This window comes from Nocardia sp. NPDC050630 (assembly GCF_044457245.1).
Taxonomy (GTDB): Bacteria; Actinomycetota; Actinomycetes; order Mycobacteriales; family Mycobacteriaceae; genus Nocardia.
The window spans coordinates 1-55,566 of the sequence record NZ_JBITGN010000006.1; the positions used below are offsets into that span (position 1 = coordinate 1).

Annotated in this window: 60 protein-coding genes (1 of these 60 only partly in view); 21 read left to right on the forward strand and 39 right to left on the reverse strand. The window is 65.4% G+C overall.

The window, feature by feature from the left end:
• Nucleotides 1-106: 106 nt before the first annotated feature.
• Nucleotides 107-550: a DUF6918 family protein gene (locus ACIBG0_RS17025; RefSeq protein WP_397033432.1), complete on the reverse strand. Its 444-nt coding sequence runs from the start codon at nt 548-550 to the stop codon at nt 107-109.
• A gap of 86 nt (nt 551-636) precedes the next feature.
• Complete coding sequence (locus tag ACIBG0_RS17030) at nt 637-1,269, reverse strand: PaaI family thioesterase (RefSeq protein ID WP_397034058.1); 633 nt, start codon at nt 1,267-1,269, stop codon at nt 637-639.
• Nucleotides 1,270-1,478: 209 nt separating this feature from the next.
• Between ACIBG0_RS17030 and ACIBG0_RS17035 the strand changes: the two genes are divergently transcribed.
• From ACIBG0_RS17035 to ACIBG0_RS17060, 6 genes are all read left to right on the forward strand, one after another.
• The gene (locus tag ACIBG0_RS17035) at nt 1,479-2,372 is read left to right on the forward strand and encodes a 1,4-dihydroxy-2-naphthoyl-CoA synthase (RefSeq protein WP_040696142.1); all 894 of its coding nucleotides are present in this window, start codon (nt 1,479-1,481) and stop codon (nt 2,370-2,372) included.
• Nucleotides 2,372-2,764, forward strand: coding sequence for a VOC family protein (locus ACIBG0_RS17040; RefSeq protein WP_397033435.1), 393 nt, complete (start codon nt 2,372-2,374; stop codon nt 2,762-2,764). Before ACIBG0_RS17035 ends, ACIBG0_RS17040 begins: the two co-directional genes overlap by 1 nt.
• Before the next feature lie 282 nt (nt 2,765-3,046).
• Entirely contained in the window at nt 3,047-3,202 is a 156-nt protein-coding gene (locus ACIBG0_RS17045; RefSeq protein ID WP_397033437.1) for a hypothetical protein, read from the forward strand.
• A complete protein-coding gene (menE, locus tag ACIBG0_RS17050; RefSeq protein ID WP_397033438.1) occupies nt 3,199-4,359 on the forward strand; it encodes an o-succinylbenzoate--CoA ligase in 1,161 nt (386 codons plus the stop codon). The genes ACIBG0_RS17045 and menE overlap by 4 nt, the downstream gene beginning before the upstream one ends.
• 209 nt (nt 4,360-4,568) lie before the next feature.
• Nucleotides 4,569-5,555 carry an ATP-binding cassette domain-containing protein gene (locus ACIBG0_RS17055; protein WP_397033440.1) on the forward strand — a complete coding sequence of 329 codons (987 nt, stop codon included), beginning with the start codon at nt 4,569-4,571 and terminating at the stop codon, nt 5,553-5,555.
• Nucleotides 5,552-6,388, forward strand: a complete 837-nt coding sequence (locus ACIBG0_RS17060) for an ABC transporter permease (RefSeq protein ID WP_397033442.1) — start codon at nt 5,552-5,554, stop codon at nt 6,386-6,388. The genes ACIBG0_RS17055 and ACIBG0_RS17060 overlap by 4 nt, the downstream gene beginning before the upstream one ends.
• A 42-nt stretch (nt 6,389-6,430) precedes the next feature.
• Here the strand turns inward: ACIBG0_RS17060 and ACIBG0_RS17065 are convergent, their stop codons facing one another.
• Nucleotides 6,431-9,985: an AfsR/SARP family transcriptional regulator gene (locus ACIBG0_RS17065; RefSeq protein WP_397033444.1), complete on the reverse strand. Its 3,555-nt coding sequence runs from the start codon at nt 9,983-9,985 to the stop codon at nt 6,431-6,433.
• A 163-nt stretch (nt 9,986-10,148) separates the two neighbouring features.
• Here ACIBG0_RS17065 and ACIBG0_RS17070 point away from each other — a divergent pair, with 163 nt between their 5' ends.
• Both ACIBG0_RS17070 and ACIBG0_RS17075 read left to right on the forward strand, forming a co-directional pair.
• Nucleotides 10,149-10,607 carry an SRPBCC family protein gene (locus ACIBG0_RS17070; protein WP_397033446.1) on the forward strand — a complete coding sequence of 153 codons (459 nt, stop codon included), beginning with the start codon at nt 10,149-10,151 and terminating at the stop codon, nt 10,605-10,607.
• Between the two features lie 45 nt (nt 10,608-10,652).
• Nucleotides 10,653-11,525: a 1,4-dihydroxy-2-naphthoate polyprenyltransferase gene (locus tag ACIBG0_RS17075; protein ID WP_397033448.1), complete on the forward strand. Its 873-nt coding sequence runs from the start codon at nt 10,653-10,655 to the stop codon at nt 11,523-11,525.
• A gap of 149 nt (nt 11,526-11,674) precedes the next feature.
• On the opposite strand, the gene ACIBG0_RS17080 is transcribed toward ACIBG0_RS17075, so the two are convergent.
• The 5 genes from ACIBG0_RS17080 to ACIBG0_RS17100 form a co-directional block, all read right to left on the reverse strand.
• Nucleotides 11,675-12,061, reverse strand: a complete 387-nt coding sequence (locus ACIBG0_RS17080) for a phage holin family protein (protein ID WP_040696159.1) — start codon at nt 12,059-12,061, stop codon at nt 11,675-11,677.
• A gap of 77 nt (nt 12,062-12,138) precedes the next feature.
• The gene (locus tag ACIBG0_RS17085; protein ID WP_397033450.1) at nt 12,139-12,717 is read right to left on the reverse strand and encodes a Clp protease N-terminal domain-containing protein; all 579 of its coding nucleotides are present in this window, start codon (nt 12,715-12,717) and stop codon (nt 12,139-12,141) included.
• The gene (locus tag ACIBG0_RS17090) at nt 12,717-12,938 is read right to left on the reverse strand and encodes a hypothetical protein (RefSeq protein WP_040696163.1); all 222 of its coding nucleotides are present in this window, start codon (nt 12,936-12,938) and stop codon (nt 12,717-12,719) included. The genes ACIBG0_RS17085 and ACIBG0_RS17090 overlap by 1 nt, the downstream gene beginning before the upstream one ends.
• 101 nt (nt 12,939-13,039) lie before the next feature.
• The gene (locus tag ACIBG0_RS17095) at nt 13,040-14,125 is read right to left on the reverse strand and encodes a PLP-dependent cysteine synthase family protein (RefSeq protein ID WP_397033452.1); all 1,086 of its coding nucleotides are present in this window, start codon (nt 14,123-14,125) and stop codon (nt 13,040-13,042) included.
• Complete coding sequence (locus tag ACIBG0_RS17100; RefSeq protein ID WP_397033454.1) at nt 14,122-14,472, reverse strand: DUF4229 domain-containing protein; 351 nt, start codon at nt 14,470-14,472, stop codon at nt 14,122-14,124. The genes ACIBG0_RS17095 and ACIBG0_RS17100 overlap by 4 nt, the downstream gene beginning before the upstream one ends.
• A 181-nt stretch (nt 14,473-14,653) precedes the next feature.
• Between ACIBG0_RS17100 and ACIBG0_RS17105 the strand changes: the two genes are divergently transcribed.
• Nucleotides 14,654-14,863 carry a BldC family transcriptional regulator gene (locus tag ACIBG0_RS17105; RefSeq protein WP_062983746.1) on the forward strand — a complete coding sequence of 70 codons (210 nt, stop codon included), beginning with the start codon at nt 14,654-14,656 and terminating at the stop codon, nt 14,861-14,863.
• Between the two features lie 128 nt (nt 14,864-14,991).
• Complete coding sequence (locus ACIBG0_RS17110) at nt 14,992-15,189, forward strand: hypothetical protein (protein ID WP_040696246.1); 198 nt, start codon at nt 14,992-14,994, stop codon at nt 15,187-15,189.
• Between the two features lie 525 nt (nt 15,190-15,714).
• On the opposite strand, the gene ACIBG0_RS17115 is transcribed toward ACIBG0_RS17110, so the two are convergent.
• Nucleotides 15,715-15,960: a hypothetical protein gene (locus tag ACIBG0_RS17115; RefSeq protein WP_397033456.1), complete on the reverse strand. Its 246-nt coding sequence runs from the start codon at nt 15,958-15,960 to the stop codon at nt 15,715-15,717.
• Nucleotides 15,961-15,993: 33 nt separating this feature from the next.
• Nucleotides 15,994-16,614, reverse strand: a complete 621-nt coding sequence (locus ACIBG0_RS17120; protein WP_062983744.1) for a hypothetical protein — start codon at nt 16,612-16,614, stop codon at nt 15,994-15,996.
• Nucleotides 16,615-16,994: 380 nt separating this feature from the next.
• Here ACIBG0_RS17120 and ACIBG0_RS17125 point away from each other — a divergent pair, with 380 nt between their 5' ends.
• Nucleotides 16,995-17,567, forward strand: a complete 573-nt coding sequence (locus ACIBG0_RS17125; RefSeq protein ID WP_397033459.1) for a hypothetical protein — start codon at nt 16,995-16,997, stop codon at nt 17,565-17,567.
• Nucleotides 17,568-19,370: 1,803 nt separating this feature from the next.
• On the opposite strand, the gene ACIBG0_RS17130 is transcribed toward ACIBG0_RS17125, so the two are convergent.
• The gene (locus ACIBG0_RS17130; RefSeq protein ID WP_397034060.1) at nt 19,371-20,264 is read right to left on the reverse strand and encodes an MspA family porin; all 894 of its coding nucleotides are present in this window, start codon (nt 20,262-20,264) and stop codon (nt 19,371-19,373) included.
• A 48-nt stretch (nt 20,265-20,312) separates the two neighbouring features.
• On the opposite strand from ACIBG0_RS17130, the gene ACIBG0_RS17135 reads away from it, so the two are divergent.
• Nucleotides 20,313-20,447, forward strand: a complete 135-nt coding sequence (locus tag ACIBG0_RS17135; RefSeq protein ID WP_397034107.1) for a hypothetical protein — start codon at nt 20,313-20,315, stop codon at nt 20,445-20,447.
• A 656-nt stretch (nt 20,448-21,103) separates the two neighbouring features.
• Here ACIBG0_RS17135 and ACIBG0_RS17140 read toward each other — a convergent pair.
• From ACIBG0_RS17140 to ACIBG0_RS17150, 3 genes are all read right to left on the reverse strand, one after another.
• On the reverse strand, nt 21,104-21,700 hold the full coding sequence (locus tag ACIBG0_RS17140) for a hypothetical protein (protein ID WP_397033461.1): 597 nt from the start codon (nt 21,698-21,700) through the stop codon (nt 21,104-21,106).
• A gap of 615 nt (nt 21,701-22,315) precedes the next feature.
• The gene (locus ACIBG0_RS17145; RefSeq protein WP_397033462.1) at nt 22,316-23,143 is read right to left on the reverse strand and encodes a protein phosphatase 2C domain-containing protein; all 828 of its coding nucleotides are present in this window, start codon (nt 23,141-23,143) and stop codon (nt 22,316-22,318) included.
• A 1-nt stretch (nt 23,144) separates the two neighbouring features.
• Nucleotides 23,145-23,987: a sigma-70 family RNA polymerase sigma factor gene (locus ACIBG0_RS17150; protein ID WP_397033464.1), complete on the reverse strand. Its 843-nt coding sequence runs from the start codon at nt 23,985-23,987 to the stop codon at nt 23,145-23,147.
• Between the two features lie 230 nt (nt 23,988-24,217).
• Here ACIBG0_RS17150 and ACIBG0_RS17155 point away from each other — a divergent pair, with 230 nt between their 5' ends.
• From ACIBG0_RS17155 to ACIBG0_RS17175, 5 genes are all read left to right on the forward strand, one after another.
• Nucleotides 24,218-24,553 carry a hypothetical protein gene (locus tag ACIBG0_RS17155; RefSeq protein ID WP_397033465.1) on the forward strand — a complete coding sequence of 112 codons (336 nt, stop codon included), beginning with the start codon at nt 24,218-24,220 and terminating at the stop codon, nt 24,551-24,553.
• Nucleotides 24,554-24,826: 273 nt separating this feature from the next.
• The gene (locus ACIBG0_RS17160; RefSeq protein WP_397033467.1) at nt 24,827-25,804 is read left to right on the forward strand and encodes a hypothetical protein; all 978 of its coding nucleotides are present in this window, start codon (nt 24,827-24,829) and stop codon (nt 25,802-25,804) included.
• On the forward strand, nt 25,801-26,541 hold the full coding sequence (locus ACIBG0_RS17165) for a hypothetical protein (RefSeq protein WP_397033468.1): 741 nt from the start codon (nt 25,801-25,803) through the stop codon (nt 26,539-26,541). The genes ACIBG0_RS17160 and ACIBG0_RS17165 overlap by 4 nt, the downstream gene beginning before the upstream one ends.
• 235 nt (nt 26,542-26,776) lie before the next feature.
• The gene (locus tag ACIBG0_RS17170; protein ID WP_397033470.1) at nt 26,777-26,977 is read left to right on the forward strand and encodes a helix-turn-helix transcriptional regulator; all 201 of its coding nucleotides are present in this window, start codon (nt 26,777-26,779) and stop codon (nt 26,975-26,977) included.
• A gap of 2 nt (nt 26,978-26,979) precedes the next feature.
• On the forward strand, nt 26,980-28,176 hold the full coding sequence (locus tag ACIBG0_RS17175; protein ID WP_397033472.1) for a tyrosine-type recombinase/integrase: 1,197 nt from the start codon (nt 26,980-26,982) through the stop codon (nt 28,174-28,176).
• Between the two features lie 29 nt (nt 28,177-28,205).
• On the opposite strand, the gene ccsB is transcribed toward ACIBG0_RS17175, so the two are convergent.
• From ccsB to hemL, 7 genes are all read right to left on the reverse strand, one after another.
• Entirely contained in the window at nt 28,206-29,174 is a 969-nt protein-coding gene (ccsB, locus tag ACIBG0_RS17180) for a c-type cytochrome biogenesis protein CcsB (protein WP_397033474.1), read from the reverse strand.
• Between the two features lie 2 nt (nt 29,175-29,176).
• Entirely contained in the window at nt 29,177-30,814 is a 1,638-nt protein-coding gene (locus ACIBG0_RS17185) for a cytochrome c biogenesis protein ResB (protein ID WP_397033476.1), read from the reverse strand.
• Nucleotides 30,811-31,647 carry a cytochrome c biogenesis CcdA family protein gene (locus ACIBG0_RS17190; protein ID WP_397033478.1) on the reverse strand — a complete coding sequence of 279 codons (837 nt, stop codon included), beginning with the start codon at nt 31,645-31,647 and terminating at the stop codon, nt 30,811-30,813. Before ACIBG0_RS17190 ends, ACIBG0_RS17185 begins: the two co-directional genes overlap by 4 nt.
• Nucleotides 31,647-31,856 carry a hypothetical protein gene (locus ACIBG0_RS17195; protein WP_397033480.1) on the reverse strand — a complete coding sequence of 70 codons (210 nt, stop codon included), beginning with the start codon at nt 31,854-31,856 and terminating at the stop codon, nt 31,647-31,649. Before ACIBG0_RS17195 ends, ACIBG0_RS17190 begins: the two co-directional genes overlap by 1 nt.
• Nucleotides 31,857-31,918: 62 nt before the next feature.
• A complete protein-coding gene (locus tag ACIBG0_RS17200) occupies nt 31,919-32,542 on the reverse strand; it encodes a TlpA disulfide reductase family protein (RefSeq protein ID WP_397033482.1) in 624 nt (207 codons plus the stop codon).
• Entirely contained in the window at nt 32,539-33,156 is a 618-nt protein-coding gene (locus ACIBG0_RS17205) for a histidine phosphatase family protein (protein ID WP_397034061.1), read from the reverse strand. Before ACIBG0_RS17205 ends, ACIBG0_RS17200 begins: the two co-directional genes overlap by 4 nt.
• A gap of 302 nt (nt 33,157-33,458) precedes the next feature.
• On the reverse strand, nt 33,459-34,796 hold the full coding sequence (gene hemL / locus ACIBG0_RS17210; RefSeq protein WP_397033484.1) for a glutamate-1-semialdehyde 2,1-aminomutase: 1,338 nt from the start codon (nt 34,794-34,796) through the stop codon (nt 33,459-33,461).
• 190 nt (nt 34,797-34,986) lie between these two features.
• On the opposite strand from hemL, the gene ACIBG0_RS17215 reads away from it, so the two are divergent.
• On the forward strand, nt 34,987-35,367 hold the full coding sequence (locus ACIBG0_RS17215; RefSeq protein ID WP_397033486.1) for a hypothetical protein: 381 nt from the start codon (nt 34,987-34,989) through the stop codon (nt 35,365-35,367).
• Between the two features lie 7 nt (nt 35,368-35,374).
• On the opposite strand, the gene ACIBG0_RS17220 is transcribed toward ACIBG0_RS17215, so the two are convergent.
• The 5 genes from ACIBG0_RS17220 to hemB all read right to left on the reverse strand — a co-directional run bounded on the left by ACIBG0_RS17220 (nt 35,375) and on the right by hemB (nt 39,320).
• On the reverse strand, nt 35,375-35,620 hold the full coding sequence (locus ACIBG0_RS17220) for a hypothetical protein (protein ID WP_062983729.1): 246 nt from the start codon (nt 35,618-35,620) through the stop codon (nt 35,375-35,377).
• Between the two features lie 352 nt (nt 35,621-35,972).
• Nucleotides 35,973-36,239, reverse strand: a complete 267-nt coding sequence (locus tag ACIBG0_RS17225) for a hypothetical protein (protein ID WP_397033488.1) — start codon at nt 36,237-36,239, stop codon at nt 35,973-35,975.
• Nucleotides 36,236-36,772: a hypothetical protein gene (locus tag ACIBG0_RS17230; RefSeq protein ID WP_397033490.1), complete on the reverse strand. Its 537-nt coding sequence runs from the start codon at nt 36,770-36,772 to the stop codon at nt 36,236-36,238. The genes ACIBG0_RS17225 and ACIBG0_RS17230 overlap by 4 nt, the downstream gene beginning before the upstream one ends.
• A 332-nt stretch (nt 36,773-37,104) precedes the next feature.
• Nucleotides 37,105-37,515, reverse strand: a complete 411-nt coding sequence (locus ACIBG0_RS17235) for a hypothetical protein (protein WP_397033492.1) — start codon at nt 37,513-37,515, stop codon at nt 37,105-37,107.
• A gap of 827 nt (nt 37,516-38,342) precedes the next feature.
• The gene (hemB, locus tag ACIBG0_RS17240) at nt 38,343-39,320 is read right to left on the reverse strand and encodes a porphobilinogen synthase (RefSeq protein WP_397033494.1); all 978 of its coding nucleotides are present in this window, start codon (nt 39,318-39,320) and stop codon (nt 38,343-38,345) included.
• A gap of 216 nt (nt 39,321-39,536) precedes the next feature.
• On the opposite strand from hemB, the gene ACIBG0_RS17245 reads away from it, so the two are divergent.
• Nucleotides 39,537-40,352 (forward strand): tetratricopeptide repeat protein, encoded by an 816-nt coding sequence (locus ACIBG0_RS17245; protein WP_397033496.1) that lies wholly within the window; start codon nt 39,537-39,539, stop codon nt 40,350-40,352.
• A gap of 760 nt (nt 40,353-41,112) precedes the next feature.
• Complete coding sequence (locus ACIBG0_RS17250; protein WP_397033498.1) at nt 41,113-41,391, forward strand: hypothetical protein; 279 nt, start codon at nt 41,113-41,115, stop codon at nt 41,389-41,391.
• Between the two features lie 336 nt (nt 41,392-41,727).
• Here ACIBG0_RS17250 and ACIBG0_RS17255 read toward each other — a convergent pair whose 3' ends face one another.
• The 5 genes from ACIBG0_RS17255 to ACIBG0_RS17275 form a co-directional block, all read right to left on the reverse strand.
• Nucleotides 41,728-43,290: a uroporphyrinogen-III synthase gene (locus ACIBG0_RS17255; RefSeq protein ID WP_397033499.1), complete on the reverse strand. Its 1,563-nt coding sequence runs from the start codon at nt 43,288-43,290 to the stop codon at nt 41,728-41,730.
• A gap of 73 nt (nt 43,291-43,363) precedes the next feature.
• Nucleotides 43,364-44,401 (reverse strand): hydroxymethylbilane synthase, encoded by a 1,038-nt coding sequence (gene hemC, locus ACIBG0_RS17260; protein ID WP_397033501.1) that lies wholly within the window; start codon nt 44,399-44,401, stop codon nt 43,364-43,366.
• A complete protein-coding gene (locus ACIBG0_RS17265; protein ID WP_397033503.1) occupies nt 44,398-45,867 on the reverse strand; it encodes a glutamyl-tRNA reductase in 1,470 nt (489 codons plus the stop codon). The genes hemC and ACIBG0_RS17265 overlap by 4 nt, the downstream gene beginning before the upstream one ends.
• Before the next feature lie 73 nt (nt 45,868-45,940).
• Complete coding sequence (locus tag ACIBG0_RS17270) at nt 45,941-46,762, reverse strand: redox-sensing transcriptional repressor Rex (RefSeq protein WP_397033505.1); 822 nt, start codon at nt 46,760-46,762, stop codon at nt 45,941-45,943.
• A 251-nt stretch (nt 46,763-47,013) separates the two neighbouring features.
• The gene (locus ACIBG0_RS17275) at nt 47,014-47,274 is read right to left on the reverse strand and encodes a glutaredoxin family protein (RefSeq protein ID WP_063045342.1); all 261 of its coding nucleotides are present in this window, start codon (nt 47,272-47,274) and stop codon (nt 47,014-47,016) included.
• A 129-nt stretch (nt 47,275-47,403) separates the two neighbouring features.
• Here ACIBG0_RS17275 and ACIBG0_RS17280 point away from each other — a divergent pair, with 129 nt between their 5' ends.
• Entirely contained in the window at nt 47,404-48,414 is a 1,011-nt protein-coding gene (locus tag ACIBG0_RS17280) for an HAD family hydrolase (RefSeq protein ID WP_397034062.1), read from the forward strand.
• Here the strand turns inward: ACIBG0_RS17280 and ACIBG0_RS17285 are convergent.
• The 8 genes from ACIBG0_RS17285 to ACIBG0_RS17320 all read right to left on the reverse strand — a co-directional run.
• Nucleotides 48,411-49,442, reverse strand: a complete 1,032-nt coding sequence (locus ACIBG0_RS17285) for a lysophospholipid acyltransferase family protein (protein ID WP_397033507.1) — start codon at nt 49,440-49,442, stop codon at nt 48,411-48,413. The two genes, ACIBG0_RS17280 and ACIBG0_RS17285, sit on opposite strands and share 4 nt — an antisense overlap.
• Nucleotides 49,439-50,470, reverse strand: a complete 1,032-nt coding sequence (locus ACIBG0_RS17290) for an NAD-dependent epimerase/dehydratase family protein (RefSeq protein ID WP_397034063.1) — start codon at nt 50,468-50,470, stop codon at nt 49,439-49,441. The genes ACIBG0_RS17285 and ACIBG0_RS17290 overlap by 4 nt, the downstream gene beginning before the upstream one ends.
• A 248-nt stretch (nt 50,471-50,718) precedes the next feature.
• Nucleotides 50,719-50,820, reverse strand: a complete 102-nt coding sequence (locus ACIBG0_RS17295; RefSeq protein WP_003402602.1) for a 30S ribosomal protein bS22 — start codon at nt 50,818-50,820, stop codon at nt 50,719-50,721.
• Between the two features lie 168 nt (nt 50,821-50,988).
• The gene (locus ACIBG0_RS17300; RefSeq protein WP_397033509.1) at nt 50,989-51,279 is read right to left on the reverse strand and encodes a helix-turn-helix domain-containing protein; all 291 of its coding nucleotides are present in this window, start codon (nt 51,277-51,279) and stop codon (nt 50,989-50,991) included.
• A 208-nt stretch (nt 51,280-51,487) separates the two neighbouring features.
• Nucleotides 51,488-52,324 carry a pyrroline-5-carboxylate reductase gene (proC, locus tag ACIBG0_RS17305; RefSeq protein WP_397033511.1) on the reverse strand — a complete coding sequence of 279 codons (837 nt, stop codon included), beginning with the start codon at nt 52,322-52,324 and terminating at the stop codon, nt 51,488-51,490.
• 99 nt (nt 52,325-52,423) lie between these two features.
• Entirely contained in the window at nt 52,424-53,305 is an 882-nt protein-coding gene (locus ACIBG0_RS17310) for a thioesterase family protein (RefSeq protein ID WP_397033513.1), read from the reverse strand.
• A 109-nt stretch (nt 53,306-53,414) separates the two neighbouring features.
• On the reverse strand, nt 53,415-54,278 hold the full coding sequence (locus ACIBG0_RS17315) for a sugar phosphate isomerase/epimerase family protein (RefSeq protein WP_397034064.1): 864 nt from the start codon (nt 54,276-54,278) through the stop codon (nt 53,415-53,417).
• A 142-nt stretch (nt 54,279-54,420) separates the two neighbouring features.
• A protein-coding gene (locus tag ACIBG0_RS17320) for a hypothetical protein (protein WP_397033515.1) crosses the window boundary here: on the reverse strand, nt 54,421-55,566 show its 3' portion. It continues 579 nt past the right edge of the window; only the last 1,146 of its 1,725 coding nucleotides appear in the window; its start codon lies beyond the right edge, outside the window; its stop codon occupies nt 54,421-54,423.

The window sequence follows — 55,566 nt, forward strand, 5'->3', positions numbered from 1 at the left end:
GAGCCGTCGAAGCGCATGCGACGAAGTCGCGAGTCTCGACGGCTCGGACGCGAGACACCAGGGGGCCGCGAACACGCAGCGCCGCAGGCGCTGCAAATGTCACAGCTCAGGCGTGCCGCTGCACGAGGTCACCCAGCCGGGGCAGGGCTTCGATGACGTTCTTCTTGGCCGAGGAACGCATCGACGAGTAGACCTTCTGCAGGGCCGGGCGCGTCGAGGCCTGGGCACGTGCGTCGGTCACGGAGAGCAAAGCCTCGGCGACCTCATCGGACTTGGCGACCAGCAGGTCGGCGAACTTGCCGGACCCGGTCGCCGTGTATTCCTGCCAAAACGGCTCCAGCTGCGCTACGAGCTTGGGGGCCAAGGACTCCAGCGCGTCCGGCACGATGGACGGGCTGATTTTCTTGACCGCCGCGTAGCCACCCTTGACGGCCAGGCCCGACGCACCACCCTTGTCCGACACCTCGGCGTCCAGAACCTCCTTGGCATCGGCAAGGAAGGCCGCGCGCTTCGCGTCGTCGAGCAGGGATTCAGACAGTGCTGCAACCACTTTCAGGTTCCTCCGGAATAGATGTCGATGAACGAGCGCACGTCACTATACGCACTGGTGCGCGGAGTCACACGGCACTCATCCGGCTACGGCTGCCACGGCAGTAACTGGACCATCAGTCCTTCACAATCCGCGAGGACATTGCCCTGCTCATCGACCAGTTCGGCGGTGATGTACGTTTTGCGCCCTTCGATGCGATCGACACGTCCCCGCACGGTCAGCGGCGTCTGCAACGGAGTGATCCTCCGGTAGTTCACATGCAAATAGGCGGTGCGGCTGATCGGTCGCCCGGCGTAGTGCACGATCATGCCGAGCAGATCGTCGAACAGCAGCGGGAGTACGCCGCCGTGTGCCGCGCCGTTGCCGCCGAGATGGAAGCGGCGGAATTCACCGGTCATCACGATGCCGTCGGGTCCGGCCTCGACCACCCGCCACGGCAGCAGCAAAAGGCTGCCGCGCCCGGGCAATTCGACCGCGCGGCCCGCCGGTCCCTGGAGTTCGGGTGCGCGATACGGCTCGAGCAGATCGATGAGTTCGCGGGTGCGGTCGAGCGCCGCGCCGTAGATCTCGTCGGAGGCGTCCACGCAGACGGCCAGATCCTGCAGCGTGCGCAGGGCCTCGACGAACGGCCCGAAGTTGGCGCCGACTCGCGCGCGGGAGACCTTGGGGAAGCCGCCGTGCGTTTCGTACCGGGTGTCGTCCACCGCGCTGTTGTCGATGCGCGGACCCGACCGCCCATCCGCAAGCCCTCCCGTCGCCCGACCGCCGCCGCTCGTCGACTCGCTTCGCGATGCTCTACTCACACTTGCACGGTATCGCGTTGTTTTACACCGTCAAGTCGTACCGCCGGGTAATGGAATCGACACCATAGAAGTGCGCATGGAAGTCGCTGGCATCCGAAACACGTGTGGGGGCAATAATCACAGGGGTGACGTTCAATCCGAAGCTGTGGCGGCCCGTTCCGGGATTCGAGAACCTGACCGACATCACCTATCACCGGCATATCGAACAGGGCACCGTCCGGGTGGCCTTCGATCGGCCGGAGGTGCGCAATGCGTTCCGCCCCCATACGGTCGACGAGCTCTACCGCGCGCTCGACCACGCCAGGATGACCCCGGACGTCGGCGCCGTGCTGATCACCGGCAACGGCCCCAGCCCCAAGGACGGCGGCTGGGCCTTCTGCTCCGGCGGCGACCAGCGTATTCGCGGTCGCAGCGGCTACCAGTACGCCGATGGCGAGACCGCGGACACCGTCGACCAGGCGCGCGCGGGCCGCCTGCACATCCTCGAGGTACAGCGGCTGATCCGGTTCATGCCGAAGGTGGTCATCGCGCTGGTCAACGGCTGGGCCGCGGGCGGCGGGCACAGCCTGCATGTGGTCTGCGATCTGACCCTGGCCAGCCGCGAGCACGCCAGGTTCAAACAGACCGACGCCGATGTCGGCAGCTTCGACGGCGGTTACGGCAGCGCGTATCTGGCGAAAATGGTTGGCCAGAAATTCGCGCGCGAAATCTTCTTCCTCGGCCGTCCCTACACCGCGGAGGAAATGCATCAGATGGGCGCGGTGAACAAGGTCGTCGATCACGCCGAACTGGAAAACGTCGCGTTGGAGTGGACCGCCGATATCAACGGCAAATCCCCGCAGGCTCAGCGCATGTTGAAGTACGCGTTCAATCTGCTCGACGACGGTCTGGTCGGCCAACAGCTGTTCGCGGGCGAGGCCACCCGGATGGCCTATATGACCGATGAGGCGGTCGAGGGCCGCGACGCCTTCCTGGAAAAGCGCAAGCCGGACTGGACCCCCTACCCCTGGTACTTCTGATGGACATCCTCAGCAGCCGGGTCATCTTGCGGCCCGCCGACTACCAGGCAACCCTCACGTTCTACCGCGACGGACTCGGATTGGCGATCGCGCGCGAGTATCCGGGCGGCACGGTTTTCTTCGCTGGACAGTCGCTGATCGAGGTGGCCGCGCACGGCGGATCGGGCAAATCGACCACCTTCGAAGGTGCGCTCTGGCTGCAGGTTCGCGACATTTCGGACGCAGCGGCAGAGTGCGCGCTGAAGGGGATTCGGATCGAACGCGAACCGGTGCGCGAGCCGTGGGGACTGATCGAGATGTGGGTGCGCGATCCGGACGGTGTGCCGATCGTTTTGGTCGAAGTTCCCCCCGAGCATCCGATCCGACGAGATTCGCGCTGGTCACCAGACTGATCAGGGCCACAGCGGCGGTGCGGGCGCGCCGGCTCGAGTTGCCAATGCCGACGCCGGCGAGGACGATAACCACGGATGGCCGCCCGACCGCCGACGTCCGGGCAACCACCGCCGAGTACCGTCCTCCGAGTGAATCGCAGTCTCGATGTCCGGCGTACCTGACTTCTCTTCTCTTGACGCGGCCGAACCCCCAGCGCGCCGCCCCAGCAAACCGACCCCTGCCGCGTGCGGTCACGCTGACATGACACGATCAGACTCGTGAGGGAGCGCAGCGAGCGAACCATGAACACAGCGCACCTGCGCACGACGGCGCCGAGCACCAGCGAGGTGCGGTCGCACATGATGGGGGCGAAATCCATGAGCGAGCCCAACGAGCGAATCAACGGCGCAGCGCCTTCGGGCATGACCGTGCACAGCGCTAGCGAGGCGCGGGCATGAGCCGCACTCTGCGGACGCTGCCGATGCCGACCGGCTCGGGGCTCGGCGATGTCATGCCGCATCTGCGAGAAGTATTGGAGGGCAACGGCCCCGCGTGGCTGCCGATACCGACCAGCGACCGTCGGGAGGCCCGGCGACTGAGCGACGCACTGTCGCCCGGCGAGCCGATCGATGACGAGGTAGCGCTCGTGGTGACCACCTCCGGCACCACCGGTGTGCCGAAGGGCGCCATGCTCAGTTCGGCCGCGTTGCGGGCCAGCGGGACCGCGACACACGATCGACTCGGTGGTCCCGGCACCTGGCTGCTCGCCCTGCCGACCCATCACATCGCGGGCATCCAGGTACTGCTGCGCAGCATTCTGGCCGGTACCGAACCCAGCGTGCTCGATGTTTCCGGCGGCTTCCTACCCGAGGCGCTGGCCGGTGCGATTTCCGGTATGCGCGGTGAACGCCGCTATACCGCGCTGGTACCGACCCAGCTGATCAAGGCGCTGGAGGCGCCCACCGCCGCTGCGGCACTCGCACAGCTGGACGGGGTGCTCGTCGGGGGTGCGGCCACTCCCGCGCCGGTCTACGAGCGCGCGAAAGCCACGGGTATCAACGTGGTTCGCACCTACGGCATGAGCGAAACCTGCGGCGGCTGTGTATACGACGGAGTTCCGCTCGACGGCACCGAGATTCGCATCGAGGACGGTCGCGTGGTGCTCGGCGGCGCGATGATCGCCGAAGGCTACCGCGGTCAGCCCGACCATCCGGCATTCGCCGAACCCGGCTGGTTCCGCACCGAAGACGCGGGCACTTACGACAACGGCGTGCTCAGCATCACCGGACGTCTCGACGAGGCGATCATGACCGGCGGACTGCTCGTCATCCCGCAGGTCGTCGAGGCCGTGCTGATCACCCATCCCGGCATCAGCGAATGCGTGGTGCTCGGCCTGCCCGACGATCGGCTCGGCCAGCGGGTCGCGGTCGCGGTGGTTCCCGCCCCCGGCGCCACCCCGACCCTCGATGAACTGCGCGATCACGTTGTGCGCGAACTCGATTCAATCGCCGCACCGCGCGAGCTGGCAATCCTCGACGAGCTCCCGCTGCGCGGACCGGGCAAGCCGGACCGAGCCACGCTCCGTGAGCATCTCCTCGCGGAATCGGCGTACTGAGGCCGGGTCCCGCGGCCGAATCCGTGGGGACCGCTGCTATCGACGATCGATATCAACGGTTCGAGCTGGGCGCCGTATAAAGCAGACGACCACGGCGCCCAACCGACTCGCGCACGGCCCACCCACGGCCGGACATGCAAGCGGGTGCAAGAGTGCGGTGACACCGCGGTGCAAGGACCGTGCAAGACGCGGGCCGCAAAGTCTTGGGCATGACTTCTTTCGCACCCACTTCAGCGCTCGCCGTCGAGGCGGACAGCCTGGTCAAGGTGTTCGGGGAACAGCGCGCCGTCGACGGTGTGAGCCTGGCGGTTCCGCAGGGCTCGGTTTACGGCGTGCTCGGCCCGAACGGCGCAGGCAAGACCACAACCATCCGCATGCTGGCCACCCTGCTGCGCCCCGACGGCGGCAGCGCCCGCATCTTCGGCCGTGACGTCGTCGCGGAACCGACGGCGGTCCGATCCCTGGTCGGCGTCACCGGGCAGTACGCCTCGGTCGACGAGGACCTCACCGCCACCGAAAATCTGATCATCTTCTCCCGTCTGCTCGGCCTCAGCCGCATCGATGCCCGGCGCAAGTCGGTCGAACTGCTGGAGGAGTTCGACCTCACCGAGGCGGCGAGCAAGCCGCTGAAGAACTTCTCCGGCGGTATGCGACGCCGTCTCGACCTGGCCGCCAGCCTGATCGCGACACCGCCGCTGCTGTTCCTGGACGAGCCGACGACCGGACTCGATCCGCGCACCCGCGCCCAGATGTGGGAAACCATCCGCCGCCTAGTCCGCGAGGGCGCGACGGTGCTGCTCACCACGCAATACCTGGATGAGGCCGATCAGCTCGCCGACCGGATCGCTGTCATCGACCATGGCAAGGTGATCGCCGACGGTACCGCCGACGAACTCAAGTCCTCGGTGGGCGGCTCCGCACTGCACCTGACCCTGGTCGATCGGGCCCAACTCGACGAGGCCCGCCGCATTGTCGGCGACTTCCTCGGCGCCGAGGCCCAGATCACCCCGGAGGCCGGACGGCTCACCGCACCGCTGCAGGACGCGGGCATGACCGCCGATTTGCTGATCCGCCTGCGCGAGTGGGAGATCGCGATCGATGAGATCACCGTCACCAAGCCCAGCCTCGACGAGGTCTTCCTTACCATCACCGGCCACCCGGCCGACGACGACGATTCCGAACGGAGCGCGGCATGACCACCATTACCGCACCAACCCAGGCGCGCCACGCCGCGCCGACCGCAATTCCAGAGGCCAGCAACAAGGTCAGCCTTCGCCAGACCGTCGAGACCTCGTTCACGATGGCCTACCGCGGCATTCTGAAGATCAAGCACAATCCGGAACAGCTGTTCGATGTGACGATTCAGCCGATCCTGTTCACCGCACTGTTCGCCTATATCTTCGGCGGCGCGATTTCGCACAACGTGCACGACTACCTGCCGATCCTGATTCCGGGCATCCTCGTGCAGACCGTGGTCCTCACCTCCGTCGTCACCGGTACCCAGCTGCGTGAGGATATGGACAAGGGCGTCTTCGACCGATTCAAATCCCTGCCCATTTCCCGCGTTTCGGCGCTGGCGGGCGCATTGATCGCCGATATGGTGCGCTACAGTCTCGCGACCGTGCTCACCGTGGTCGTCGGTCTGTGCCTCGGCTACCGTCCCGGCGGCGGGTTCGTCGGGGTCGTGGTGGCCGGTCTAGTGGTGATCTTCTGCTCGTTCGCAGTGAGCTGGATCTGGGCGCTGGTGGGCGTCACGGGTAAGAGCGCCGCTGGCGTGCAGGGCATCTCGATGATGATCATGTTCCCGCTGACCTTTATGTCCGGCGCGTTCGCGCAGGTCAGCACGATGCCGGGTTGGCTGCAGGGGATCAACCACGCGAACCCGATCTACTACATGGTCAATGCCGCCCGAGAGTTGATGAACGGCAACGTCTACAGCAGCGATCTGGTCTGGTCACTGGTCGGCTCGGTGGTCGTGATCGTGATCTTCGCGCCGCTCGCGGTCCGGGCTTACATGCGCCGGGCTTGACCACTCAGGTCTGACCGCTACCCGAAAGTCGCGGTGGGTGAGTCACCCACCGCGACTTTCGTCGTCGCAGGACAGTTCCTGCAGGAGTTCGAGGATTTGCGCCGCCGCTTGTCGCCGACGTATCCCCGCGACACGGGCCAAGGCGTCATCGAAGCGTTCGTCCCCCACCGTGGTTCGGTGCAGTGCGGCGTGACGTCGCAATTCGGCCGACGGATTGTCCTGGCGCGCCACCACTTTCGTGGCCAGCGAGATCAGCTCCAAGCCGATCTCCGAATGGCGGCCAATCGCGAGATAGAACGTCCCGACGGCATTGCCGACGGCGCCGATCTGCGGCAGGTCATAGAACTGCCCGAGTCGACCCGACGCGAGGCGCAGCAGAGGGCGCGCGATATCGTCGGCCTCCGCCGCCCGCCCATGCAGCACATACGCGTCCATCGCCGCACTCGCGGTCATCAGAATGCCCGGGCCGGGCATTGGTTCGTCATCGGGCCAGCCGTACAGGTCCAGTGCCCGACGGTAATGGCGCAGCCCGGCCTCGATATGGCCCTCGGCCAGATCCAGTTCCGCCATTCCGATGACAACCGGTGCCAGACGATGGTTGCGTCGGATGTGCGGATCGTCGATCGCGGTGCCATGTGCCGGATCACCATCAGCAGCACCGAGCGCGAAGCCCAACTCCCGCCGCGCTTGCGCGAGCCGACCCGTGCCGATCAGCGATACCGCGAGATAGCTGCGCATCTCGACGGCTTCTTCATGAGCACGCAACTCCCGCAACAGTTCCGCCGCCCGGCGGTAGTACTCCACCGCATCGGCATAGTGCGCGGTCTGTCCGGCGAGCTGTCCGAGGTGTTGGGTGACCATCGCCGTGCCCCAGACATCGGTGCCCTCGATCAGCTGTAGGGCGGCCTTCGCGTCCAGGGTGGAGCCGTAGACATCACCGGCGTTCTCCCGGATATTCGCACGCATGAATACCGCTGCGGCGCGCACCAACGGGTCCGGTGACCGGGCACCATCGGCGAACAACCTCGGCGCGTCCGAACCCGAGGGATTCCCGCAGGCCATGACGCCGAGAAAGCGCGCTCCACTATTGAGATCAATTGCGCTGTTGAGCAATCGACGGATGCGCGCCCGCGTGGTCGCCACCTCCCGCAGACCAGCGTTCAGGAACACCATGTGCATTCCGATCTGCAGGTGCGCGAGCATCTGCAGATCGGCGACCGGACCGCGCACCGGACCGGGTTCGGGTGCCAGGGGCAGAATCCGGCGCGCCCAACCGCCCAGCTCCATATGCGCGCCACGCATCACCCATAGCGTGCCGATAATCGGGAAGACCCGGTATACCGTGCGGGCGTCCCTGCGCTCCAACGCATATCGCAGCACCGTCACCAGGTTGTCGAGTTCCGCAGCGACCGAGAGCACGGTGGCCACCTGTTCGTCGGACACATATCGGTGCACCGCGGCGATCGAATAATCACGGGCCCAGCGCGACATGCGATCCATCACCACGGGACGCTCATCGACCGCACCCGAAATGCCCGCCGCGGCATCGGATCCGGTCAGCGCGAGCTGTTCCTCACCGAATTCGCGGACCGTTTCCAGCATCCGGTAGCGGGTTCCGATCAGGCCCTCGTCGTCGTCCAGGACGGTGAGCAGCGATTGGCTGACCAGTCCATCCACGGCCGTTGGCACGTCATCGACATCCGGGCCGCCCGCCACCACTTCGGCCGCATCGAGGGCGAACCCGGCCGGAAAGCGGCACAGCCTGCGCAACGCGATCTGTTGTGGCTCTTCGAGCAGATTCCAGCTCCATGCGATCACCGCGTGCAAGGTGCGATGCCGTTCAGGTGAGGAGCGATCTCCGCTGCGCAGCAGGGCGAATCGGTGTTCCAGACGGGTTTCGATTTCCTCGACACTCATGGTCCGCACGCGGGCGGCCGCGAGTTCGATGGCCAGCGGCAGCCCGTCGAGTGTGGTGCACAGCCGGGCCACTACTTCGGGATCCAGACGCACTGTCGGACGCACCGCACGCGCTCTGGCCATGAACAGCTCGGTGGCGGGCGATCCGGCCGCATCGATTGCCAACGGCGCCAGCGGATAGACCGTTTCCGCGGTGATCGCCAGCGGCGCACGGCTGGTGGTGAGCACGCTGAGCTGGTCGCAGCTGCCGACCAGATCGGCGACCACTTCGGCGACCGCGTCGATCAGATGCTCACAATTGTCCAGGATCAACAGTGTCGGGCGGGCGGCGAGCGCATCGCGCAGTCGGCGACCGGCATCGCTGTAGCCGGTCGAGCGCCGCCACGCCGTCTCCCGGACGATCTCGCCGAGGCCGAGCGTCGTGCTGATCGCGGCCTCGATATCGGTGCGCGGATCGGCATCGGCGGCCGTATCCGCCCGCACCGACGCCAGCTCCACCAGCACCACGGATTCGCTGCGCGCGACCCGTGCGCCCAATTCGTTGGCCACCCTGGTCTTTCCGGTGCCCCCGGGGCCGAGGACGGTGGTCACCCGGGAGCGGCGCAGCAGTTGCTCGAGTGCGTCCAGATCGGCGGCGCGGCCGAGCAGCGCATTGGGAGCTGCGCGCAGGCCGATCGTGGAGTGGGCACTCGATGATGCGGCGGGTGTCGAATCCGACATCCGCTCACTGGAATTGCGACCAGTAGAGTCCAGCCCAGCCGGATCGCGCACGGCCGAATCGTGGGCGGCCGGACCACCTGGAGTGGTCTGAGTGGCACCGCGCGTCGGACTTATCGGATGCGGAACCAGCCCAGCATGATCGATCCGCGACGCGAATCCGGGCACCGGATCACCGCGCAGGATCGCGGTATTCAGCTCCACCAGCGCCGGGCCCGGATCCGCGCCGAGTTCTTCGACAAGTCGCCCGCGGATCGATGCGAAGACATCGAGGGCTTCGCTCGGCCGACCGGCCGCGGCGAGCAATCGCATCAGGGTGGCGTGCGCGGCCTCATCGAGCGGATTGGCGGCCGCGGTGCGGCGCGCGATCGCCACCGCTGTGTCGAGATCGCCGCTGGCGACTCGGGCGGCGACCTCGATCGCCTCCAGTTCGGACCAGCGGTGCGCGGCCGCGGTGCGCAGTTCCTCGGCGAGGTCGCCAGCGGGGAGGTCGGCACCGGGCTCGCCACGCCAAAGCGATCTGGCCTGGGTCAGCACCTCGAGACATCCAGTGTGGTCACCATCGGCCTGTTTGGCGCGGGCCGCCCGCAACAGACCATCCGCGAAGGTCAAATCGACCTGATCGCCGGTCAGTGTGAGGCGGTAGCCCGCCGGGCCGATCTCCAGCGCCGCATCCGGTAGCGCCGCGCGCAGCCGCGACACCTGGGTGTGCAGCGCGTTCATCGGCGCGCGCGGCGGCTGCTCACCCCACACCTCATCGATCAGCGCCTGAGCACTGCGGCTGCGGCCGGGACGCAGGGCAAGCGCGGCGAGCAGCAGCCGCGACCGTGCCCCGGGTAGCGCTGCGAGCGTCCCGTCTCGGCGTAGCGCGATTTCGCCCAGCAGGGCCACTACGACCGATTCGCCTGCGGGCGTCGTCAGGGTTTGACTTCGGCCGTTCGGGCCGCTCTGATCGGGAAACATTCCGTCGTTATCGTATGCGAGCCGCGGCGCGAGCGACGGGCCCGCAGGCGGCAGCTCCGCGTAACCCCGGAGGGACCCGGGAGCGCCGCAATCGAATGCTGTCTGCTGGGATGACATGGTTTTTCGCCCCTGTTCGGACCGGTAAGTCGCCTACGCTGTGCGCATGGCTGAGTTCGAAATCGTTCGGCAGACCGTGATCACGGCCGATCCCGCGCGCATTCACGGGCTGATCGATAACTTCCACGAGTGGACCAAGTGGTCGCCGTGGGAGGACCTCGATCCGCGACTGCAGCGGAAGTACTCCGGCCCGGGCGCTGGACTCGGAGCCCGATACGCCTGGGACGGCAACCGTAGGGCCGGTCGCGGGAGCATGGAGATCACCTCCAGTGACGACCGGGAAATCGGTATCCGTCTGGCCTTCGAGAAGCCCTTCAAGGCCACCAATAAAACGATCTTCGAGCTGAATCCGGTCGAAGGCGGCACCGAGGTTGTGTGGCGGATGACCGGGCAGCACAAGGGTCTGATGGGCGTGATCGGGAAGGTATTCCCCATCGACAATATGATCGGCAAAGACTTCGAGAAGGGCCTCGACCGACTGAAGAGCGCCGCCGAAGCGAACTGAACCGCCCGAGCGGACCGAAACACGGCCGCGCATTAGGCTGCGAATATGGCTACTGCAGCGCAATGGATCGAGGGCGCACGGCCCCGTACCCTGCCGAACGCGATCGCCCCTGTCCTTGCCGGAACCGGTGCCGCCGCCTCCATCGATGGCGCGGTGTGGTGGAAAGCGGTTCTCGCGCTGCTGGTTTCGCTGGCCCTGATCATCGGGGTCAATTACGCCAACGACTACTCCGACGGTATCCGCGGCACTGATGACGTTCGGGTCGGTCCGCTGCGGCTGGTCGGACAGCAGCTCGCTTCGCCCGCGGCGGTCAAGAATGCCGCGATCATCAGCCTGGCCATCGGCGCGGTCTTCGGACTGGTGCTGGTCATTGTCACGGCGTGGTGGTTGCTGCTGGTCGGTGCGGCCTGCCTGGCCGGTGCCTGGTTCTACACCGGCGGCAGCAAGCCGTACGGCTACAGCGGGTTCGGTGAGGTGGCGGTCTTCGTCTTCTTCGGTCTGATCGGTGTGCTCGGTACCGAATTCGTACAGGCCGAGCGGGTCGAATGGGCGGGCCTGGTACTCGCGATCGGGGTCGGGGCGTTCTCCAGCGCGGTGCTGGTCGCCAACAACCTGCGCGATATTCCGACCGATACCGAATCCGGGAAGGTCACCCTCGCGGTCAAACTCGGCGACCCGCGGACTCGCACGCTGCACTTGATACTGCTCGCGGTGCCGTTCATCGCGACGCTGCTGTTGGTCGTCCGCACGCCATGGGCACTGGTCGGACTGGTTGCCGTGCCGCTGGCGGTACGCGCCAACGCACCGGTGCGCTCCGGAAAGGGCGGGCTGGAATTGATTCCGGCGCTGCGCGATTCGGGGTTGGCGCTGTTGGCGTGGTCGGCGGTTACCGCATTGGCGCTGGGTATCGCGGGTTAGGGACCGCGAAGCGCGGCACCCTGTTAGCGCTGGCGGAGCCGAGCATGCACTTTCCGGCCGAATTCGGCGATTTCCGCCTCGTTCGCGCAAAGAGTGCACGCTCGGACCCATTCCGCCTTCGAGTGAGCGGTGAGCGCGCCAGGCAGCTGCTAGTCGTCGCCGTCCGGAACCAGGACGCCGAGGATCCAGTTGACCACCGCGACAATGATGCCGCCCCACACAGCTGCCCAGAAGCCGTCGATACGCAGACCGTAGTCGGTGGTCTCGGTGATCTTGGCGGTGAGCCACAACATGAGCGCGTTGATCACCAGCAGAAACAGGCCGAGGGTGACGATAACCAGCGGCAACGATAGAAGTTTCACGATCGGCTTGACCAGGGCGTTCACCACGGTGAAGACCACGGCGACGGCCAGGATGACAATGACTTTGCCGCCATTGCCCTTGTCCTCGGGACTCCAAATCTCGATCTTGTCGACCCAGGCTGCCGCCAGCCAGATGGCAACGGCGTTGATGATCAAGCGAATCAGAAGCTGCATGGCTTGATGCTAGGCCCGACCGGCGGGCATGTGCTGCCCCAAAACACGAATCGGGGGGCGCGCACATGCCCAACCTCTTACGCGGCACGGTCGAGCAGCGCGTGCACCTTCGGTCGGAGCGCATCGATCGCCTTCGGACCGCCCAGGATGCGGGTCGTGGTCGCATTGGGCGCGCGCAGAATGCCGAGCAGCAGATGCCCGGATTCGATGGACCTGTCCTTGCGGGCCAGGGCTTCGCGCAGTCCCAGCTCCAATACCTTCTTGGCATCTCTGGTGAACGGAATGTGACCCCAGTTCCGATCGCGGCCGCGGCCGAATCTGGACCGCTCCTCGGGCACGGCCCGCTCCAGCGCATCCTCGCCGAAGGTGGCCTCCAAGCTCTCGCGCACCGCGTCCAGATCGATGCCGATCGAGCGCAGTGCCTCGGCGTCCTCCGCACCGAGCGGCTGCCCTTTGGCCTGTTGGCCGAGGCTCTCCAGCACGTCTCGGTGGGTGAGCCCCGCCTCCTCGAGCAGCGTCTTCAACTCCGGCTCGCCCTGTGACAACAGGCCGAGCAGTACATGCTCGACCTCGATCTTGGATGCGCGCAGCTCGCGCGCGTCTTCCTGGGCGATGACGATCACCGTCCGCGCCGACCTGCTGAACCGTTCGAACATCAGCGGTTCCCGCCTCTCCGGTTGTATTTCTGGTGGACCGCCTGCTTGCTGACCTCGAGCGCCTCCGCGATCGCCTGCCAGGACCAGCCCTGTTCGCGGGCATTGGTCACCTGGATCGCTTCCAGCCGTTCGAGCAGCCGACGCAGCGCGAGCACGGCGCGCAGCCCGACCTTGGGGTCGGGGCTGCCCGCGGCGGCCGCCAGTGTGGTTGCTTCAGTCACGTCGTCAATTTTGGTTGACGAACTCTTCGGTTGTCAACAAAAATTGACGACGTGCACCGAAGAAAACCCCGGCGCCGCGGCCGGGGTTGCGATATCTCTCGCTAGCCGGACCAGATTCCGGTCGCGGCGAACTTCTCCAGGATCGCGGCGGGCTCGGTGAGGTTCATACCCTTCGCCTCGACCCACGCGTCATCGAAATATGTTCCGGCATAACGATCCCCGCCGTCGCACAGCAGCGTGACCACACTGCCCGGGCGACCGGCGGAGATCATTTCGGCGATGAGCGCGAACGCACCCCAAAGGTTGGTTCCGGTGGAACCGCCCACCCGGCGGCCGATTACCCGACTCGCGAGCCGCGCGGTGGCGATCGATGCGGCATCGGGGACCTCGATCATCCGATCCACCACCTGACCGATGAACGACGGCTCGACCCGGGGACGACCGATTCCCTCTATGCGCGAAGGCATTCCGGTCTGATATCCGACGTCGCCGGTTTCGTAGCCGCCATAGAACGCGGAGTTCTCCGGGTCGACCACGGCCAGTTTCGACGGGAAGTGGTGATACCGGATGTAACGGCCGATGGTGGCGCTGGTGCCGCCGGTACCCGCACCGACCACGATCCAGTCCGGCACCGGATGCGCCTCCAATTCCATTTGCTGGAAGATGGATTCGGCGATGTTGTTATTGCCGCGCCAGTCGGTGGCGCGCTCGGCATGGGTGAACTGATCCATGAAGTGCCCACCGCATTCGGCGGCCAGCCGCGCTGCCTCGGTGTACATATCCGGTGGTCGCTGCACGAAATGACAACGGCCGCCGTGGGCTTCGATCAACTCGATCTTCTGCGGCGAGGTGCTCGCCGGCATTACCGCGACGAAATCCAGGCCGAGCAATTTGGCGAAGTACGCCTCGCTGACCGCGGTCGACCCCGAGGACGCCTCGACCACCGTCGTACCCTCGGTGACCCAGCCATTGCAGATCGCGTACAGGAACAGCGACCGTGCCAGCCGGTGCTTGAGGCTGCCGGTGATGTGGGTCGACTCGTCCTTGAGGTACAGCTGTACGCCCCAGGAGGCGGGCAGCGGGTACCGGATCAGGTGGGTGTCGGCGCTGCGCTGTGTATCGGCCTCGATGAGCCGCACGGCATTGTCGACCCAGGCGCGTGGCGTACTGCGATCGCAGTACTTCACGAGGATGTTCCGGACGAGTTGTCCTCACCACGCAGCCGGGCACGCAACTGCGCCTTGTCCTGGCGGCGCTTCGCATCCACGACCGCGATGTCCTCGTTGACCCGAGCGCGCAACTTCTTGAACAGCGTCAGCGACAGCGGCATCGCGATGATCAAGGCGAACAGGGCGGCGACCACCAATGGGATCTCCACCGAGACGAGCCGGGCGACGCCGACGATCACGGCGGTGATGACGACGACCAGACCGAGCCTGGCGAGCGTGTACAGCGTCAGATTGCGGGCCAGCCGCGCGCCGATGCCAGCGGTTTGCTGTTCTGGTTCACCCTTCGGTGGAGTTGCCTCACTCACGCGGTCCAGCCTATGCGAAGCTATGGCGGCCTCGGCGATACCTGCCGCCGAGGAGTGGGCGCGTATCCGTTTTGTCTATTACTTCCCCTTTACCAACTGTAGGTGGTTCGAGTACCTAGGGGTTGCAGTGCAACGATGGCGCCATCTGATGAGGGAACTGTCGAGAACGGAGAGGTTTGCTATGACTGCGATCACCGTCGGCGGCCAGGACACCCTGCTGACACCCGGCCAAGTAGCCGCCATGTTCCACGTCGATCCGAAGACCGTAACCCGCTGGGCGCACGCTGGGCGCCTGGGCTCGCTGCGCACCCCGGGTGGGCACCGCCGGTTCCGCGAATCCGAAGTACTCCAACTGCTGAAGTCGCTGACCACCGAGGCCACCGCGCGCTGATCATGGTCCGCGGGCCCGTAGCTGTGAGTTCGATCTCCCTGTCTAGGGGCCCGCGCCCCACCAATTTCGTGTCTGCGGTGTGCGAAGGCTACGCACGCGACTACCCTCGTTAGCAGGAGGTGAGCGACGTGACGTACCTGTTGGCACTCATCGCGGTCGTGGCAGTCGCGGTGTTGTGCTGGAAGGCGTTCGGCCCCGAGAAGACAGCCGGACCGCCCACGCGTTCACCGCAACGCAAACGAATCATGGGGCCCGACGACGACCCCGAATTCCTCTGGCGCATTTCGCGTCAGCATCGTGACGGTGACGGGTCTGCCGAGCGCTGAATGGATCATGCCTGGTTCGCCAGATGTTTCCGGCAGGCGAACGCGACTCCCTCAGTCGCGCAACCATATTGACCCGGGCGGTCATTTTTGCTGCGCACATGATGGGATTGCTAGCGCCGACGCCTGCTCAGTTTCTCTTCGCCCGGCACGAGGTCGAAAGCACCACAATGCTTCGGAACCACTTGCCGAAAATGGCGGTGATCGAGTGTCGAAATCCTCGTGATCCCCAGGCGTTCCGCGACCGCAATAACAGATGCGTCAGCCGCGCCGAGAGGGAAGTCGCCGTACTGGACGACCATCAGCCATGCGCGCATAGTCAGCGGGCATAAGCTCTTCAGCTGCCAACGAGCGGAGGAACGCCGCCTCAGACTGCGCGCCGAGCTTGGCGAGCATGTAGCACTTCGGTGACAACGATCGCCGGGACGATTAATGGGCCGGCTCTTCGCTCAGTACCGCGAAACAAGCGTCATGCTCACTATCGTGCTTGTTGGCGACCGCCAGCAATGGGCCCAGTGTCGCAAATGATCACTCACGACCACCGAGGTCGCGCCACAGCATTTCCTGGGATGTGGAAGCGAAGTCAGGCTCGGCCTCGACGGCCCACGCAAACGAGAGACGCCGGCGAGGCACAGCTGCCGCTTCTCGATCCGCGGCCGACCGACCTTGGCTGACAACCAAGCGGAGTACAACCGGCCGCAGATCCCCCTGTTCCTCCTCGGTCAACAGGCCGACGAGGTCGTGGAAATTCACGTCATCGAAGGCCGCCGTCATGATCCTCAGCGTAGCGTTCGGCCGCTCTATCGATCACGGCTCGCCGTTGATGACGGCCATCAGGGCGTCCATGAAGGACTGTCCGCCCATGATGTAGCCGCCCGCGATGGCGCCGATTACCGCGCCGATGGGGCCGGTGATGAGGCTGAAGAAGAAGACGCCGACGATGGCGCCGATGATCAGGCCGAGCACGCCGCCGAGGACCACGCCGACAATGTTCTTGTTGATTTCATCGGTCAGGCGGGCCATGGAGTTGACCGGCTGCATTTCGCCGATGTTCTTGGCGGTCAATTTCGGTGTGAGGGCGAGGGTTCGGCCGTTTTCGGAAATCGTCTGGTCGACCGCGACCTTCGTACCGGAGAGCTCGTAGGTCAAGGGGACTTCCGACACCACATCGCCGGAATCGGACTTCAGCAAGACCTTGGTGCCGTTGTCGGCGAGTTCGAACTTGCCGCTGTCCACCTCGGTGGTGAGAACGCGGTCCCGGTGCCCGTCCGAGATTTCGGAAGCCACTGTGTGGTAACCGATTCCCTGCTCGACGCCGGAGGCCGACACCTCTTTGGCAACTTCCGCTGGCTTCGCATTCGCGGTTCCCGCCGCGATTCCCACAGCGGCGATGGACACGAGGGTGACGGCGAACGTGCCGAACTTCATCAAGGTTTCCTTCTGACAAGCACCGGCCCCGGTAGCCGGTTGACGCGTCTAGCGCCACGTAGCTTGTTGCCCCGCACGACATTTGGGAACCCCAAACGGCCATTGTTATTCGATTGTTACCGCAGCATCCGACCTATGATCATTTCACACAAGTATCCTTTTTATCCTCGAAAATACGCAACTCGACGCGCACGCACCTGATGGTGTAGGCATGACGTGATCTCTCACCATTGCAACTTTCAACTTCGTATCTCGGCGGCGAGTTCGAACAGCCCTGGAGGACGTCACAGGTGTCGCGTCAACGTGTCCGTGCGGGTCTCACCTTGACGGTCTTCATAGCCGTAACCGCGTTAGCCGCAGCCGTAGTCGCGGTGGCGGCGATGTCGCTGAGCAACGACAGGTCCACCAGCAGCAGCCCCTCGCCCGCGGCTCAGAACGATGTCGCGCCGACCACCTCGCCGGAACCGTTCCCCGAACTGCCGCTGACCACCCCAGAGGCGCCACCGACCACCTCCGCCATCCGCAGCACCTTCGACAAGATCGCGGGCGGCCTGAAGATCGATGTCGGTGACTGCATCGAGATCGGCGGCAGCGGCGACAACCCCACCCTTGGCAAGTCCGCTTGCGGCAGTGCGACCTCCAACTACAAGGTCATCGACAAGGCGCCCGAAAACGCCGGCTGCCCCACCGACGCCGACCGCGCCCTCAACGACACCCTGCGCGGCGTCAACCGCGCTGCGCTCTGTCTGGACATCGACTGGGTAATCGGCGGCTGCATGGACCCGAACAAGGACAACCCCAAACGCCTCGACTGCAACACAAAAGGCGTCCCCAACGCCGTCCGCGTTATGGACATCAAACAAAACACCACGAACGTGAACGTCTGCTCCTCCAGCGACCGCGGAATCGTCTACCAACAACGCCAATTCGTAGTCTGCGTCCACCGCTTGTAGCGATAGCCGGGCGCATGACAACACCGGAAGCCCCTGCGCTTCAAGGATTCGTGATTGCTTGCGCGTCCGGCAGGTTAGCTCCCGAGCGCGAGCCGGAGATTGTCGAGCAGCGCGCGCCAAGCCCGTCCCCATTGGGAACCGCTCGCGGGGCCGCCCATCGGCCTGCGGCTCGCGCAGCGCGTCCTCAGACAGCACGGTAGGACCCACCGCGAGAGCTCGCGCACTGGTTCGCCCACGGGCGGAAAGCTGAGCGCAAAGTTCGATTGGCGAACAGCACGGCGACCGCCTCCATCCTTCGACGGCCCCCCGGTTCGGTGGCAGGGGACGTAACGCCCCTCGGTGAGCAGCACCGACAAGCGGCGAATCCGGGTGACAGCAGCCACCTGGCACGGGTGCGTACAGCACGACGGGTACCGAGCCGCCAGTTCTGCCACGCGACCCGACCACTACGAGCGACGCCATCGTCTACATCGCCATAATCGCCGTTATGTCACGCCGACGTGCCCGCGTCGACACAATTCGATGACGCTCACCCAAAAACGGGAAAGATAATCTTCTATAAATGTGCTCGGTCCGGCCGAATCATCTGGTAGCCAGCGGTAAGCTGTCGTTGATGCCTTCCGCGGTACCAAATGACGTCTTGTTCGTCCCGGTCGATGCTGTAGCTGTCGGCAAGCCTGAATGCGCGTTCCTATCGGGATGCATCATGTACTTCACCAAGTAACGAATCGCGTGCCGCAAAGCAGATTCGGCACGTAACGCACTCGCAGCCCCGGTCCGGTAGCTCGGCAGCGCGGCCTACTACGCGGACCTCGCAAAGCTCGTGTAAGGAAGCAAAATGTCTAGCAAAATCGTCAAAACCCTAGCCGCAACTATTATTGCCGCGCCCCTACTAGTCTTCGCGGCGCCCGCAGCCACTGCCGATTCGACTGCCGCGGCGTCTCCGTCGTCCTCCACCGCTCCGGTCGACGGATCATTCGGCTCAGCTACGTGGTGTTTCCCTCTCGGTAGTGTCGTCTGGTGCATCTGAGTGAGCGGCTGACAACTCCACTGTTGACTGTGTGACGATCGAGATTCGAGTGAACTCCCGGTAGAGCAGTGATTGCTGAGATCAATTGCTATGCCGGGGAGTTCATGTTGCGCGAAATCACGAGGGCGACCATCGGACTAATTGAGTAGTCGAATGCCTCCAGCTGCAAATTCTGCAATATTCCCGTGTAAGACTTTCCCTGCGTGCGCGGTATAAGATGCTCGCGCAAATTCAGCACCGAAGGTATGTAACGCACATCATGCAATGCAACTACCATGTACCAAGCGTTGTTGAACGGCTGAAGTCGAACACTTCATTCAGGTCGATATCACCGACCTCGCCCCGATAAGTCAGCCTAATCAGTTGATGTAAACCTGCACCCGTCGCAGACGTAGCGCGAATAATCCCATGGCCTGTTCGGTTTCGCACATGAATTTGATGGCTACGCATGGCCCACAGCCATCCGCCCGCTGTTGTGGCCACCACCGCAGCGCTGTACCCATAGCTCGCCCGGTAGCCAGGTGCCCGAAATCGCTGCGCGCCCATTCGATTTGCCTACCGCCCTGAGCGTGCCCTGTCGCGCGAACTGAGCCACCAGAGATAGCGCACCGAGGAAGACCCATTTACCAGAGCCTTTAGCCGATGTGGACGGTTCCGGCGTCGGGTGCGGACTGAGATGCTGCGCACCCTCCGCGTACCGGCTAGGAGCCTGTCGCATTCGGGAGAACGCGGACAAGGCCGTCTTGCGATTCCGGGTCAGGTTCCTAATCGGATCAGAAGGTGAACTGGCTGCCATAGGCGGAGGTCTGCACCGTCTCCACTGCGGTACTCACCGTGGCGGTGATGAACGGGACCGCCGATACCGGTGAGGCACACTGGCCGACGTTCAACGCGGCGTTGTTGAAAGTGAAGTGGTACGGAAACACCGTGTTGTTGTCCAGGTTGGTCGTCACTGTCGTGACAGTGGTGATTTGCCCCGGCGCCAAGGTGGCTTCCAGGACCTGCGCCAAGCCCAGGGTCCCGCCGACGGTCGGTCCGAGGCTCGCGCTGGGGACCGAGGCACTCGGGGTTGTGGGCTCAACGCTCGGGGTTGTGACCTCAACGCTCGGGGTTGTGACCTCAACGCTGGGGGTTGTGACGTCAAAGCTCGGAGCGGAGGTGGTAGCGGCGGCGCTCTGGGAAGTGGGAGCGGGAATCTGGGAAGTGGTGGCAGCGCTCGCGGAAGTAGTAACAGGACTCCGGCGAGTGGTGGCAGCGCTCGCGGAAGTAGTAACAGGACTCCGGCGAGTAGCGGCGGCGCTCGGGGAAGTGGTAACGGGACCCGGGGAAGTAGCGGCGGCGCTCGGGGAAGTGGTAACGAGACTCGGGGAAGTGGTAACCGGACTCCGGGAGGCGCTGTTAACAGGCGGCGATGTTGGCACTGGCGTCGGCGCCGTATTCGGCAGTGTGGCGGCAACGTTCGACTGGCTGAATTCGGGGGAAATACTGGCCAACAGCCCTTGATTCGGATCGATTCCGACGGTGAAGCCGTTGTCCACATTGAGCGCGCAGCCGAGGAGAAACCCCGCGACGGCCTGTCCGGAGGCTATTCCATCGCCCTCCACATTCAGCGTGTAGTCACCGGATAGCTGCGCGGCATGCGCGAACGTCATAAGGAAGTTCGGCATCCGGTCGCCCGCCGGGTCCACTTTGACGTTCTCCACCGATGTCGTCACATGAACCCCGGCACCAGCTACATCCGCACCGGGCGGTTGGGCTTGGCTCGGCTCGGCGCCGGGCCACACAACCACAGCCAGCACGGCCGCGACCACACCGGTCGCAATAACGACGAATCGAGGTCGCATATCTGATCCCGTTCCGAATCGGATGTACACCAGCGGCGGCCAAATCGGATGAACAGACCCACATAGCTAATATTTGGCAAGCATAGGTGGGATACCGGCCCAGCGCGTTCAGGCTGCGGGGCGTGTCGCGCACCGCTCATGGCCCAGGCATAGATTTGCCGATTCGACAAATGTGTAGCTCGAACTGCTGAGGCGAATCATCGACAGCTCCCGCGAACAGCAATGACACGGCGGTCGCGGGACTGTCGTGAGCAAACAGCTGTCAGCGATACCGACGGGGCCCTCGCACCTCGATCGGGTAGGCGAGCAGAGGTTCTGCGCCAAGACGTTTCCGCAGGTCAAGCCCTCTAGTTCAGCCCCGCATACGAGTGCAAACCGCTGATCACGATGTTGATGATGAAAAGCGTTCTCGGCGTTTGCGGTTGATAGCTGTCGATGGTCACGCTCTCTACCAGCACGTTTGGGTGGTGGGCACGATGGTGACGTTGGCACTGGCCGATGCTGCTGCGTACTCTCTGCGTACCCGATGCCACCACTCACTGCTCTCGTCCGCCAGCGTGATTTGGAGCCGCGCGACCTCTACTACTGAAGGTCATGTGTCCAGACGTTCCCCCCTTGCGCGGGGAATCGGGTTGATGCCTAAGCATCAACCGCCACCCTGCTCATGTGCCCTGTTGCTCTGCCCGTTTCTGCTCCATCTCCGACCTAAATAGTTGCTTCTCCCTCTCCAGTTCCCAATGTTTCCGTTGAAGCTCTTCGCTTCGAAGGGCGGCTTCATGCTTGCGCCGATCAGTTAGATCGGCTGATGCTTCGCGGTGTGCCGCTGCCTTCTCAAGCCGACGGTGTGCGGTGTAAGCAGGTCCTGCGATGCCGCCGATGATTCCGCCTGCCAAGTAGCTACCTAATGCAAATCCGGCGAGCGGTCCCGCGATCACAGCTGTGATTGCAAGTATCAACATCAGGTCGGCCAGCCTGTGGAGCCTGAGTATCGAGTGGACTCTGTAATTCGCGAGAATGCGCGATGCTTCTCCGAGGTCCTCTCGCCTCATTGCCTCGTGAAGTTTGTCGTCCTCTTTGGCATCCGCCAATGCTTCAGCTCGGGTCGGCATCCCTCCAGAGGCGGTCTTCTCGGATGTCCATGCAGTGAACAGCCCGGCGATCGCCGATGCGTATCCACCCACAGAGACAGCGATCCAGACGACAACGGGTCCTCGCCCGGGATCGTTGGTAGCTTCGGCGGCGAGCGTCGAGATCCACATGGACCGCAATCCTCCCACTTAGCTTCCCCGGACGAGTGGAAAAGCGTTGCAGCGCTCTCACTTACGCGGGAAGACGCCGCTAGTTACCCGCCTGCTGGATACGTCCATTTGATGCATAGGTGTCAACGAAGTTCCCGCTTACGCGGGAAGGGTTGATATGTAGGCATCAACCCTCGGCATGTTCACAACTTGATGCCTATGCGTCAAACATGTCTGGTCGCCGACCTAGCCGTTGTGGACTCTCGTGAAACCGCCGCAAATGCACTCGACTTGCCGACCGCACTGAGCGCGCTCTGCCGCGCGAACACGCCACCTCCAGTGGCGCAGCTCTAAACGCAACATCCGCACACGACGCAACCACCTACCCACCCCTTTATGGTCTCCTCCCCTACTAACCACCTCTCACAACATAACTTGACACACACTCGCTCTCGCTCTCCCCGTTCCTGATTCTCTATGAACAGCGAAGCCATAGAGAATCAGGAACGGGGAGAGCGAGAGCGATGCGCCGAAGGCGCAGGTAGACAAGGGTTTCGAGGGGACTCGGCACGGGACTGATCGTGTACGGCCTTTGTACGGCCACTGTACGGCCTTTGTACGGCCTCTATTTCGGCGTCAGCTCAACCGAACCACGGCAATCGTCTTGTCGTCGTGACGTTTGGCCCGCGGGCGTTCCACGCCGTTCGGATCCACCTCTGCTTCCCACATGTGGCATCGGTGAAGAAGACTCGCAAGCTCGGCGTCGTCAGCTGCAGCAAGGTCCCGCCAGTGGGCACCGACAGCCTCGATGCAATCGGCTGCGCCATCAGTCGCCAGGACTACCCAGTCCGTTGTCCTTACCGATCTGGTCGCAGTGAACGCATGCCGAGCCGCGGCGGGGTCTGTCGATGCAATCCAGTACCCGCCGGCGCGATTGCGTCGACACTGCTGTGCACGTTGCAATTTCACCAAGATGCTTCGATGAGCCTTGTCGTAGCCAGCCCCGCTCAGCAACCGTGACTTGTACTGATCAACCGCCGGAAGGCCGAGCTCTTGAAGTCTGGTATCGGTGATGAGCTCCGTTGTTCCATCCGAGTGGCCCACAGCAATCGTTGAATCGCCCAGAAGCAAGAGGTCAAGCCTGTCGCTCGGCTGGGTGCGAACAAGTGCCACCGTGCAGGAGGGAGCATCTTGAGCGCCGCGCTCGAGCCGCAGCGCCGCGATAGTCCGATCGATCGCACCTTCAAGAATTGTGACGAGCGATGTCAGCTCGCTTTCCCGGTCGAGCGCCTCTGCGAGGGTTTTGCCGAGTTCTTCGGCATAGTGCCCACCTGTTGGCCCATCTACGGATCGATGCGAGGTTGCGCCGTCAAGGACTACAACACCGGCCGAGGTCACAAACAGGTGATCCTCATCCGACTGTGCTGCGAGCTGCGCAGTACATATGTGCGGCGCGGCCATCATCTCACCAAGCGTAGGGGCCAGCGACCAGACGGCTCGACTCAACCGCGAACTGGTCGTCGAACTCGCACTGAACGACTCCACTTACGGAGTTGTTCTCGTTGCCCATGAAAAGCATCGGCAGGTTCTGGTCCAACCAGTGAATGACGCCGAGCGATCCCACACTGGTTATCCCCGCCACGTGAACGATCACCCTCGACGGCGATACATGCCGCGCAAAGTAGCCGACATCCGACCGGATGGGATCAGCGCGACGATATGGAGAGTCGAACCAGGCGCCGGCGGCGGCTTCCTCACCTTTGATCCACCATCGACCGCCGCCGACCTGCACAAAGCTCAGAACAGGATCGTCCGCGAGTAGTGTCCGCGCCACCGGCGCGGACTTCGGACCACAAATGACTACTGAGTCTCCCTCTGGCACGGTCTCGGCCGTGGGTTCGATCGCCTGGCGAGACGATGCGATCGACAGACGGTTCAGGATGCCTTCGACCGTCGTTTGCGAAACCATGTCGACCGCGTCGAAGAACGGGCGTTCGCGCCCTTCTTCCATCCCGTACCTGCGAGGTATTCCGATCGACACAGGCCCTACGCCGAAAAACGCCCGCTCTTGTGGCGGTGCGGTGTTCCTGATTTGGGTGACACGCCCCTTCGTGATCCCCAGCTGCGCCGCGATGTCGGTGTAGTTGAGACCAAGCGTGTGGTGCGCTTCGTCAATTGCGGCCCGCCGCAAACGCGCCAGCTCAGCGGCCCGCTGTTGGTAGACCGTGATCAGCTCCGCCGCGCGCCGTCCTCGTCGCAGCGGGTCCGGGTCGCTCCGCACCGCATCGAACTCATCGCGCTCGGTCATAGAACATGAGTTTAGGGGGTGTTGACTCGCTGCCGCAGACCGACGTATCCTCGTGTTTATACCCACTAAATCAACGCGAACCAACAGTGCCATGTTGTTTAGGGGGTATAAACGAAAGGCTCGAAAGAAAGGCCCCCGGTGATTCGCAGTCACCGGGGAGCCAAGCACCGAAGCAGTTCGCAGCTGCTTCAGCATTCATCCACTTCAGATGGGATAGGAGTCCCTGAAGCATGTCCAGTGTAAATCCCTCCTCGCAGTCCAGCGGTGGCAGCAACGGCCGCTCGCGGTGGTTCGGTACGGGTCTCGGCGGTGACGTAATCGTCACCGCGCAGGAGAGCCGCTCCATGAGTCTCAAGCAGCAACAGGAGAAGTTCGGACGCGGCACCGAGGGCTACGCGGAGCGTTCGGCCGTGCGTCGGTGGATGAACGACCTTTCCGACGAACGCGAAATGAGCCAGGTCGTCGCCGATGCCCGCGCAGCCTGGCGCGAGCAGCACGCTACCGATCGCGACCAGGCCCAGGCCACCGAGCGGCCACATCGGCACGGTGTGGAACGCAGCCGATGAGCCCCTTTCCGAAAATGGCCCATTTATGTCCCATCGTTTGGCCTTTCTTAGGCATCGCCGTCCCGGTGTCCTTGGTGGACAACGTAATTCGTCTACTCATGCAGGAAGGAGGTCCATCCGATGACAACGACCCGTCAAGGTGAAACGGCCTCAGGCCCGCAGTTTCGTAACAGCGAAACCAGTACCGCTGGTGCCGGTTACGAAACTCCCGGCCGCCGGAGGGACCACAAGAGGAGGGGCAGCACCACCGGGCGCGACCGGTTCATCCGCGACATGCGCGCTGATGGAGCCTCCTACGAGGACATCCGCGACGCACTCAACGTCTCCGCCAAGGTCGTCGAATCCGTGCTGGGGGAAGTCGCGGCGCTGCATGAACAGGGCCGCACGCACGGTGACATCGGCGACCTGGTCGGCCTCCCCCGCACCACCGTGCGGCGACTGCTCAGCGACAAACGCGAAACCCGCGTGAACGCACGGGTGAACGCGGCCGCCGCGCTGGTGGTGGACATGTACGGGATGCAGTTGGATGTGCTCGGTTGGGCGCTCGGCATGGATTTGCCGCACGTTTACGAGCTGGCGCAGCAATTGCGTAAGGACCGGTTGATGCTGCCGCAGCTGTTCGAGGTGCAGGCGGGGGAGAAGTGGTTGGTGCCGACGCGGGAAACCGCAGGCAGCTTCCTGGGCTGGATGCCCGCCACACTGTGGCGCCCGACCAATAACCACTGCGAGCACTATCGAGCCGTCGCGATGGCGCGGGTGATGCTCGTCGGCGCCGACCCCGAGGCGTGGATATCGGAGCGTCGGTTGCGCCACGACGCCGAAGTCGCTGCCCGCCAAGGCGGTTCACGCCGCCGACGCGACGTCGGCCACATCCACGACGGTCGATTCCTCGGTGTCGTGGATGGCACCTACGGATGGTGGGCACTGGAAGTCGAGTTGACCGCCAAGAGCGTCAAGAACATGGACAAGGCCCTGCGCGGGGCGCTCTACGCCGCCCGCGACGCCGATCCGCCCATGGTCGGGCTGCTGTACCTGTGCCGCGGCGAGGACGTGCACAAGGTCGTCGACGCCGCCCATAACCGACTCCCGCGTGAGCTGGCACCAGCCGTGCTGTTCGCGGTCGGCGACTTCGACGAGGAATGGGAGAAATTCCGCACCACCCGCGCCCGGATGAAGGCCGCCGGCCGAACACCGAACCCGAACCATCGCCGCCGCCGTCGCGGCGGATCGACCCCGAAGGAGGCGAAATGACCCCCACCGCTGTCCAGAAAACTAGACACCGCGACGCCTGCACCGACCGCGAAACCCGCGCCCTCGACGGGCTGGTGCAGCAGCGGGCCATGCAAGTCGACGTGCTCGCCGAGTTCCTGGGCACCGGCCGCAACCACGCCTACGAACTGGCCAAGGCACTGCACCAGGCGGGCCTGGTCCATCCGTTGCTACGCGTCGGTGCCGGACCCAAGTGGATCGTGCCGACCCGCCGCGCGGTCACCGGCTACTTCGGCTACTCGCTCCCGGACTGGAAGCCCTCCCGCTTGTGGTCTGCCCGCGGCCGCGCCATCGCCCGCACCCGCATCGCGCTGCGCACCACGACATTCCACGGTTGGGAGTCCGAACGCGAACTGCGCTACCGCCCCCACACCGACACTGCGCAGCGCGGTGCGTACTACCCCTACGACGGCCGCACGATGCGCATCGGCCACGACGGCGGGCCGTGCGCGGTGAAGGTCGACATCACTCATTACGGCCTCGACTCGAGCCGACTGGCGCACAGGATCTACCACGCCGCCGAGCGCGGTGCGCACGACGGATGCACCCGACTGCTCTACGTCTACGGCGGTGCACTGACCCGTGACACCGTGTACCGCGCCGCCGCGACGGTGGCCTCGGATCTGGAATTCGAGGTCATCGGCCTCGATGACCTGCTGCATGATCGCACCCCGAGTGACGGCAAAACCCCTGCTCATCGTGTTGTTGGCGGGCGGTGAACCCATGGAACACCACGCAAGGGACACCCACCAGCGCGGTACAGGCCACGTGACACCGATGCGTACCGGTCCCGCCGCGACACACACCGGTGACACGTCATGCACCACGCAACGCACCAGATGTGACAGACCATGCACCACCCAGCGCACCGCACGTGCCAGCAGCGCACCAGGTGTGACACCCCACGCACCGCTCCCGGTGCGCCACGCACCGAACCGAAACGAGGACTCCACCATGCGCACCGAACGCTTCCTGCAAGCCAACGACTGCGAAGCACTCACCGGCATCCCCGCCGCCACCTGGCGCTACTGGGCACACATCGAAAACGACATCGGGCGCCGCAGCTTCAAACTTGGCCGCCGCCGCGTCTGGCGCCTGAGCGTCATCGAAGACTGGATCCAAGAGCAGGAAGCCAAGACCGGAGGGGCCGCGTAACCATGACCGCACGACGGAACCGCCGGGCCGGAGTCGAAGACCTCTGGACCAAGGACGAACGCCAGCCAGACGGCACGGTCCGGCGCGTTCCGTCGAAGCTCGACGGCAAGGGCAAACGGTGGCGCGCCCGCTACGTCGACGACACAGGGCGCGAACACACCAAACGATTCGCACGCAAGACCGATGCGCAAAGGTGGCTCGACGGCCAAGTCTCCGCGCTGGTTCAGGGCACCCATGTCCGACCTCGAGACGCACAACGGACAGTCGCGCAGTGGTGCGAGGCGTGGCTGAAAGGCTACGCAAACCAGCGCGACAACACCGTTCAACTCGCGAAATGGCATGTGCGGAAGATCAACGCCGAGTTCGGTAGCACTCAGCTGTCGGCGGTGCGGCCCTCCGCGGTCAAGGAATGGACCGCGAAGCTGAAAGCCGAGGGGCTCGCCGACAGCTACGTCTACTCCTTGCACAGCCGGTTGTCCCAGATCCTCGGCGACGCTGTACATGACGGGCTCTTGGCTCGGAACCCATGCTCGCGGCGGACGTCCCCGCAGGCCGGACAGCAGAAAGTCTATGTCGCGACGACCGAACAAGTCTGGGCACTTCACGACGCGATGCCTCGACACCTACGAACCGCGGTCTTACTCGGCGCATTCGTCGGGCTTCGGATCGCGGAAGCGGCGGGCCTCCGCTTCGACGATGTCGACTTCGACGGCGCCATGGTCTACCCGCAACGACAGTGGCCGGACAAGCCGCTCAAGACGAAGGCCAGCTACAACCCTGTGCCGATTCCCGCCGAGCTGGTCGACATGCTCAAGGCATCCGCCGCTCGATCCGGCGACAACCTCGTGTGCGACGAACTCTGCAAGCCGGTGTCCCCCTGGGTAATCGGATGGAACCTGCGCGGCATAAAGGAGGAGATACCCGGACTCCCGGAAGGGTTCAGCTTCCAGGACCTCCGCCACTACTACGCATCCCTCCTGATCAGCCAGGGCGCCGACATCAAGACGGTTCAGACCCGAGTTCGCCACGGGAGCGCTGTGACGACATTGCGCTACTACGCTCACCTTTGGCCGGACGCGGACGAATCCACGCGAACCGCGGTCGCTGGCGTACTACGGGACCGGCTGCAATCTACTGCGTACTCACTGCGTACCGAGACGCCGACCACCTCGGGCGGCGACTCCGCCGACAATCGGTAATCAGCAGCTCAGAGCAACTTTTTTGATCCTCAGTTCAGCCCGGCATATGAGTGCAGGCCGCTGATCACAATGTTGATGATGAAGAGGTTGAAGAGCATCGCGACGAAACCGGCGACGTTGATGTACGCGGCTTTGGTGTCGCGCCAACCGGAGGTGGCGCGGGCGTGGAGGTAGGCGGCGTACAACACCCAAGCTATGAAGGAGCAAGTTTCCTTCGGGTCCCAGCCCCAGAAGCGGCCCCAGGCGGCTTCGGCCCAAATGGCACCGAGGATTACGCCGGCGCCGAAGAGGGGGAAGCCGATGATGGTGGTCTTGTAGGCGAGGCGGTCGAGGGTGCGGGCATCGGGGAGGCGGCGGGCGATGGTGCCGAGGATGTTGTCGGATTCGGCGCCTTCCGGCTGGCGCAGGCGATAGAGGAACAGCAGGCTGGCGATGCCGGAGACGAGGAAGACGCCGCTGCCGATGCTCACGATGGTGACGTGGATGGGCAGCCAGAACGACTTCAGTGCGGGCACGACAGGTGCCGCGTCGGCGTAGAGCACGGTGCCGGCAAGGAACAGCAGGATCAGAATCGGGACGAGCAGGAAGACCCACATCGAGCGGTAGCGCTGTTCGCGCAGGAACACCATGCCGACCACCGCGGCCGCAGCGGTCGCCATGGTGACGAATTCGTACATGTTGCCGAGCGGGAAGCGGTGGGTCGCGAAGCCGCGCAATACGATCGAGGTCACATGCAGGACGATGGCGACGAACAGCACCGAGAACGCCATATTGCCAGCGCGTTCGGCGAACGGTTTGGCCTGCGGCGTCTCGACCCGGCCGGGCCCTGCCGGACGATCGGAACCACCACCCGCGGTCACCAGTTCACGCGCGACGACCTTCTGCGTGCGCGCCGCCGCGTACTGCACGATCAGCAGCACCAGCACCAGCGCGTACACGACGATCGCCGATTTGAAGGCGAGATCGCTGTACTGGGCGATGGTCTCGTCGATCGGCATGGTCACTCTCCCGTGGCGGATCGGTCATCGAGCAGGCGTTTGCGCAGGCGGTCGAATTCGCTGCCCCAGCCCGCCTGATCGGTTCTGGCGAGCCCGCCCATCTCTACTACAGTGCGTCGTTTGTCAACGGTACCTGCTTCGCCATCGGCCGGGTAGCCGCGGATCCAGACGCGTCGCCGCTTCACCAGCAGCGACACCAGCAACCCTGCCATCATGGCCAGCGCACTCACCAGCACCCACTGCTGCGCCGGATCGTGCGATACCTGCAGATTCACGAATTCCTGCGCGCCGTCGAAGGTGACCTTGGTGCCATTCGGCAGCGTCGTCGACTCGCCGGGACGCAGGTTGACCCTGGCCTCCTTGGTCAGTCGCCCCTGCTTGACCTGTTCGGGATCCAGCGCGAACAGCGACTGCGGCTTACCGGTATCGAGACCGGTGTCGCCACGATAGACGTCCACCGCGACGGCCGGATCGTTCATCGTCGGGAACGACGAGGTGAGCAGGCTCCCGTGCAAAAGCGCGGTCGGCGCGAACAGGCCCTCGATGGCGATCTGGTTCTTGCGGCGCTCTTCGTCGGTCGCGTACATGCCACCGGGCGGATCGATCCGCAGCACACCGCTGGACAGGAAGGTCTGCGCATTATCGGGCCGCCACTGCACCGATTCGGTTCGGGTCTGCCCGTTCGGGAAGGTCACGGTGAACGTCGGCGCGAAACCGTGACCCTGCAGGTACAACCGGTCCCCCGCGACGCGCAGCGGATGGTTCACCTGAATCTGCGCATCGCGCCAGGTGTCGCGCTGCAGATCGCCTCCGGCCTGGTATTCGATATGCGAGGTGAACATCTCGGCCTGGCCGTTCTGCAGATAGTCGGCGTTGAAGTCCTTGACGCGTACGCACAATGGCGTCATACCGGTGCCGTCGTTGATATTGCCCGCCTTGAACGAGTCGAAGACGGCGGGCGAGGTTGTGCAGAAGCCGGGACCGTTGTTCGCGATGACGATCACGCTGCCCTCGTAACCGAACAACTTGCCGACCGCGATCGCGACGAGCAGCCCGACCAGGGCCAGGTGGAAGACGAGGTTGCCGAGTTCCCGGGTGTACCCCTTCTCCGCGGAGAGGGTTATCTCACCGTCGCGAGTGCCTTCGCGCACCTCCGTCCGCCAGCCGCGCAATTCCTTGCGCGCATGCTCGAGCACGACATCCGGGGTGCCGTCGATCGTCTCGGAGTAATGGTGCGGCAGTCGCGACAGGTTGCGCGGCACCCGAACCGGCGGGGTGCGCAGTGCGCGATAGTGGTCGAGACAGCGCGGCAGAATGCAGCCGACGAGCGAAATGAACAGCAGCGCATAGATCGCGGTGAACCAGAAGCTGGAGAACACGTCGAACAGCTGGAACCGGTCCATCCACGGCCCGAGTGTCGGGCGGTCGGCGATGTACTGATCGACCTTGCCCTCATTGAGATTTCGCTGCGGCAGCAGTGCACCCGGGATCGCGCCCAAGGCAAGCAGGAACAGCAGAACCAGAGCGGTACGCATACTGGTCAGCCCACGCCAGGCATTGCGCACGAGCGCCCAGGCACGCCCGAGCAGAGACTGCTTCGGCGGCGTCACCGGCGCCTCGGGTTTGTCGAGCACGGTCATATCGGCAGGGTCACCTCGGAAACGAATGCGTCGCGCACCCAGGCCACGAACTGGTCCCACGCGCCCGTGACCAGCGCGATCCCGACCGCGACGAGCAACATGCCCCCGATGATCTGAATGGTGCGCGAATTGCGCCGCAGCCAACCGACCCCGCGCAACGCGCTCGCCGACCCGAAGGCCAGGATCACGAACGGCAGGCCGAGGCCGAGGCAGTAGGCGACGATCAGCGCCACTCCACGCACGGCCGTCGTGCCCTCGGTCCCGGCCGAAACCGCCATCACCCCGGACAGCGTCGGCCCGAGACACGGCGTCCAACCGAGCGCGAAGACCGCACCGAGCAGCGGAGCGCCCACAATACCGGTGAGCCTGCGCGGCTCCATCCGGGTATCGCGCTGCAACGCGGGGACCAGACCGATGAACACCAGACCCATCAGGATGGTGACCACACCGCCGACCCGTTGCAGCAGTTCTCGATTCACGTTCAAGGTCTGGATGACGCCGAAAACCGTTGCGGTGGCGAGCACGAACACCACGGTGAAGCCCGCGACGAACAGACCGGCCGCACCGGCCACTCGGATCCGACCCGTACGTGCCGCAGCCCTATCCACCGAAACCGCTGCGCCACCAAGGCTTTTGGCCTGCACAGCAGTGGCGGGCGGCGCTTCGGCGCCGACCAGCCCGGCCAGATAGGACAGGTAACCCGGTACCAGCGGCACCACACACGGCGAGGCGAACGAGACCAGTCCGGCCAGTACGCACGCACCGAGCGCCAATAACAGCGGCCCCGTCGCCGCCGTCTGCTGGAACGAATCACCAACTGCGGCAAGCACCATCAGTCGGACTCCACCGGGGGTCGATCAGCTCGCTCGGGCACCGGTGCGGCTTCCGGTGCGAAGTCCATCATGGAATCGGCTGCGGCGCTGCGCGGTACGGCGGCAACGCCGACCCACCGGTCATCGACCGTCCAGACACCGCGAACGAGACGGGCGGCCTGCCGCGGGCGACAGGCACGCGGGCTACGAGTACGGCGATCGCGATTCACGATTGCACCTTCCTACCGCTCGCTATCGAGCGGGACGTAATTACGGCATGGGGCCGAACGAGTCACTGCGAACCTTCCGCCGCAATGCGTTCGACAACTGGTTGGAGGTCTTCCGCCAAGAGCGAGCGGAGGAAGACAGCGGCGACCCGATGTTGCCGATCCAGCACCAGCGTGGTGGGAATGACACTGGTCGGGAAGTTGCCGCCGAGCGCGAGCAGGGTGCGCATGGACGGGTCGTAGACGGACGGATAACCGACCTTGTTGTCGACGACGAAGTCCTGCGCCTTGTCCTGCTGGAAATCACGGACATTGATGCCGAGAAAGACGACGCCCCTGTCCTTGGTTGCCTCGTAGACCTTTTCGAGCGCGGGCGCCTCGGCGCGGCACGGCCCGCACCACTGCCCCCACAGATTGAGCACGACTACCTTGTCCGGGAAGTCGGCGACCGAGGTGGTCTTGCCCGAGGTCATCAGATCCGGCCCGGCGAGCTTGCCGATGGTGCCACGCGCGGCGGGCGGATCATAGAAAATATCGGTTTTGCCACCGGGCGAGACGAATTCGAACGTTCCGCCGGAGGCCACCGCATCCTTCCCGGTCGAACAACCCACGAGCGCGGCCACCAGGGCCACGCACGAGAGCAGGACCGGCGCGAAACGCCGGGCCGACGGCCGGGAAGAAGTTCTCATGCGCCGTGCACCGCGGGATCCGAACCGCCGGCGGGCTCGGAATAGACGATGTCGACGAGGGTGTCGCCCTGATAGACCAGCGAGGTCAGCGAGGCGAGCGAGCACTGCCGGTGCCGCGGATCGTGCCAGAGCCGCTGCCCCTGCAGGAACCGCCGAAGCGTCCAGACCGGCAGCTGATGCGAAACCAGCACCGCCTCGTGGCCGGCCGCCTCGACCCGGGCCTTATTGACCGCGGCCAGCATGCGGTGCGCGATCTGCAGATACGGTTCGCCCCAGGACGGGGTGAACGGGTCGCGCAGCTTCCACCAGTGCCTCGGCTTGCGCAGCGCACCGTCACCGACCGAAACCCGCAGGCCCTCGAAAGTATTACCGGCCTCGATCAGGTTCTCGTCGGTGCGCACGAGCAGCCCGTGCTGGCGCGCGATCGGCTCGGCGGTCTCCTGCGCACGCTGCAGCGGCGAGGCGATCACCAGTGCGATGTCGTGATCGGCCAGCGACCGCGCGACGGCACCGGCCTGCGACCGACCGGTCACCGACAGGCTGAACCCGGGGAGGCGACCGTAGAGAATGCCCTTCGGGTTGTGTACCTCGCCGTGTCGCAGCACATGCACGATGGTCTCGACTGAATCGTCATCGACCGCGTGGACCGACTCCGCACCGCGCGGACGGGTGACGGTGCCGGAGGTACGTGGCGACGCGACGGCGACAGACTCTTCGGTCTCGTCGGAATCAGGCCGGCCGACGGCCTCGGCGGTGACACCGGATGCGGCAGCGTCGCCGGGCTGCGCGGCAAGGCCGGATTCGTCGATAGCGCTCGACTGCTCGGACGCACCGGCATCGGATGCGACAGCGGCTTCCGCGTTGTCGACGGCGATATCTGGTAGTTCGCGCATTTCTGAATCTGGCTGGTCGGAGCTCACGCGCGGGATCCTTCGGGGGTGGCGGCCGCGGCCGCATGTGCGGCGGCGGGCAGGGCGGCGGCGATACGGTCGAATGCGTCCTCGTCGAGCGCCGCGGAGACGAACCATGCCTCGAACGCGCTCGGCGGCGCGTACACACCGCCGTCGAGCAGTGCGTGGAAGAAGGCGGGGAAACGCCAGGTCTGGCTGGCTTTGGCGGTGGCGTAGTCGGTGACCGGACGGTCGGCGAAGAACACGCTCACCATATTGCCCGCGAACTGGACCTGATGCTCGACCCCCGCGGCACCGAGTGCCTCGGTGAACAAGCCGCCCAGTCGCTCGGCATTGCGATCGAGTGCCGCGTACACCGCGTCATCGGCGGCACGCAGCGAGGCGAGCCCAGCGGCGACGGCGACTGGGTTCCCGGACAGGGTGCCCGCCTGATACACCGGACCAAGCGGCGCAAGGTGATTCATGATCTCGGCGCGTCCGCCGAATGCGGCGGCAGGCAAACCACCGCTCATCACCTTGCCGAAGGTGTAGAGATCACCGGCGACACCGTCGCGGCCGAACCAGCCGGACCTGCTCACCCGGAATCCGGTCATCACCTCGTCCATGATCAGCAGCGCGCCAGCATCGGCGGTCAGCTTGCGCAGGCCCTCGTTGAACCCGGGCAGCGGCGCGACCGCACCCATATTGCCCGCGGCCGCCTCGGTGATCACACAGGCGATTTCACCCGGATGCGCGGCGAATGCGGCGGCAACGGCCTCGATGTCGTTATACGCCAGCACGATGGTGTCGCCGGCCTGCGCGCCGGTGACTCCGGGGGAGGTCGGCAGGCCGAGCGTCGCGACACCGGAGCCGGCATCAGCGAGCAGAGCGTCCACATGGCCGTGGTAGCAACCGGAAAACTTGATGATCTTGGAGCGACCGGTGTAGCCGCGGGCCAATCGGACCGCGCTCATGGTCGCCTCGGTGCCGGAGTTGACCAGTCGGACCCGATCGACCGGCGCCATCCGTTCGGCGATCAACTCGGCCAGTTCGATCTCGGCCTCGGTCGGCGCGCCGAAGGATAGTCCGCCGACGGCCGCGCGCTGCACCGCCTCGACCACCTCGGGATGCGCATGGCCGAGGATCATCGGCCCCCAGGAGCACACCAGGTCGACATATTCGTTGCCGTCGACATCGGTGAGTGTGTAGCCCTTGGCCGATGCGATGAATCGTGGTGTGCCGCCGACGGACTTGAAGGCCCGCACCGGCGAATTCACACCACCCGGAATCACCGAAACGGCCCGGTCGAAGAGCTGAGCCGAGACCGGCACCGATGCCCTGGTCGCGCGCGGAGAAGAACTCACGACGTCCAGTGTCTCAGCCCGATTGGAACGAGTCGACGACAGGGTGTAGTCGAGTGACGCAGACCGCACGCACCGCAGCCTCTTCAGTGCAACACGCCGATCATGGTTGGGGCCGATATCGGTCGCCGACCGATTACTGATGCGTAATCTCGGTGGGTCGTCGCACCATCTAGCCCATCGGGAGGGTCCAATGCGGTTCGCCGTCATCAGCGCCACGCTCTTCGCCGCGCTCACCGCCGCCGTCGCCTTCGGCGCCGGGACCGCAGCCGCCGCAGATCCGGTCAGCCAGCCCGACCGGATCGGGCTGCATCTGAATCACGAGGAGACCACGGCCCTCGGCGATGGACCAGTGCCCGCATTGATCACCATGGTGGTACCGCTCAACCGGATCGGCGCCGGGCTCAAGAGCGACACCGAGATCTACCGCGACGAGAACGGCGGAGTGCACGCCTCATTGCGCGAGGTCATCATGGAGGCGGCCAGCCATCCCGACGGCACCGTCACCCTGTACCTCAATGCGCCGGGTACGAAGGACGGCCGCATGCTCGACATTTATCAGAGCTGGAATTAGCGGGAACTCAGGTGTACATGCACGGCGCCGAAGCCGAGATGGTGTGCAGCTGGCACATGAAGTTGTTGTACACACCCGCCGAACCCGAATCGGGCACGAAGATCGGCGCGGGTTGGGACACCTCGGTCTGAGTGTCGGTCTGGGCGGCGGGCTCCAGCGGCAGTCCCGGCGCGGCCCATGCGGGCGCCGCCCCGATCGCGGCTGCCACCACCACCGCAGCGCACACTTTCCCGGCAAAACGAATCACAAGCATTTCTCCCAGTCGACACCATTCGGATACCGGCCGAAAGCATAACGGCCACAACAGTATTCACTGAATGCCGACCGATGCACCTTGCGGCTGCGGCACTTGCACGGTAGTGCAGTCGCCGCCGATGCGCCAGGGCACGTCTCGTACCGGCCGTTGCGCCCGAGCGTGATACGGCGCTACGCGGTGACGCCGACGCAGAACAAGGCGAAGCCGGTTGTCAGCAGACAGGCCAACGGGACAGGCAGCAGATTGAGTAGCGAAAACGATGGGATTATCGGCATCATGCCCGCGATCATCCCGCAAAATTCGCGACCGAACAGGCGCGGCGATCTGGATCGCCGGTGATTGCCCTGATTCAGCGCGAACCCGCGGCACGCACCGTGCGCGCGACGGCATCGATCGCGAACACACCAGCCACCATCATCAGGAAAGTGGCCAGCACCAACCACGGCGCGCTGTAGCGGGTGGAGTCGAAGCCGGGCACCTCGCCCGACGGCGCGAAGGTGGTGGTGATCAGCCCGTTGCGCCAGCTCACCACCGCGAGGACCGCACACCCGAGCGCGAGCGTCAATTCGACCAATGCCGCAAGCATCCGATCACCGATCGCGATCAAGCGCGTCAACGCTCCGCTCCGTTCTCGCTGTCTTCGATTTCCTCGGTCCGCGTGGACGGATCGACTTCGGTCCCGCCGAGTGCTTCGGTGAGCGCGGCCCGCAATCCGCGGTGGTCCTTCGCCCACGCCTGCACCAGTTCACCACCGACGAGCCGCAGCCCGATCCCCTTGCGTCGGCGTGGCACTCCACTCAGTTCGCCGAGCGAACGCGCCGATTCCCAGTCCTCATCATCCCAGGTGTCCTCGTCCCGCTCCGGCAGCACCGCGTCGATGGACGCCAGTGGCAGGGTCTCGGTGCCCTCGCGCAGCGTGTCGGGGGTCAGCTCGACGCTCACGTGCCGCTGCCCCGCGATTACCTGCAGGACAACGAAACCCGCGATCAGCGCGGCACAGAAAATGAGGGCGAACCAGTGCACCTGGTCAGCGGTCACCAATTCCAGAATCAACACGATCAGGCACAACAACGGCCCGTAGGCCACTGAACGCCAGCGCGCGCCCGGTTCGGCGAACAAGATGGTCGCGCCAGCTCCAGAAGCCGTCACAACATGCCCCCGGTCGCGCCGAGCGCGGCGACGGGAATCGACATCCGGCTCCTGATCAGCCGACCGCGCCGGGCAACAGCAGCACGGCGACGGTGACCAATGCGAACAGGACCAGCAGGCTCAGCACGAGCAGATCTCGTCGAATGCTCTGCGGCTGTTGGATCACCACTCGCATCGATGCCTCCGATCTCCCGGAGCCATCTGCTCGACGTACTTACAAAACGTAAGTCAACGCGTGACAAATGACTTCCGGTTCCCATGTCCTCTGTGACAACCCTCACGATACATGCTGCCGATTTCTTGACAAACTCGCGGACCGCTCCAGCCGCCGTTCACCCGCGATTCATCTGGAAGTACGCGGTCGAGTCCGGACGGTGACTCAGATACACCGCACCCGCCGCCAGCACGCCCTGCACGATCGCCGCACCACCGGCCAGCAGCGAGGCCGCCCCGGTCACCGCTTCCAGCGCGAACAGCGTGCCCACCGCGACCAACACGAGCCAGACGCCGACTGCGTTCAGCAGCGTGCGCGCCCATAGCTTTCCACGCACGAGCTGGTGCACGAACAACAAAGCGAATGCGGCCAGCGCCAACCCGAGCACCACGGCGACCACAAAGGCCAACGAAACCATCAGCTCGGCATTGGCCATCGTGAAATTCGGATCGCTGACATGCACCTGGTCGAACATCTTCTGCGCGAAATCCTTGCGCTGCTGAAACGCCGCGACGACCGACCCGATCATCTGCAGAACGCCGAACGCAATTACGCCCCACCACAATTGCCGGGCCGTCCGAATATCCTCCGGAGGTTCGGGCCGTAGCCGCGGCGGCCCGACAATTGGCCTGTTCGGGTGCGGTCCTGGTGGATACATCCGAGGCGGGTACGGCATAGGTGGATACGCCCCCGGCGGAATCGCACCCTGTGGCTGCGGCCCAGGCGGATACGGCATAGATGGATACGCCCCCGGCGGAATCGCACCCTGCGGCTGCGGCCCAGGCGGATACGCTCCCGCGGAACCAGGGCCATACGGATCCGCCTCCGCCGGATCGTGCACCCCCATTGGACTCGGACCGGGCGGATGCACTCGAGCCGGACCCGAACCGTGCGGCTCCGCTCCCATCGGCCTCGGACCGGGTGGGTTCGATTCAGGCTCCCCATGCCCGGCCGACCCGGCATCCTGCGAAGACCCAGCACCCTGCGGCCCAGACGGATACGTCCCGACCGAATGCGCACCCTCCGGAACGGGCTCCGCAGGATCGATCCCCGGCGCATCCACTCCAGGCCTGTGCGCATCGGCGCCCTGCGACAACGCCTCACCCGACTCAGCACCCCGCGGCCCGGACCGATACACCCCAGCCGAAAGCGGACCCTCCGGAACGGACTCCGCAGGATCGAGCCCGGGAGCATCCGCCCCTTGCGGATTCGCACCGGGCGACTTCGCCCGGCCCGACCCACGCTCCAGCGAATTCGAACCACCCGGCTCGGAGGATGACTGCGGCGTCGACTCCGACTCCAACGACTTCGGACTGCCGGACTCCGACTCCGGAGCCTCGGGTCTGGACGGATTCGTCACGACAGCCAGTGCGCGGCCTCGGTCGCCCAGTAGGTGAGCACCATATCCGCGCCGGCCCGGCGGATGCCGATCAGCGATTCCAGGATGGCGGCGCGGCGGTCGATCCAGCCGCGCTCGGCGGCAGCGGTGATCATCGCGTATTCGCCCGAGATCTGATACGCGGCGACCGGCACCGTCGATTGGTCGGCGACATCACGCAGGATGTCCAGATACGACATCGCGGGCTTGACCATCACGATGTCCGCGCCCTCGGCCAGATCCAACTGCAGTTCCCGGATCGCCTCGCGGCGATTCGCCGGATCCTGCTGGTAACTGCGCCGATCCCCTTCCAGCGAGGAGGCAACCGCCTCACGGAACGGACCGTAGAACGCCGAGGCGTACTTCGCCGCGTAAGCGAGGATGCCGGTATCGATGCGCCCGACCGCGTCCAGCCCGCGCCGGATCGCGCTGACCTGACCGTCCATCATGCCGCTGGTACCGAGCAGATCCGCACCGGCTTCGGCCTGCGCGAGCGCCATCTCCACGTACCGATGCAGGGTTGCGTCGTTATCGACGGCTCCGTCCGCGGACAGCACCCCGCAGTGCCCGTGATCGGTGAATTCGTCCAGACAGGTATCGGCCATGACCACCGTCGAATCGCCGACCTCGTCCGCGAGCGCGCGCAGACCCCGGTTGAGAATCCCATCGGGATCGCTGGCTTTGCTGCCGGTGGCGTCCTTGTCCTCGGGCAGCGGCACACCGAAGAGCATGAGCCCGCCCACACCCGCGGTGACCGCCTCGACCGCCGCCTTGCGCAGCGAATCCATCGAATGCTGCTGCACGCCGGGCATGGAGCCGATCTCACGCGGCTCCTCCAGTCCATCGGCGACGAACATCGGCAGCACCAATTGCCGTGGCTCGAGAGTTGTTTCGGCCACGAGACGACGCAGGGCGGGGGTGCGGCGCAACCGCCGCGGGCGGTCCAATCCGGTCATAACCGCACGATACGCCCGGCGCGAATGCGAGCCGCAAGCGGCCGATCGGAGGACGCCACATCATCCACGTTAAGGATGTGTCGAGGATTCGATAAGCCCGCTGCGCGACACTGCGGACCAGCCGGTGGTCGCCGGTGATTTACCGATGCTCGAAGAGTGCGGTGCGGGGGGGCGCATGATGGTGGGGAGTGGCCGGTCTTGTTCCAGGAGTACGTGATGACCGAATTCGCGATGCCACCGCGGCGACCCACCGATTGGGAGGGTCTACGCAGACTGGCGCGCGGCGGGGATCCGGGGGTGATTCTCCAGTTGGCGCAGCGGCTATCCGAGGCGGGTGACACGGCCGAGGCCGAGCAATGGTTCCGACGCGCAGCCGCTCACGGCAGCGGACCGGCCATGGCGGGCCTGGGCGCATTGCTCGCCGCCGATGGCCGGATCTCGGATGCGATTCGCTGGCTCGAGTTCGCGATCGCGGCGGGTTGTCCAGGGGCGGATCAGCAGTTGGGCACGTTGTATTTGGAGCGCGGGAATCTCGACGCCGCCGAGCTGTGGTTCCTGCCAGCGGCCGAGGACGGGCTGCCGGAAGCGCTGTGCAATATGGGCGTTGTCGCGAGTCGTCGCGGTGTCGACAATGAGGCGCGGCACTGGTACGAGCGTGCGGTGCGCGCCGGAAGTGCAACGGCCATGCGCACGCTCGGGGTGTATCTGGCGCGCGATGGTGAAATCGAAAGGGCGGTCACGCTGCTGACCGAGGCGGTCCGCCGCGGTCGCGATGACGCCATGGCCGTGCTCGGCGCGATCTTCCTCGACCACGGCGACTGGGTCGAGGGCGAGCGGTGGTTGCGCCGCGGCGCCGAGGCAGGAGATGCCGATTCGATGTTCCAGCTCGCGCGATTCCTGCGCGAACAACAACCCGTGCACACAGACAATTCCGCGGCAAAAGCCAAGGCGCACAAAGACGCCCGCTACTGGCTCGAGCGCGCCGCCACGCTGCGCCACCCCCAAGCGCTCGAACTCCTACACGGCCTCTGAACGCACACTGCGAACAAATCACCGACCGGGCGCTCGTCTCGCCGCCGGCAGCGCATCTCCCAGCCGGGCACACCATCTCGCCGCAGGCCACCACTCCTTCTCACAGCCGAGCACAACCATCTGACCGCCGTGCACCGCATTGCACAGCCGAGCACCGCATCGCACTGCCGGGCACACCATCTCGCTGCCGAGCACCACATCGCACTGCCGAGCACACCATCTCGTCGCAGGCCACCACGCCATCTCACAGCCGGCATCGCATCGCATAGCCAGGCACACCATTTCGCCGCAGGCCACCACGCCATCTCACAGCCGGGCCTCGCATCGCACAGCCAGGCACACCATCTCGCCGCAGGCCACCACGCCATCTCACAGCCGAGCACAACCATCTGACCGCCGTGCACCGCATCGCACTGCCGGGCACACCATCTCGCTGCCGAGCACCACATCGCACAGCCGAGCACACCATCTCGCCGCAGGGCATCACCCCATCTCGCCGCAGGGCATCACCCCATCTCACAGCTGGGCACCGCATCGACTGCCGGGCACACCATCTCGTCGCCGAGTACCACCCGTCTCACAACCGGGCACACCGTACCGGAGGTGTCCGGCTCGAACGCGGGGTACCGGAATCACCGCAGTTGACCGCAGCGTCCGAAAGCCCTTGTGAGCGGGCGTTTTTGTCGGTGGGTAGGAGTAAAATCGAAGCTGTGTTCGAGGGGATCGCTCCGGTTCCCGATCGCGACGGGAGGACGCCAACGTGCCAAACACCGCACCGAAGTCGAAGGTTATTGATCGGCCCTATGTTCCGCTGCAGAAGCGGCCGCTGCCCGCCGGGCGACCGCGCAAGTGGTACATCTCGCACAATCGGCGGCTCAAGGCCATGCGGCTGACCATCGCCCTGCTGGACTCCGGAATCTATCTGCCGAGCCAGGCCAGTAACGAAAAGATCCGGCGCACAGCCGAACTCATCGATATCCGCCCGCCGTCCGACACCACCTGCCGGTTGGTGCGGACCCTGATGCGCTACAGCCGCTGACCAACGGAGCTCGGCGGTTGCGGCGGCTCCGGTTGTGCGGCGAGGGGCCGCCGCTAGCGACTGCTTGCAGGTCACTCGAAAGGTCAGCTAGCGACTGCTTGCACGCCGCTCGAAAAGATCAGATAGCGACTGCTCGCAGGCCGCTCGGAAAGCCCTGCCCTCGCCGCCCAACCAGGTATGCCACGGATATCTAGCGGCTGCGGCGGCTCTTCTTGCACGGCGAGGGGCTCCCGCTAGCGACTGCTCGCAGGCCGCTCGAAAAGGTCAGCTAGCGATTGCTTTCAGGTCGCGTGGAAAAGCCTGCCCTCGCCGCCCAACCAGGTATGCCACGGATATCTAGCGGCTGCGGCGGCTCTTCTTGCGCGGCGGGGGCAGCAGACCCTCGGCGCGCAGTCGAGCCGCATGCTCGGCCAGCGCCTCGACCAGCGGGCCGACCTGGGCGACCTCCGGCTGCACATCCACGCGCAGCCCGAATTCGATGGCCGTCTCGGCGGTCTTCGGGCCGATGCACGCAACGATGGTGCGCGCATGCGGTTTACCCGCGATACCGACCAAATTGCGGACCGTGGAGGACGAAGTGAACAGCACCGCGTCGAAGCCACCGGTCTTGATCATCTCGCGGGTCTCGGCGGGCGGCGGCGAGGCGCGCACGGTGCGGTAGGCCGTTACGTCATCGATTTCCCAGCCGCGGTCGCGCAGGCCTTCGGCCAGGGTTTCGGTGGCAATGTCCGCGCGCGGCAACAGGACTCGGTTCACCGGGTCGAAAACATCGTCGTAGGGCGGGAAGTCGGCGAGCAGGCCTTCGGAGGACTGTTCGCCGCTCGGCACCAGCTCCGGGTTGATGCCGAACGAGCGCACCTTATCCGCGGTGGCTTCACCGACGCAGGCGATCTTCACACCGGAGAAGGCCCGTGCGTCCAGACCGAATTCGGCGAACTTCTCCCACACCGCTCGCACCGCATTGGTGGAGGTGAACACCACCCACTGGTAGCGACCGTCGACCAGCCCCTTGACCGCGCGCTCCATCTGCGCCGGACTGCGCGGCGGCTCCACCGCGATAGTCGGCACCTCCATCGGGATGGCGCCGTGGGTGACCAGCCGCTCGCTCATCTCGGCGGCCTGATCCTTGGTGCGCGGCACCAGCACGGTCCAGCCGTACAGTGCCCGCGACTCCCACCACGACATCTTCGACCGCTGTGCGACCACCTTGCCGATCGTCACCACCAGCGGGCCAACCAATTCCGAGGCCGCGCTATTGAGCGTGGCCAGGGTGGCCTCGATGGTGCGCTGTTGGCGGGTGGTGCCGCGCACCGTCACCGCGACCGGGGTCTGCGGCGCCATACCGTGTTCGACCAGTGCACTCGCGGTTTCGGCCAGATGACCCGAGGTCGCCGACAGCACCAGCGGGCCGGGTGCGGCGGCCAGTGCGGCCCAATCGACCTCACCGCGCACATCGGCCTCGGTGTGTCCGGAGCCGAGCGCGATACCGGCGAAACTCGGCACCGCGGAACCATTGGGCAGCCCCGGCAGCACCTCGAAGACCATATGCGAGCGCGTCACCGCATTGACCTCGGCGATCACCGAATCGGTGGTCAGCGGATCACCCGCGACTACCCGGATCACGTCGTGGCCACCGCGGGCCTCTGCGATCAGCGTCTTGGCCACCTCAGCGGGATCGCCGAGCGCGGGCCGTACGTCCACCGGACGCTCACCGTCCTCGCCCGGTTCGACCGCGATACCGATCAGGGCGAGCACGCCCTTGTCGACATCGGGATCGGTGAATGCCAATGTCGCCCGCCCCAGCACCTCGCGCGCACGCACTGTCAGCAGTGCCGCGTCGCCGGGCCCCGACCCGACAAACAGGATCCGACCTGGATGCTTCTTGTGCGCTCGGCTCATGCCCGTACCTCGCTAGCGCTCGGCACGGGCATGCCCGAAGGCGCTGTGCTCTTGATTCGCTCGCTGCGCTCGCTCATTGGTTTTTCTCCATTGGGCTGGAATTGGAAAAGTCAGTGCGCGGGTTATCCGCTGCTTCCGGCGTGCTGAGCAACTCACGGGCGCCCAGATCGAGCAGTTCCCGGGCCAACTCGCGGCCGAGCTCCGCGGCGCGCTCCGGAGCGCCGACCACGGAGGCTCGCAATACATCGGAGCCGTCGACGGCCGCCGCGCAACCGCGCAGCGAGAGTTCGTCGATAATTCTGCCGTCATCGTCGAGTGATTCGACGACCTCGGCGATCGCGCCGATCGGCACGGTGCAACCCGCCTCCAGTTCGGCCAGCAACGACCGTTCGGCAATGACGGACGCACGGGTCGCGGCGTCGTCTAGTTCGTCGGTCAGCACCTTGATCAGTTCGCTGTCTTCGCTGCGGCATTCGACCGCCAACGCACCCTGTGCGGGCGCGGGCAACATCTGCACCGGCTCGAGCGCCTCGGTGACCACGTCGAGCCGACCGATTCTGGCCAGTCCGGCCCTGGCCACCACGACCGCGTCCAACTCGCCCGCGCTGACCTTGCGCAGCCGGGTGTCGAGATTGCCGCGCAGCGGCACGATGTCCAAGCCGAGTCCGAGGGCACGCAGCTGGGCCGCACGGCGCGGCGCCGAGGTGCCGACCTTGGCGCCGGCAGGCAGTTCGCCGAGTACCAGACCGTCGCGCGCGACCAGTGCGTCGCGCGGATCCTCGCGCGGCGGGATCGCGGCGATGGTGAAACGCGGATCCTGTGCGGTCGGCAGGTCTTTGTACGAATGCACCGCGATGTCGATATTTCCGGCAGCTAGTTCGTCGCGCAGTGCCGAGGTGAAAACGCCCACACCGATCTGCTGCACCGGATCCGAGGACAGATCGCCCGGGGTCTTGACGACCACCAGCTCCGCCTCGTGTCCGGCCGCGATCAGGTTGTCGCGGATGGTGCCCGCCTGGGTAAGGGCGAGCAAACTGCCTCTGGTGCCTATCCGCCATGGCACGCGATTGCTGCCTGCGGTCACGTTTTCCTCTTCCTGCACGACTGTCATGCCGTCTGCCCCTGTTCTTCGCCGCGGTGTCCGGCGGTGAAGTCGTCGGCCAGCGCGATCTCGCTGCCGCCGACGATCGCTTGCGGGTCGACCGAAACATCGCCGAGGAAGCGAATCGCGGTGTGCTCGTCGCTGATCGAACTCAGCTCCATCGGAGCCGCAACCGCTTGCGCCGCACCGGGTTTGAGCTCGAACAATTCCCGCAGCGCCTCGGCATAGGTATCGCCGCCCGGCGTGGAGGCCAACTGTTTGACGCGCACCGTCGGCGCGTGGAGCAACTTGTCCACCACGCGCCGGACGGTGCGCGCCACCTCGTCACGTTCTGGATCGGCCAGTCCGGGCAGTCGGGAATCCAGGCGCAGCAATTCGGCCTCGACCACCTCGGCCGCGCGCTGGCGCAGGGCGGCGACGGTCGGGGTGACCTCCGCCATGCGCTGGCCCGCAAGGTATTTCGCGAGTTCGTCGGCGACGATCGAGCGAGCGGCCGCGGTATCGTCGGCGGCCGCACCGGCCGCCGGATCGCGCTGCAATGTCTCGATATCGATAACGGTGACGCCGGGCAGTCCGGCAACGGCGTGTTCCACATCGCGCGGCAGACCGAGATCGCAGAACACCAGCGGCCGTTCGACCTCGCTGGCGCGCTCGCGTTCGGCGAGTGCGCGGTGGGTATCGGCCAGCGTCACCACCGCGCCGACCGCGCCGGTACAGGTGATGACGACATCGGCAGCCGCCATGGCTTCGGTCAGGCGCGACAGTTCCATCGAATGCGCCTCGACACCGTGACTGCGCGCGGTCGTGGCGAGCCGTTTGGCCCGGGACGACGTGCGATTCACCACGATGATGCGGCCGATGCCCGCCCGCGACAGATGCGCTACCGCGAGTCCGCCCATCGCTCCGGCCCCGAGCACCACGGCCGTCTGCCCGGCGAGCGAGCCGAGCACCTGCTGCGACCGATCCAGGGCGACCGAAACCACCGACGCACCGGCCCGGTCGATACCGGTCTCCGAATGCACCCGCTTGCCGACGCGCAGTGCGTGCTGTGCGAGTTCGTGCAGGGTTCGCCCGACGGCCTGCTGGGCATCGGCGGAGGCGTAGGCGCCGCGGATCTGGCTGAGCACCTGCTGCTCGCCGATCACCATCGAATCCAGACCGCTGGCCACCGCGAACAGGTGTTCGGCGGCGGCCTCGCTGTAGCGGACATAGGCGTGCTTGGTCAGATCCGGCAGCGGCAGTCCGGAATGTTTGGTGAGCAGTTCGCCGACCTCGGCGAGACCACCGTGGAAGGCGTCCACCACGGTGTAGACCTCGACGCGATTGCAGGTGGAGACGATCATCGCCTCGGACACGTGGCTGGAGGTGAGCAGTCGATCGATCAATTTCGGCCGGTCCGCATCGGTGATCGCGACCTTCTCCAGAATCGAGACGGGCGCGCTCCGATGCGAAATACCGACTAAAAGAATGCTCATGACCGCGCCTCGCTAGCGCTCAGCCCCGTCATGCGTATGGCGCGCTGGCACATGATTCGATCGCTGCGCTCTCTCATGGTGTAACCACCGATCCCTTGCTGGATGGCTCCGTTGCCGAATGCGAGGTCGTCGAGTGCTTGAGTGCCGGATGTCCGGCAGCAGTGTGCGCGGGCGCGCGGTGGGCAATGCGACCGGAAACGGCGTGCACTACCTCGGGCAGCGGCGGGGCATTGCGTGCGGTCTCGAACGACAGCATCTGCAACTCGACCGCCAGATCGACCCGGCGCACCTCCACCGTCTCCGGTGCGGTCAGCTCACACGGGGCAAAGCTCAGAATCGACTGCAACCCGGATGCGACCAGCAGATCGCAAACGTCCTGTGCCGCGTCGTCGGGCACCGCGAGCACCGCGATGGTCGGCTTCAACGCGTCGACCGCCGGTGCCAGATCGGCGACATCGCGCACCACCAGACCGGCGACCGAGCGGCCGATCACCTCGGGATGGTTGTCGAACATGCCGACGACTGTGAAACCGCGCCGCCGGAACCCCCCGTAGCCCACCAGAGCCCGGCCCAGATTTCCCGCGCCGACCAGCACCACCCGATGTCCCTGCGACAGCCCGAGCACATCCTCGATCCTGGTGCGCAACTTGGCGACGTCATAGCCGACACCTCGAACACCATTGGGGCCGAGGAACGAAAGGTCCTTGCGCAACTTGGCCGAATTGACACCCGCCGCGACAGCCAGTTCCTCACTCGATACGATGGCAACACCGTCGTCGGCCAACATGGCCAAGACCCGGAGATAGGTGGCCAACCGCGCCACGGTGGCCTGGGGGATGTCCTTCTGCAGAGCCCTGCCGGAGACGCCACTCGGCGCCTCATGCTGCTCTGTCACGTCGTCGGCTCCTCGTTCCGGCCTCCGGCGAGGTCCGGTTCGTCGTTCGACCTCGGGCTCGGGGCGGTCCGGTGCCATGGTCGAAGTATTCGGAATGCTGGGTTCATTACGCGGTGGATCCGCAGCCTCGGCGAGCGGGTCGCGTGCCACCACCGTAACCGCTTGTGCAGCCCTTCACAAAGTCGGTGAATTTGACCTCATTTTCCGCCGCGACCAGCAGCGCGGCGGAATCAGGCCGGATCAGCAATCCCTCAGCGAGTCAAGTCGGCCCGCAATCGGGGCTCGTCGACATCGAAATAGCTGTGTTCACGGCCGTCCAAAAGCACCACGGGAAGCCGATCGCCGTACTCCGCGCGCAGGCCAGGGTCGGTTCCGGCGGCTTCGTCGACATCGACGGTGGACGGCTCGATATCGAAATCGGCGCAGATCGCCCGGAGTTGCTCGAACGCGGTGACGCAGAGTCCGCAGCCCGATCTCGTCAGCAGTGTCACCGAATGTGTGGGATTGGTCATGGCCGATATTAAATCCCCTCGCCACGCCCCGATCGGAGCGCGCAGTAGTGCCTTAACTGTCACCGCGGCCAGCTAATGTGGTTGTGGTTCGCGCGACGGGCGGAGGTACTGGTGCCGGAACGATCGAAGGTGGCAAGGGCAGGTTTCATCGCGGGACGATTCGGTGAGTTTCCGGTGCGGTGGAATCAGGGTCGACTCGGCCAGGGTCTGCAGGACCAGCTCGCGCGCATCTCTCGCAGCCCGTTCGGCCCGAGCGAGGAAGAGCTGCGGGCCAATCTGGCCGGTGAGGCCAGTGCTGAGGCGGCGCTGTCGCTGCACGATGCCGAACTCGCCGAAGCCGATATCGAGACCACCGGGCCCGAGGTGCCGCGGGATCTGACCGCGGCGGCGTTCTTCGATGTCGACAACACCATGGTGCAGGGCGCCTCGATCGTGCATTTCGCCCGCGGCTTGGCCGCGCGCAAATACTTCAAGACCTCCGATCTGGTGGACGTCGCCTGGAAGCAGGTGAAATTCCGGGTCACCGGCAAGGAGAACAGCACCGATATGGCCGCGGGCCGGGAGAAGGCGCTGGCATTCATCGCCGGCCGCCCCACCGCGGAGCTCGCCGCGCTCGGCGAGGAGATCTACGACGAGATCATCGCCGACAAGATCTGGCCCGGCACAAGGGCTTTGGCACAGATGCACCTGGACGCCGGACAGCAGGTGTGGCTGGTGACCGCGACGCCGGTCGAGCTGGCGCAGGTCATCGCGAAGCGGCTCGGGCTGACCGGTGCGCTCGGCACGGTCGCCGAGAGCGTGGACGGAAAGTTCACCGGGCGACTGGTCGGCGATATCCTGCACGGCCTCGGCAAGGCGCATGCGGTGCGCACGTTGGCGATCCGAGAAGGCTTGAACCTCAAGCGTTGTACGGCCTACTCCGACAGCCACAACGATGTGCCGATGCTGTCACTGGTCGGCACCGCGGTGGCGATCAATCCGGATTCGGACCTACGCGAGGTGGCCAAGAATCGCGGCTGGGAGATCCGTGATTTCCGCACCGGACGCAAGGCAGCCAAGATCGGCGTGCCGACCGCGCTGGCACTGGGCGCCGCCGGTGGCGCGGTCGCCGCGGCGGTCACCCGGCGCCGCGAGCACTAGCCAGTGAACGGGTTGCGGCGCTTGGTGAGCAGCTTGTAGAGGGTCTGCTGAATGGTTTCGCGAACCTGGTCGGTGACCTCGAACATGGTCATCGGATCGTCCGCGTCCTCGGCCTCGTAACCGGTGGTCGCGATCGGCTCGCCGAATTCGATGTACCACTTCGACGGCAGCGGCAGCGCACCGAGCAGACCCAGATGCGGGAACAGCGGCGTCACCGGGAAGTACGGCAGATTGAGCAGCCGGGCCAGCGGCTTGATATCGGCCAGCTTCGGATAGATCTCCTCCGAGCCGACGATCGAGCACGGGATGATGGGCGTGCCGGTGCGCACCGCCGCCGCGACGAATCCGCCGCGACCGAAGCGCTGCAGCTTGTAGCGGTCGGTGAACTGCTTACCGACGCCCTTGAAGCCCTCCGGAAATACACCGGTCAATTCGCCTGCGCGCAAAAGCCTTTCGGCATCCGGATGGCAGGCCAGGGTGTGTCCGGCCTTGCGGGCGAGCACACCGAGCACCGGCGTTTCGAAGACGAGATCGGCGGCTAGCAGGCGCAGCGCGCGTTGCTTCGAATGCCGGTCGTGGATCGCCAGTTGCAGCATCAGTCCGTCGAGCGGGATGGTGCCCGCGTGATTGGCGACGATCAGCGCACCGCCGGCGTCCGGAATGTTCTCGATCCCGTTGACCTGCACCCGGAACCAATAATCCGAGAGCGGCCGCAGCGCGGGCAGGATCAGCGATTCGAGCAGATGTTCATCGAAGCCGAATTCGTCGATCTGATAGTCGCCGGTGAGCCGACGGCGCGCGAAATCCGCGGTAGTGCGGATCTGCTTGCCGATGGCGCCGCGCACCATATCCGACACCGAACGCGGCGGCGGGGGTTCAGCGGCCGCGAGACGTTCGGTCAGCGACGTCACCACCTGACTTGGCGTGGCCTCGCCGGTCAGCGGCTCCGGCCAGCGGCGCGGCGTGGTCCGCTGGCGTGTTTCGATATTCAGATCGTGGAGTTGGATGACTTTTGCTACGTCATTCATGTATGTGCTCCCGTACCGGCCCCGAGCAGGCCGAGCAGTTTATGTTCTGCGGCATCGATCCACGCTGGATCGATGACGGGCCGCGACGCTGCGCCCCCAATGAAGTCGTCGAATGCCTGCACCGTCGTCCAGCGCGGGACGAACCCGAGTTCGGTGCGCATGCGGGTGGTGTCGAGGCCACAGCCGAAATGGAAATAGTCGATCTGCTCACTGGTGAAATCACGCATGATCGGGCCCATGATCGCGCGGCCCGCGGTGCGGAAGACCAACCACGGAATCGGCAGCTCGATCCGGCCCGCACGCCGGATCGCCTGCGATAGCACCAGCGCGCCGTCGCCGGCGATGTTGTAGGTGCCGCCGGGCGCCTGCCGTGCCGCGTGGGCCATCGCGGCGATGGCGTCCTCCTCGTGCAGCAACTGCAGTCTGGCATCGCGACCGAGGACGGTCGGCGCGACCGGTGAACGCAGGTACTGCACACCGCGCCGGGCCAATCGCGGGCCGACAATGGGCGCCAAACGCAAAATCGAAGCGGCGATATCGGGGCGCCGCCGAGCGAGTCCGCGGACGAATCCTTCGATTTCGATCATGTCGCGAGCAAACCAACCACTCGGTGGGGTTCGCGCGCTCATTTCTTCGGTGAATTTGGCGGGATCCTTCGCACTGCATCCGTAGACCGCGGAAGTCGAGCGCACCACCACGCGCCGCACCGAAGGCGATTTCTGGCAGACGGCGAGCAGCTGCATCGTGCCGAGGACATTGAGGTCCTTCATCACCGCACGGCCGCCGCCGGACGGTGGATGGGTGAGCATCGCGGCATGGACAACGGTATCGACCTCGTTGCCGCCGATTACTTTGCGAATCAAAGGATTTCGAATATCGGCGCGGACGAATTCGGCACGGCCCATGCGCCGTTGCAGTTCACGACTGGGGGTCATGGTGTCGACGGCCAGGATGCGTTCGATGTTCTGATCCTGGGCCAAACGGGCGACCACGTTGCCGCCGAAGAATCGGCTGGCACCGGTCACCATAACCACTTTGGGTGTATGTCCATCCCTTATCTCAGAACCCACCGCACCGGATCCCAACTGTGACAGCCCCCAATTCTGTTTACCGCGGTATCAGAGTAGCCGCTCGACTGCGATGCGCAGAGGGTATTAACCAGGTTCTAACGATGACTTCAGTCACCTGATACATGAGCAACTTTCAAAATTCGCTGTTTCAAAAAGAAAAGCCCGCCACCAATCGGTGACGGGCCTCTCAGCTAACGCGTAGCGACTCACTTGCCGAGTTTGCGCCGCTGAACACGCGTGCGGCGAAGCAGCTTGCGGTGCTTCTTCTTCGACATGCGCTTGCGGCGCTTCTTGATCACAGAACCCATAGGGTTGTCCTCGCGTTCTCTCTACTCGGCGCGCACGCCAATCACGTACGCCTATTTCAGCGTCCGCGCCGCCAGCTGGCACCGGACACCACAAAGCGGTGCCGCCGACAGGCGCACACGAACCGAGGGCTCATCCTACCGGGACACCCTCGAGCTGATGAAACCGCCTCATCCAGCGTCGAAGTACGACGTCTCCAAATAGTCGTGCACCGCCTTGGCATGCACCCGGAACGAGCGACCGACCCGCACGGCGGGCAACTCACCCGAGTGCACCAGTCGATAGACCGTCATCTTGGATACCCGCATGAGATTGGCAACCTCGGCGACGGTGAGGAACTGAGTACCTCCACCGAGCACCGACTGCGTCGGAGTCGCCGAACCGCCTTGCGACCGGGAATTAGCCCGGCCACCCGATGGTCCAGAACTTCCTGGCGACGTCCCTGAACTATTTGCAGACATCTTGTTAGACATCATCGCACCACTGACCTCCGGCACGTCCGCGCCGCCAGCTTCCCCACCGGCGGAACAGACACGCACGTGCTCCTTGAAGCTTAGCGGGACCAGTGGGATTACTGCGACGGGTGTGAGAAATCCGGTTTACACGCAGGGAACCGACCGGTCACCCTGTAGACGCACGGTGTTTGATGAACAACCGTCCAAGATCACCTCAGGAACCGCTGCCGCCCGCACCGTCGTTGGCACCCTGTTCGGCGGATCGGTGCTTCGCCGCGTGCAATGCCTCGAGGAAGGCCGAGCGCACCCCGCCACGCTCCAATTCACGCACCGCGGCGGCCGTTGTGCCGGCCGGGGAGGTGACGGCGGCACGCAGCTCGGCGGCGGTCTGTCCAGAGCTCTCCAGCAGGGCAGCCGAGCCGAGCATGGTCTGCACCACCAGTTCGGTGGCGACGTCGCGGGTCAAACCGAGTCCGACACCGGCATCGACCATGGCCTCGACCACCAGGAAGAAGTACGCGGGTCCGGAACCCGATACCGCGGTCACCGCATCCATCTGCGCCTCGGTCACGGTCGCCACCTTGCCGACGGCGGCGAGCAGCTCGGTCACCTGGGCCAGCTGTTCGGAGCGGGCGTAGCGGCCCGGTGCGAGCACACTCATGCCCTGGCCGACCAGCATCGGGGTATTCGGCATCACCCGCACCACCGGGAAACCGGCGGGCAGCTTGTTCTCCAGCCGCGCCGTCGGCACACCCGCCGCCAGCGATACCAGGATCTGATCCCGATCGGCGTCGAGTTCGGCCTTGCCGAGCTGGGTCAGGACCGTATCCACATCACCGGGCTTGACGGCGATGACCAGGACATCCGCACCGACGATCGCATCCGCGATCGAATCGGTGACCCGCACGCCGAAGCGATCACCGATGAGTTCGGCCCGATCGGCATGCGTCTCGACGACAACCAGATCCTTCACCGCACGTCCGGATTCGAGCAATCCGGCGATCAACGCCTCCCCGATGCGACCGCCACCGATCACCGCAACTCTCGTCATGGGCTCAAGGCTAGCCCGCCTCCCCGCGCCTTTTGTCGGCCGTAGGTGGCACGCAACTTTGCATCGCGGGCCGGCCGGTCGTGGTACTGGACGATTTCTTCAGCGCTGCGGTACAAGGGCCAATTGGCGGCTCTGCGCTACGACGGCACCGGTGGAGTCGAGAACCAGCTGGTCCTCGTCGAACATGCGCTCGCCGACCTCGTGGCTGGTCGCGATGATCCGCAACCAACCGGGGGCCGGGCGGCGGCGCAGGTAGGTGGTCATCTGAACGGTCGGTGCCCAACCGGTCTGGCCGAGGTTTGCCGGAACCGGCGGGCTCATATCGGCGGACATGATCGCGAAGTACATGGCGATATCCGGATCCTGCTGGTCGCCCTCGAACGGGCGCATCCAAAGACGCAGGCGCGGTTCACCTTTCGCACCGTCGAGGAATCGGGCCCACTCCCGGTCGATGAACAGTTCGGCGCCGCGCGCCACATGGACGACCTTGCCCATCGATGAATCCCGGTAACCGACGGCGTCGGCGGGCGGTTCGATCGGCATTTCAGCATGCCGCTGCGCGTAGATCGGTTCGGCATCGTCGAGATGACCGAAGGTGAACGCGGTGCGCACCAGCGTGCGCCCGTTCTGGATCAGATTCACATCGACCAGGCAGATCTGGCGACCGACCTTGCGGATGTGCACCTCGTACTCCACCTCGCCCGGCTCCGGTGCACCGAGGAAATCCGAACTCGCCGCGATGGGCGCCATGGCCACCAGGGCCGGATCGGAGGCGCGCAGCCAGCGGGTGGCCGCGGCGGCACTGGTCGCGACCATGGTGCCGCCGTGCACCTTCGGCCCGATGGTCCAGATTTTGTCGATGATGCCCAGGTAGCGGCCGCTATCCGGGTTGGCCGACAGCAGTTCGGTCAGTGTGCACACCCGGCTGAAGGGTGCGCCCGTCGTGATGGCCTGCTCGAGTTCGGCGGTCAGCTCCGGCATCGTCACTCCTGTCGTCGGTCGGCCGCGTCGGCGAGATGCGGCGTTCGTACAGCGTAGAACGACGCGATTCGGGGTCGGAATTCCCCTCTGCCGGCCGAGCGGTGCGGCATCACACCGGATTCGCGTGCGTCGGGGCTGGTGCAGGCGCGTTGAGGTGTGTCCTGGCGAATTCGAGCGTGCGATGCAACATGTCCGTGCGGCCCTGGGTGGTGCGCGCGTTCTGGGTATTGATCTCGGCGACCGCATGACCGACGAAACCCGACCGCAGCAATGCCGCACACAGCTCGACACAGGGCTGGGTGCCTTCGCCCGGCACCAGATGCTCGTCGTGCGCCGCGCCGCGACCGTCGGCGAGATGCAGGTGCGCGAGGCCTCGACCCATCCGAGCGGCGAGCGCAAGCGGATCGGCGCCCGCGGTCGCGGTGTGGGAGATATCGAGGGTGTAGTGCCGGAATCCGGTATCGGTCGGATCGTAGGACGGACTGAACGCGGTCAAACCGGGACCGGGTCCGCCGCGGCGCTCCAGCCGCTTCGCCGAGCCGGTCTTGCGGCCGAAGAGAGTATCCGCGCGCATGGGGAACATATTCTCCACCGCGATGATGACGTGACTGTGCTCCTCCAACTCGGCCACCTGATCGGCGAATCCCTGCGCATATCTGCGCTGCCAGCGGAATGGCGGATGCACCACCACGGTCCCGGCACCGAGCGCCTCGGCGGTGCGCACACTGCGCTCCAGTTTGGCCACCGGATCCGAACCCCACACCCGCTGCGAGATCAGCAGGCAGGGTGCGTGGATCGCCAGCACCGGCACACCGTATTTGCGGGAATAGGCCTGGACCGCTGCGATACTCTGGCTGGCCGGTTCGGCCCACACCATCAATTCGATACCGTCGTAACCGATTTCGGCCGCGTAGCGGAAGGCCGACTCGGTGTTCTGCGGATATACCGACGCCGTCGAGAGGCCGACGAGGATTTGTTGACCGCCGGATCCACCGGTTGATTCGACCGGCGAATGGGGTTCGGTGCGCACGTCGAGATCGGGAGCGCGTCCGCTGGCCGCGCTCGCCGTCCTGGTGTCGTCCGCCTGCCCGATATTCCCCACAGCCGCTCCCTGCTCAGTTCGTACTGAGTAGAAAGGCTAGCGGGCCCAGGGTGACGAAGATGCCGACGACGACGGCTATCACCGTGCTGAGGATGTCATCGGTGCGCCGCAATATTCGCACGAGCGCCACCAGGCCCAGGATCACGATCATCGCCAGGCACAGCGCCACCCAGGGCAGCATTTCCCACATGCGCTCGAAACCCTTGAACAGCAACATTCCGGCGACCGCGGCGCCGGTGCTCTGACCGCCGAGAATCATCCACTGGCGGCGATTGGCGTCGTACTCGGACCTGCGTGCGATCCGCGAGCGAGCGCGTCTCGGCGAAAGGCGGGAGGCGAACGAATGGTCCGAATCGACATCGTCGTCGAAATCCTCGTCGTCGTCGAGGACATCGCCGGTCGGGAACGGTTCGTACACGTCGGTCAGACCGTCGTACACATCATCCGGCTCGAGCGTTGATCGGCCACGGCGACCACGCCCGTTGCGCTCGGCTGCTCGGCCGTTCGCCCGCTGGGCCTCGGCGCGTTCGACTTCGTCGCGCAATAGGTCGCCCGCGACGGTCTGACCGGAGACGAGCTGCTGATCCTGGCTGGCCAGTGACCACGCGGCGGTGGGGACGCTCTCGGATTCGGGCACGCCATTCTTGGGCGGTACGTTTCTTCGCGCCGACCAAGCGGGCAGAGCGCCGCCGCCCTGGCCATCGCGCCGTTCGGATCTTCGCTGGTCCGCCGGCTCGGGACGGGCGCCGTGCGCGGCACCGTCCGGCAGCGGGGACATCGGCAACGGCGCGGATTCCGGTGCGAAGCCACTGGTGGACGGCGACCATGGCGCGGTCGATGGTCCAGCACTGTTGACCTCGGCTTCGGCTGCCTCCGCCGCACGTCGCCGGGCGGCCCGACCGCCGGATCTCGATCCGTTCGGTGGGCTTTCGGGCGGGGCACCCATGTTGTGGCCGAGATCGCGCAGCGGCCGTACGTCGGTGGTCTCCTCCGCCGGTTCGGCGTGCCGATGTCGGCGGCCGGTGCGTCCGGAGCCGGCCACGCCATCGGCCAGCGGATCCCTCGCGTACGGATCCGGTGCCGGGGTGTACGGGTCGGGCACCGGAGCATACGGGTCGGGCGCGGGAGCGTATGGGTCGGGCGCCGGAGCGTACGGGTC

Excerpts from the sequence above, each read along its gene's own strand:
- ACIBG0_RS17040 (WP_397033435.1), top strand. The coding sequence starts at position 2,372 with ATGGACATCCTCAGCAGCCGGGTCATCTTGCGGCCCGCCGACTACCAG.
- ACIBG0_RS17045 (WP_397033437.1), top strand. The coding sequence starts at position 3,047 with ATGAACACAGCGCACCTGCGCACGACGGCGCCGAGCACCAGCGAGGTG.
- menE (WP_397033438.1), top strand. The coding sequence starts at position 3,199 with ATGAGCCGCACTCTGCGGACGCTGCCGATGCCGACCGGCTCGGGGCTC.
- ACIBG0_RS17055 (WP_397033440.1), top strand. The coding sequence starts at position 4,569 with ATGACTTCTTTCGCACCCACTTCAGCGCTCGCCGTCGAGGCGGACAGC.
- ACIBG0_RS17060 (WP_397033442.1), top strand. The coding sequence starts at position 5,552 with ATGACCACCATTACCGCACCAACCCAGGCGCGCCACGCCGCGCCGACC.
- ACIBG0_RS17065 (WP_397033444.1), bottom strand. The coding sequence starts at position 9,985 with ATGTTTCCCGATCAGAGCGGCCCGAACGGCCGAAGTCAAACCCTGACG.
- ACIBG0_RS17070 (WP_397033446.1), top strand. The coding sequence starts at position 10,149 with ATGGCTGAGTTCGAAATCGTTCGGCAGACCGTGATCACGGCCGATCCC.
- ACIBG0_RS17075 (WP_397033448.1), top strand. The coding sequence starts at position 10,653 with ATGGCTACTGCAGCGCAATGGATCGAGGGCGCACGGCCCCGTACCCTG.
- ACIBG0_RS17080 (WP_040696159.1), bottom strand. The coding sequence starts at position 12,061 with ATGCAGCTTCTGATTCGCTTGATCATCAACGCCGTTGCCATCTGGCTG.
- ACIBG0_RS17085 (WP_397033450.1), bottom strand. The coding sequence starts at position 12,717 with ATGTTCGAACGGTTCAGCAGGTCGGCGCGGACGGTGATCGTCATCGCC.
- ACIBG0_RS17105 (WP_062983746.1), top strand. The coding sequence starts at position 14,654 with ATGACTGCGATCACCGTCGGCGGCCAGGACACCCTGCTGACACCCGGC.
- ACIBG0_RS17115 (WP_397033456.1), bottom strand. The coding sequence starts at position 15,960 with ATGACGGCGGCCTTCGATGACGTGAATTTCCACGACCTCGTCGGCCTG.
- ACIBG0_RS17120 (WP_062983744.1), bottom strand. The coding sequence starts at position 16,614 with ATGAAGTTCGGCACGTTCGCCGTCACCCTCGTGTCCATCGCCGCTGTG.
- ACIBG0_RS17125 (WP_397033459.1), top strand. The coding sequence starts at position 16,995 with ATGTCGCTGAGCAACGACAGGTCCACCAGCAGCAGCCCCTCGCCCGCG.
- ACIBG0_RS17130 (WP_397034060.1), bottom strand. The coding sequence starts at position 20,264 with ATGCCGAACTTCCTTATGACGTTCGCGCATGCCGCGCAGCTATCCGGT.
- ACIBG0_RS17135 (WP_397034107.1), top strand. The coding sequence starts at position 20,313 with ATGAACCCCGGCACCAGCTACATCCGCACCGGGCGGTTGGGCTTGGCT.
- ACIBG0_RS17140 (WP_397033461.1), bottom strand. The coding sequence starts at position 21,700 with ATGTGGATCTCGACGCTCGCCGCCGAAGCTACCAACGATCCCGGGCGA.
- ACIBG0_RS17145 (WP_397033462.1), bottom strand. The coding sequence starts at position 23,143 with ATGATGGCCGCGCCGCACATATGTACTGCGCAGCTCGCAGCACAGTCG.
- ACIBG0_RS17150 (WP_397033464.1), bottom strand. The coding sequence starts at position 23,987 with ATGACCGAGCGCGATGAGTTCGATGCGGTGCGGAGCGACCCGGACCCG.
- ACIBG0_RS17155 (WP_397033465.1), top strand. The coding sequence starts at position 24,218 with ATGTCCAGTGTAAATCCCTCCTCGCAGTCCAGCGGTGGCAGCAACGGC.
- ACIBG0_RS17160 (WP_397033467.1), top strand. The coding sequence starts at position 24,827 with ATGCGCGCTGATGGAGCCTCCTACGAGGACATCCGCGACGCACTCAAC.
- ACIBG0_RS17165 (WP_397033468.1), top strand. The coding sequence starts at position 25,801 with ATGACCCCCACCGCTGTCCAGAAAACTAGACACCGCGACGCCTGCACC.
- ACIBG0_RS17170 (WP_397033470.1), top strand. The coding sequence starts at position 26,777 with ATGCGCACCGAACGCTTCCTGCAAGCCAACGACTGCGAAGCACTCACC.
- ACIBG0_RS17175 (WP_397033472.1), top strand. The coding sequence starts at position 26,980 with ATGACCGCACGACGGAACCGCCGGGCCGGAGTCGAAGACCTCTGGACC.
- ccsB (WP_397033474.1), bottom strand. The coding sequence starts at position 29,174 with ATGCCGATCGACGAGACCATCGCCCAGTACAGCGATCTCGCCTTCAAA.
- ACIBG0_RS17185 (WP_397033476.1), bottom strand. The coding sequence starts at position 30,814 with ATGACCGTGCTCGACAAACCCGAGGCGCCGGTGACGCCGCCGAAGCAG.
- ACIBG0_RS17190 (WP_397033478.1), bottom strand. The coding sequence starts at position 31,647 with ATGGTGCTTGCCGCAGTTGGTGATTCGTTCCAGCAGACGGCGGCGACG.
- ACIBG0_RS17200 (WP_397033482.1), bottom strand. The coding sequence starts at position 32,542 with ATGAGAACTTCTTCCCGGCCGTCGGCCCGGCGTTTCGCGCCGGTCCTG.
- ACIBG0_RS17215 (WP_397033486.1), top strand. The coding sequence starts at position 34,987 with ATGCGGTTCGCCGTCATCAGCGCCACGCTCTTCGCCGCGCTCACCGCC.
- ACIBG0_RS17220 (WP_062983729.1), bottom strand. The coding sequence starts at position 35,620 with ATGCTTGTGATTCGTTTTGCCGGGAAAGTGTGCGCTGCGGTGGTGGTG.
- ACIBG0_RS17235 (WP_397033492.1), bottom strand. The coding sequence starts at position 37,515 with ATGATCGGGTCGGTCGTCGCGGCGTTTCAGCAGCGCAAGGATTTCGCG.
- hemB (WP_397033494.1), bottom strand. The coding sequence starts at position 39,320 with ATGACCGGATTGGACCGCCCGCGGCGGTTGCGCCGCACCCCCGCCCTG.
- ACIBG0_RS17245 (WP_397033496.1), top strand. The coding sequence starts at position 39,537 with ATGACCGAATTCGCGATGCCACCGCGGCGACCCACCGATTGGGAGGGT.
- ACIBG0_RS17255 (WP_397033499.1), bottom strand. The coding sequence starts at position 43,290 with ATGAGCCGAGCGCACAAGAAGCATCCAGGTCGGATCCTGTTTGTCGGG.
- hemC (WP_397033501.1), bottom strand. The coding sequence starts at position 44,401 with ATGACAGTCGTGCAGGAAGAGGAAAACGTGACCGCAGGCAGCAATCGC.
- ACIBG0_RS17265 (WP_397033503.1), bottom strand. The coding sequence starts at position 45,867 with ATGAGCATTCTTTTAGTCGGTATTTCGCATCGGAGCGCGCCCGTCTCG.
- ACIBG0_RS17275 (WP_063045342.1), bottom strand. The coding sequence starts at position 47,274 with ATGACCAATCCCACACATTCGGTGACACTGCTGACGAGATCGGGCTGC.
- ACIBG0_RS17285 (WP_397033507.1), bottom strand. The coding sequence starts at position 49,442 with ATGAATGACGTAGCAAAAGTCATCCAACTCCACGATCTGAATATCGAA.
- ACIBG0_RS17290 (WP_397034063.1), bottom strand. The coding sequence starts at position 50,470 with ATGGTGACCGGTGCCAGCCGATTCTTCGGCGGCAACGTGGTCGCCCGT.
- ACIBG0_RS17295 (WP_003402602.1), bottom strand. The coding sequence starts at position 50,820 with ATGGGTTCTGTGATCAAGAAGCGCCGCAAGCGCATGTCGAAGAAGAAG.
- ACIBG0_RS17300 (WP_397033509.1), bottom strand. The coding sequence starts at position 51,279 with ATGTCTGCAAATAGTTCAGGGACGTCGCCAGGAAGTTCTGGACCATCG.
- proC (WP_397033511.1), bottom strand. The coding sequence starts at position 52,324 with ATGACGAGAGTTGCGGTGATCGGTGGCGGTCGCATCGGGGAGGCGTTG.
- ACIBG0_RS17310 (WP_397033513.1), bottom strand. The coding sequence starts at position 53,305 with ATGCCGGAGCTGACCGCCGAACTCGAGCAGGCCATCACGACGGGCGCA.